Source organism: Terriglobia bacterium (assembly GCA_020073185.1).
GTDB lineage: Bacteria > Acidobacteriota > Terriglobia > Terriglobales > Acidobacteriaceae > JAIQGF01.
The window spans coordinates 1-57671 of record JAIQFT010000022.1 but is presented as its reverse complement, the minus strand read 5'-3'; the positions used below and the strand labels follow the sequence as shown (position 1 = coordinate 57671).

The window sequence follows — 57671 nt, the reverse complement described above, 5'->3', positions numbered from 1 at the left end:
CGCATCGCTCGATTGAAGCCACGCTGGCCGGCGCGGAACTGGACGTCAGGGCCCCCTCGCCGCATTTGGAAGAAAGACGCGGGGCTTTCACCACTCTGCACCTTCGCGGCGAACTGCGCGGCTGCGTCGGCTACGTCTTGCCAGTCTACTCGCTCTACCGCACCATCGCCGAGGCGGCGGCTGCCGCCGCTTTCAACGACGTTCGGTTTCCTTCCGTGACCCGCGAAGAGGCGCCGCTGCTGAACATCGAAATCAGCGTGCTTTCGCCGGTGCGGCCTATCGCAGCGGAGGAAATCGAGGTCGGACGCCATGGCTTGGTGATCACCTACGGGATGCGCCGCGGGTTGCTGCTGCCGCAAGTTCCGGTCGAGCACGGCTGGGACCGCCTCGCCTTCCTCGCGCAAACCTGCCTCAAAGCCGGCGCCCCGCCCGATGCCTGGCAGCACGGGGCTGTGATCGAGGCGTTCACCGCAGAGGTGTTTGGGGAATGAAGAAATTAAGAAGTCAGAATGAAGAATGAAAGAGGAATAAGCGAATGCACGACCTCGCCCGTGGCGCGGATCTTCGAAAACGGACCAAGCAGTTGGCTTTGCGAGTTATTCGCCTATGTGACAAGATGCCTGCGCGGCCGGTTGCACGAATAATTGCGAATCAGTTGCTACGGACGGGCACTTCGGTCGGGGCAAACTACCGTGCTGTATGCCGGGCTCGTAACCGCCAGCGCGCACTCGAAACCTTCTTAATTCTGACTTTTCTTAATGCTTAGTTCTGACTCATGACTTGAAGAGTGACTTCTGCCTTGCGCACGGTCTTCCATGTCGATATGGATGCCTTCTTCGTCTCGGTCGAAGAACTCTTCGCTCCCACGCTGAAAGGCAGAGTTGTGGTGGTGGGCGGGCAGCGTAACGAACGCGGCGTGGTCGCGGCCGCCAACTACGAAGCCCGCAAGTTCGGCGTGCACTCCGCCATGCCTCTGCGCACCGCCTCCAGGCTGCTTCCCGCCGACGCTATGTTTATCGAGGGGCACCCGGAGCGTTACCGCGAGTGCTCACGCCAGGTTTATGAAGTCCTGAAGCGCTTCTCGCCCGCGGTCGAAATGGCCTCCATTGACGAAGCCTATCTCGACATGACCGGCACCGAGCGCCTGCACGGTCCGCCGCTGCGCGCCGCGCACGCCCTGCATGCGGAGATGAAATCAAAGACGCAGCTCAACTGCTCGATCGGCATCGGAACCTCGCGCCTGGTCGCCAAGGTGGCCTCCGACCAGGCCAAGCGCAACGGCGTGCTGTACGTGCTGCCGGGTTGCGAAGCCGCATTTCTGGCTCCGCTCGATGTCCGCAAGATTCCCGGCGTGGGAAAAGTGACCGAGCGCAACCTGCATGACATGGGCATCTTCAAGGTCGGTGATCTCACCAAGCTGGAGGATTTGGTCCTCGAGCAGCGTTTTGGCAAATGGGGCCTGGCGCTGGCCGGCAAGGCGCGCGGCGAGGACGCCGGCGGCTGGTTTGACTCCGACATCGGAGAGAACCCCGATCCCAAGTCCATCAGCCACGAGCACACCTACAACGAAGACACCGCCGAGGCGCAGCAACTGGAAATCACACTGGCGCGCCTGGGCGAGATGGTCGGGCGCCGTTTGCGGGAAAACTGCCTGTACGCGCGCACCATCCAGCTCAAGCTGCGCTACCAGGATTTCTCCACCATCACGCGGGCGCACACGCTCGCGGCCGCCACCCAACTGGACACGGAAATCATCGAGCAGGTCCGCGCCCTGTTCCGCCACAACTGGCAGCCGGGCCGCAAGGTGCGGCTGCTGGGCGTGCAAGCGTCGTCGCTGGAAACGGCGGAAGGACAGATCGAGTTGCTCGATGCCGACCGCCACCAGCGCTGGAAGCAGGCGCTCTCCGCCGCCGACCGCCTGCGCGACAAGTTCGGCGAATCCGCCGTCTCCCTCGCCAGCGGCATGGGCGGCGGCTTCCGCGAGCGCACCCACGAAAATCCCGCCGCGCTGCCGGGAAAGAGGAAAGAAGAATTGTGAGTATTCGGCGGCGATCGGAGATCGGCGGTCGGTGAGCAGTCGCCGCCGTTTGGAAAGTACACTAAAATCGTGTACACTATTTTCGTATGAAAAACGTCACTCTCAGTGCCGATGAGGAGCTGATCGAGCAGGCACGCCTGGTAGCCCGCTCCCAGCGCAAGACGCTGAATGCTGCCTTTCGTGAGTGGCTGCTGCAATACACCGCGCAGTCAGGCACTGGACAGGATGTTGAATCGCTTATGAAGCGGCTGCACCACGTCAATGCCGGACGCCGCTTCACGCGGGACGAGATGAATGAGCGGTAGGTTTTTTCTGGACACGAACATTTTTGTATACTCGCTCGACCACAGCGCGCCGGCGAAGGCCCGGCGGGCGATACAACTGATTCGACGCGCGGTGGGCACCGGGAAGGGGACCATCAGCTACCAAGTGGCTCAGGAGTTTTTCAACGTGGCGTTACGGCGTTTTGCCCAGCCTATGAAGGTGGCGGAAGCCGAACAATACCTGGGCACGGTGTTTCGGCCGTTGATGACAGTCCACTCGTCGCAGGCGCTCTACGGAGAGGCCCTCCGGTTGAGCGAAAGGTATCGGCTGCCTTGGTACGACTCCCTGATCTTAGCGGCGGCGATCGAGGGCCAATGTAGCGTTCTTTACAGCGAGGACTTCCAGCATGGTCAACGCTTCGAAGCCCTCCAGATCCAGAACCCCTTCCTATAAAAAATTTGCGCCGCTGCGCGGCTGCCGACCGCCTGCGTGACAAGTTCGGCGAATCCGCCGTCTCCCTCGCCAGCGGCCTGGGCGGCGGCTTCCGCGAGCGCACCCACGAAAATCCCGCCGCGCTACCGGGGAAAGTCAAAGGGAACCGCGAGAAGTGAGCAGGCTTTAGCGGGCGGGTGAAAAACTCCCGTTGACGGTCGTCTTGGAGGGGCGCGGCTTCAGTCGTGCCGAAAACGCCACTCTTGAAAGTCTTCCAGGCCGTCGTTTCCGGCGGCCTGAAATATTAGCAGCGCACGGCAGCTTACATCAGAACGGCACCCGAACAAGAGCACGCGATGCGGCTATTGGCCGATGCGAGTGCCTTGGCAGAAGGAATACTTAATATTCTGCTGCTCCGGAAGACGGTATGGGTTAAGAATCCCGATCGCATAGTACTCTTTACCTTCGTTGAAAAAGGCACCCTTCAGCCTCCCGGTCGCGGTCCCAGTCGTGCCACGGCCATGGTGGTGGGACGAAGTTTGGATCAAATCCCAGTGCCGGGGGAAAGAAAACCGCTGGATCGGGGCGTTTCCCGGTGTCGAGCCAGTACATCATGCCGTCAATGCCGGCGAGTATCTGCGCCGGGGTGAACGTGCAATGCGTGTTCACTACGCCGTTGCCGGTAGAGAATTGCTGCATTAACAGCTTCCGGTTGCCATGCTGTTTGACGGTGGTGCGATAGGCGCTCTCGTTGTTGGGAATGACAGCCGCGTCACCCGTGGTGTGCAGGGTGAGGACGGGTCGCTTGATTCGGCCGGACGGATTGTAGTAATGCTCGGCGTAGCGACGCGCGTTGCGGTCGGAGGCGTAGATCGTCTGGGCATTCATGGCCGCCAGCAGCGGCTCGGCATCCAACCCAAACTGGTTCAGCAGATACGACTTGTCCGCGTCGCTGAGCGTGTACACCCGCCCAATGTTCTGGGCCACAGGGCCACCCGCGCGTTGCTCCATATCCGGCCTGATGGCGATGGACAACCACAAAGTAATAGCCCTGTAGTTCACGGGTCCGTAGAAGCTACTGTCGGGGGGAATCCGGTTGACCAACCGGAGGAATTCCCAGAGCCCCTTCTTCTCGGGGATCAGTTGCTGCAAAACGTGTGGATAGACCTCGGTCATGAAGTTCAGATCGTCACGGAGATTCCCGGGCGTTCCCCACGCGTCGTTCCAGCCGAACGCGACAGCGTACGCTAATGTGATATCAAGTTTCTGGTCGAACATGCGCTGCGTACCGGCCCCCGGGGCACACAAAGGGACCGCACCGTCATACAGGCCGGGGAATTTTTCGATCAAGGCGAGCGTCACCAGGCCGCCCATCGACTGGCCCCACATGATCGTCCGCCGCGGACGGCCCACCAGGCCGTGAAAGGCCGCCGTCAGGGCAACCGTATTCTGCATCCTCTCCTTGAAATTCCACCCCGCGTCCGTTGCCGCTCCGGGGATGGGGACCGCACCAGCGGCGTGGATTCCGGCCAGAGCCAAACCTTTGGCGAGCAGCGTTTCGACGTTCATGCTCGGGGGCGCCAGCGGCGGCGGCATGAAAGCTTCGGCGTATCCGTAAGCGTAGACCAGCAGGGTGCCGTTCCAATTTTCGGGAACGCGGATTCGGTAGGGCACGCCGTTCAATTCGCCTTGCAAGTCGGCGGGCAGCGGCACGTGTCTCGCCAACTGTCCGGCGCTCGAAGGCACAAGCAGCGTGAGTATCAACGGAAATATAACGACTAGCATGCGCAATTTCATATAGCACCTCGAAGTTTGTCTCCTGACTGCCGCCGGATTTTCGTCCAAGTTGGCGCTGAGTTGGCGGCATTCGGGCAGTTCCCGAATTGGTTTCAGAGTCGTTCACGGCCAATTTGAAAGTAGCCGCAGGCGACAGCACTGGCGCTAGACTTGGAACGCGTCATCACACCTCAGTCGACATGATTGTCGGCTTTCGGGGACGAGACAATAGACGCGGGCTTGACCCGTTCTTGAATCTTTCCTTGCCGCGCAGCCCTATGCAGGCGCGGCAGTTCGCCACAATTGCGCGACGATCTGCGAGGACCTGAGCTTGGGTCGAGGACCGCTGCCAGGAGCAGGACAATGTCCAGCATCGTCCGCTTCGGCTCCTACGAAGTCGATTTATGCGCCGGTCAGCTCCGCAAATGCGGAGTGAGGATTAACCTGCGCGATCAATCTTTTCAGGTCCTGGCCGCGCTGCTCGAGCACGCCGGCGAGGTCGTCACCCGGGAGCAATTGCAACGGCGGCTCTGGCATGGCGACGTGTTCGTGGATTTTGAAAACAACCTGAACACCGCCGTCGCGCGCCTGCGCGGGGCGCTGTGCGATTCCTCCGATCATCCCCGCTTCATCGAGACCCTGCCCAGGCGCGGCTATCGTTTTATGGCGCAGGTTTCCGAAGCGCCGGCGCTCCCGCAGCCTGTCCCGGCCTCGCGAGCCAGGCTGGTCGTGCTGCCGTTCGTGAATTTCAGCGGCGATTCGGCACAGGACTACTTCAGTGACGCCATGACGGACGAGATCGTCACCGCGCTGGCGAGCCTGGCGCCGGAGCAACTGGCGGTGATTGCCCGCACAACGGCCATGCACTACAAGGGCAGCCACAAGGATGTGTCACGCATCGGCCGCGAGTTAGACGTGGACTACGTCGTAGAAGGGGCACTCCGCCACAGCGAAGTGCAGGTTGCGGTCAACGTGCAGCTCATTCAAACCAGCGACCAGGCGCACCTGTTTGCCAGGAGGTACGAGGCGGACTTGCGCGACATCTTCCACATACAGAACTCCATCGCGCAGGATATCGCCGCGCACATCCCATCGATGGCGGACAAAATTCGCGGGGAGCAGGTCAGAAGGCAGCCGACCGAGAATCTCGCAGCCTACAGCGAATACATTAAGGGCCGCTACGAAATGTGGAAGTGGAGACCCGAGAGTGTGACCAAGGCCAAGAAGCATTTCGAGGCAGCGCTGAAACACGACGCTGAGTTCGCGCTGGCGTGTGATGGCCTCGCCAATCTCTATTGGTACCTGGGTTTTTGGGGATTTGCTCCGCCCGATGAAACCGAGCCCATTCGCCGGTTCTACGCGTTGCGGGCCTTCGAACTCGATCCCACGTTGGCCGAACCGCAGACCTTAGTCGCCTTTCATCCCGAGAAATGCAATTACATCGGCGCCTATTCTTATAACTGGGCGGAAACCGAGAAGCAGATGGCACTGGCGCGAGAGCTGGATCCCAACTCACCCCTGATTCGGGTGAGGCACGCGACGGTTCTGTTAGTACTCGGGCGCATAGACGAAGCTGTCGCAGAGCTCGAACGGGCGCTGGAATTCGACCCACTGTCCCCCGAGGTGCGCTTCTGGTTAGGGGAATTGTTCTTCTTCGGCCGTAAGTACGAGCGAGGACTCGAGCAAGCGCGGCAACTTGTCGAGCTTGAACCGGAGCACCAAGTTGCTTACATGGTGCTCGGACAGGTTTACCTGGGGATGCAAAGATTTGAGGAGAGTGTTGCTGCGCTCCGCCATGCGGTCGAGATTTCCGGTGAGTTTCCTCTCATGCTGGGATGGCTCGGCTTGGCATTAGGCTTAGGCGGGTACACGGAGGAGGCACGGACCGTGCTGGAGCGGCTGCGTGTGATTGCCAGCCAGCGATTTGTGCTGCCGACAAGTCTCGCCTGGATCCACTTTGGGCTCGGCGAGATCGACGGCGCGTTCGAGTGGATGGAGCGAGCGGTTGACCGGAACGACGGCTGGATTCCTGCGCTCAAGAGCTATCCGTTCCTAGATCCACTTCGGGCGGACCCGCGGTTTGCTGCGCTTCTGCGCAAGATGAACCTGGAAGCCTGAAGGAGGCGTCGCGAGCGCACCGACGAGAATCGCGCCGCGCGGCCCGGAAAATCAAAATCCGAACGCGAGAAGGTCAGGGAGGGGGCAGGGGGGTGCCTCAGTTCCGCGATAATTGACAAAATAGTTATATCGGTAACCTGACGAACCGACCGAAAAAACGGGGGGGAATCTAAAGCGGACGGCGAGAAGAGATAGACCGACTTCCTGAGCACCCTAGAGCTAAAAAGCGGCGCCCAGCGGCACCACCCAGATATCCACCGTTTGGGTGCCAGCGCTGCCGCTACGTACCTCAAGGCGGCCGGGATCGACGCCTTTCTCCCGCACCAGGTAGTCCCTGGTGTTGACGGCACGCTGCTCCGCGATGTTCAGGGCGTTCTTCTCATTGGGATCAGCGTTGCCCACGATCACGCCGCGAGCACCCCCCTCCCGCTGCAGGCGGAGGGTGCAATCGTCGAGAATGGCCTTGGCCTCGTTGTCCACATGGGCTGGACGACGCATGTCCCGGCCGAACTCTACGGTGCCGCATTTGCTGGCCTGCGGCAGCGCAGCTGGGACCTCGGCATTAGCGCGGCGGGCTTCGACATTCACGGTGGTGCTTGCGCTGGCGCTCAGGCCGCGGTCATCGGTGGCGGTGCAAGTGACGGTGATCAGCCCGGCTGGCGTGCCCACGGTGTCCAGCGTGCTCTGCGCACCGCTGGGTGTGAGGCGGCCGCCGGAGGCGGTGAACTCGTAAGTCAAAGGCCGCTTCTCGGGGCTCTCGCCGATGGCGGTGATGGTCGAAGGCTGACCCAATTTCACCGTGCTCGGGTTGGCGCTGCAGGAGGAGATGGTGGGAGGAAGCTGAGGGGCAAGCTGCGAGGTCTGCTGAACGGGAACGCTGGGTTCCAGTTCCACGTCGTCCCCGACAGTCACACTCTCCAGCGCGTAGGTGATCATCGCCGTCGAACTGGTGGGTGTGACGTTGAGCACCATCATCTCCGCCAGCGCGCGCTGCGGGAGGTCGACATACTTGGCGTTGGGGCGCGACATAGGGTACTGCTGCGTCTCCTCACTCTGCTGCACCTTGATGGACAGAGCATCCACTCCTCCCATCCTGGCGGGGTCGTAATTGCGTACGGCACGGAAATAATCGCCCACCTTCACGCCCTTGTCCGCTCCGGCGCTGATGTACACCTTTTGCGAGGTGCCCACCAGGTAGTCAAAATCCTTGGCCATCACAATGCGTGCCCTCACGCTGCCCTGGCCCGCGGGGAAGCGCTCGAAAGCGGTCTTGCCACGATAGGTGACCGGCGGCTTCTCCTGGAACGGAACCACCAGGTCGCCCGCCACCATCGGGGAACAACTGAACTCGACGAGAGCAATCGCGGTTTTGCCGCGGATTGCGGTCACCCGCAGCCGGCCCAGTTCCGCATAGGGCTGTCCGAGTTCCGCAATCGCGGAGGTCTGCCCGGCAAAAGCGCGGCTGCGGTTGGGGTCGCGCAACTCGCGCAAGACCGCCAAGCGCGAGCCTTCCTGGTAGCCGCTGCCTTCCAGGAACACCGTGTCGCCCTGGCGGAATTGTGTCTGGTCGGGCGATGCGGCCCCGGCCACGATCTGGTTGTCCCTGGCGTAGGCGGTCTTGGTGATGAAACCCGCGCAATACATATCCGAGTAGCTTGGCGCCGCGACCCGCTCCACCAAGTTGGTCGCTTTCCGTGCCGGCGCAGGTTGAGGCTCCTGTTGCGAAAATGCCAACGGCGCACACAGAGCCAACAGCAACACTACTTTCTTCATATCTCTCTCCTTCACGTGCCGCACACGCGGGGGCGCGTCAGAGACAATACCGCGAATGGAACGCTAGCAAACAGCTTACGGAGGGTCAAGCACGGCCGTGTTTACCGATTCGGTACTCCATCCCCGGCTGGCGCATTCTGGAGACGAAAACCGCATTGCATCTGCTATGGTGCACCTGTAATATGCTGCACATCCTCGGCCAAACTGGATGAGTGCAGGAATCGCCAGCTTCGTTCCGCGGCCATTGCCGCTGCGGCTACCGCGTCTTTGTGTCGCGATCGCCGCCACGTCGGCTGCCAACATGATCGAGCGAGCCGAGTCCATGATTCGTGATAACCCCTTTATTGAGTTTAGGTTAGACTATCTGAAGAGTCCCGGCCTGGCGCTCCCTCCGATCCGGCGCTTTCTGAGCTATCACCCGGCAGCGATAGCCATTGCCACCTGCCGCCGGACGGTGAACGGGGGCAAGTTCCGCGGCTCGCTGGCCGCCGAGGTGGACATACTGGCCAAAGCCGCCGCCAGTGGCTGCCGGTTACTTGACCTCGAGATCCAAAGTGCCTCGGCCATGAAGCCTGAGGATCTGGAGCGACTGCGCGACCAGGCGGCGCTGATCCTGTCCTCCCACGACTTCCGCGCCACCCGCAAAATCGAGCACACCTTCGCCAGGATGCAGCAGTTCCCCGCCGACTTTTACAAGATTGTCACCACCGCCACCACGCTGTACGACAATGTCGCGATGGTGAAGTTCCTGGAACATACCCGCAACACCCACTCCGTGATCGGCGTGTGCATGGGAGAGCAAGGCATCATCAGCCGGGTGCTGGGACTGCGTGCCGGCAGCATGTGGACTTTCGCGGCCGCCAGCCGGGGAGAGGAAACCGCGCCCGGCATGGTCGCCGCCAAGACCCTGCGCGAGGTCTATCGCATCGAGCAACTCGACGCCGCGACCAAGGTTTACGGCGTGGCCGGCGATCCGGTGGCGCACTCCCTGTCGCCGCAGATGATGAACGCCGCGTTCCGCCGGGAAAACGTGAATGCGGTATACCTGGCGCTGCACGCCAAGACGCTCGCCGATCTGCTGAAGTGCGTGCGCGAGATCCCGATCCACGGCCTCAGCGTGACGATGCCCTACAAGCAAGAGATCGTTCAGCATCTTGACAACAGCGACGCGCTCACCCAGAAAACCGGGGCGTGTAACACGGTCGTACGGGCGCAGGACGGCAGGCTTTACGGCTTCAATACCGACGTTGCCGGGGTGGTGCAACCGCTGGAGCAGCGCATGCAACTGCCGGGCGCAACCGTGCTGGTGCTGGGTGCAGGCGGCGCGGCACGGGCCGCCGTCTTCGGGTTGAAGCAGCGCGGCGCCGAAGTTTACATTCTCAACCGCACCCCTGCACCGGCGCAGAAGTTAGCGCGCCAGGCGAAGGCCAAATCCATCAAGCGCAGCGACCTCAAGAAGCTGTCTTTCGACGTGATCATCAACGCCACCCCGGTCGGCATGAGCGGTAAGACTTCGCCGCTCCAGGAGAAGGAAATCCGGGCGAAGCACGTGCTGGACATGGTTTACAGCGAAGCCGAGACGCGTTTTGTCCGCCTCGCCCGCGCGCAGGGCGCCAGCGTCATTCCCGGCACTGAGATGTTCGTTTACCAGGGGGCGCGGCAGTTCGAAATCTGGACCGGCAAACCAGCGCCGCTGGCCGAAATGCAGCACGAGGTGCGTGCCACTCTCGCCGCGCGCGCGCGCAATGGCGATAATCACAAAAACAAATAGCACAGAATCCCGGCGAACCGCGCCACCACGCGATCGCCGCTGGCCCCCTCAAGAACGCCGCTGGTGGCCCATTTTTCGCCTTCCAGCTTATCCTGCTTTGGGAATGCACTAATTCAGTTGCTCCGGCGCTTAAACCGGGCTAGGATAGGTTGTTGGGCGATATGCCCGCGCCCAAATAAGAAAGCAGTACCTAGCCGTAGCTCCCATTTCGTAGGCCCGTTCACCTACTGCGACGAGTCCATTCGCCGCCCAGCCCGGAGATTCGATATGGCATGGTACGCCTACTGCATTACCGAGCAGCATGCGTTTTCGACTAACGGTGCGCACGCCCGCAGGCCCTTCCCTATTCCCGGCATGAAAGGCATCGCCGGCGCAACCGTTCTGGCTTATCCCAGCGGCGATTTCGCCGTCATTGCCAGCGAATACGAACGCAGTGGAGCGCTCGATCAGACATCGGTACTGGAGCACGCCCGCGTGGTCAGCGAGTGTTTCCGCAACACAACGGTGCTGCCCTTCAAGTTCGGCACCGTTTTCGACAGCGACGAAGCCCTGCGCCGCGCCGTGCGCGCCAACCGCAAGGCATTCACCGAAAGCGTGGCCCGCCTCAAAGGTAAGTCGGAAATGCATCTCAAGGTTGTGGTGCACAGCCTCTCCGCGCGCGACTTGCTTCCCGACGCCACTCTTCCACTGGCCGCCGGCAGCGAGTATTTGTGCAAGCTGCGCGAAATCGCCAGCCGCGACCGCGAGCGCCAGAGCAAGGCCCGCGCCGTCTCCGTGCAGGTGCACAAGCTGTTTTTGCCGCTGGAGGAGGAAGTCAGTTGCAAGAGAGTGGATTCCGGCGGCCTGCTGATTGATATTGCCCACCTGATCGACTCCAAGGCCGTGGAAAAATATCAGAACCGCTACAGCGCCGCCACCCGCCAGTTGAAGAATTGCCGCGTCGCCATCAGCGGCCCCTGGCCGCCGTATCACTTCACTCCCGGCAAGCTGCGCACCGTGGGCTCGAACAGCTAGCGATACTCTCGGTCGCAAACCGCTCACCACCGGGGCAATTCTGCCCCGGTTCTCTCTGGCCTGAAGATCGGACTATAACTCTCGGCCGCTCCTTGTGGCATTGGCCCGCGCCAAAGCCACCCGCCACATGGTCGAGGCCCACAGGTGGAAGCCGGGGCACGAAATGTGAGCGGTGCAGTTTCTAGAGGGTGTTTGGCTCTGTTGAGATCCCCGCACCATAAGCCGATCATCACCGCCACCGGTTCCGCGAACAGTCCCATCTGGGGCATCAAGCAGAACGAAGCTACCGGCGGACCAACGGGGGTCACCACAGTCGCGCCCCCGGTCGGCAGCGAGGGAGATGTCATCGAGATGGAAATGCCTTCGCTGCTAGAGATCGGGCGTCGTGCCGCCATGCAGGCCGAGCGCGAGGCCATCGAGCGCGTTCTGGCCCAGACGCGATGGAACCGCCGCCAAGCCGCCAAGATCCTCAAGATCAGCTACAAGGCTCTGCTCAACAAGTTGAAGGCCATGGAGGAGCAGAACCGGGCTCACAGTAGGCAGCGCAGTGCCTAGAGTGAGCATTGCGATTCCGACTGCCGCGTGCGTACAGATTCATTGTTTCCTGTGCAAAAGCTGCGCTTTGTCCCTGCTAACTGCGTAGTTGCCAACAGCTTGATTAGCTGAGGCGAATTCTCTTCCGCGTCTGCGGCTTTTGGTTGCGAGAGTGCTGGTTGGCTTGGCAACAAAAGAGGCCGTGACACAAGCATGACTTTGAACCTCTTCCTTGGTTGGCGACTTGTCCAAACTCCGCGTCCCTGCCGACGGAACGGCGCTTAGCATCGCCTTTTCTGACCTGCCCTCCCTCCCCCTGCCTCTTTCAAAGTGGCCTCGCAAGAGGCCGCTTCTTGTTTGTCCCGGAGCAGTTCAAGAATTGCCCTATCCCCGACGACGAGGCCGGTGTTGGCGGAATGTGGGTGCATCGCGACCTTACTCCGAAATCGGGAATCCGCGAAGCGGCTGGTTGCGCAACCAGTTGACGCCCGCTCCACGGCGCGGATATCATCTTCAGTTTTATCCCTGTGTTCCATGGCTTTCCGTGAACCGGGTGGAAAGAATCGGCGCATGGAAAAGAAGAAGCTCGAATACTTTAAGAAGAAGCTGGAAGAGCGGCAGCAGCAGTTGCGCAAGAACGTGTCGCGCAGCGAGCAGGACGGGCGCACCACCGACCTCGATACCGCGCAGGACATTGCCGACCGCGCCGCCAGCTCTTACAACAAGGAGTTCCTCTTCCATCAGAGCAACAGCGAGCGCCAACTGTTGCAGATGGTTGAGGGCGCCCTGTCTCGCATCCGCGAAGGCACATTCGGCCAGTGCATCTCCTGCGGCAAGGAGATCAACCCCAAGCGCATCGAGGCTGTGCCTTGGACCCGCCACTGCATCGAATGTCAGGAAAAGCTGGAAAAAGGCCAGCTCGAAGAAGCGACCGGCTAACCGCCGAACCTAGCTACTTCCCCAAATCACAACTCACAGCCCCAGCTCAGTCATTCGCGCTACTCGGCGAACCTGGCGGAAGCTATTTGGGAAATAACCGTGGAATGCAGCGCGGCCGCTGCGCTCAAACCCGCAAAACTGAAACCTGTCTCGCTTTTGCCGAAGCTGAGGCCTGAGACTCGGCTTACTTCAGCTCGGCCAGCCGTGCGCTCGCAATCTGCGCCGCCGGGCTGTCGGGGTTTTCTTTCTGCACTTGCTGATACAGGGTGCGCGCGTCCTGCGGCTGCTTCGACTCGTACACCGAGGCGAGCGCCAGTTGCGCTTGCGACTTCGAAACCGTATTCGTCGGGTGTTCGATCAGGTCTTTGTAGATCGGCGCCGCCTGCGCGTCCTTGCCCTGGTTGCGATATAAGGCCGCCAGCGCGAGCTTGGCCAGCGAAGCCAGGTCCGAGTGCCCCGACTCCGCCACTTCCTTCAATTCTTTTTCGGCCGCCGCCGTGTTGCCCGCGTCCTGGTCGGTCAATCCCATGAAATAGCGCGCAATCTCGGCTGAGTTGGTGTGCGCATACTGCTCCGCCACCTTGGCGAACTCCGCCCGCGCCGCCTTGGCCCGGTCCGCAGTCGTTGCAAACGATGTCACCTCCGGCGCCGGCGGTTGTCCCCCCGAAATCAACGGCGCCTGATACACCTGCAACGCATGCCCCAGCGCCACGCCCGCGGCCTCGTCCTGCCGCTGGAGGTAGAACCAGCCGGCGGCCACGATTACCAGCACCACCGCCACCGCGGCCCCACCATAGACCAGCTTGCCGCCGTGTTCGACCGCCCAGGAATAGGTTTCCTTGGCGGTGGTCCGGAATTGATCTTCTTTGAGCTGATGTCTTGTTGAACTGCGCACGTTTGTTGAGTCCTTAACCGTCGAGGAGGGCTGCCGTAGAAAGACTGCGGCAGACGGCCCAGAATTGTCGAGTCTAGCAGGGCCAATTCAGCAGCGTCAAACTTGAGGCTCTGTAGCGGTTCTCGGCTCTCGGTCTTGGGTTCCCGTTGGAACCGTCCCAAAGCCGAACACCGTCAACCGACAACCTTCTGTACAACCGCGCTCCGTCTCCGTGGCTTCGAACTAAGAAAGCGCCGCTTCTGTTAGTGTGTCCCTGTACTGCGGGCCGGACTTGATCCCGCGAACCGGACGAGGAGGCTTTATGCGCAAGCTAGCAATTTCGGTCGCCATCATCGTCGCCATCCTTGTCATCATCATCGTTGTCGTGCCGCTGGTGCTCGACATCAACCGCTATCACGGCGTCATCCAGGCGCAACTGGAAAAGGCCCTCGGACGCTCCGTCACCTTCGGCCAGATGCACCTCTCGCTGCTGCCCCCGACGGTGCGCATGGATGACGTTGTTATCGGCGAAGCCCCCCAGTTCGGCCGCGGCCCCTTCGCCAGCATGGATGCCATCGACGCCTCGGTAAAACTGCTGCCGTTGCTGCATCAGGACGTGCAGATAAGCTCGCTCGATCTCAAGGGGCCCAAGCTGCAACTGATCCGTAACGCGCAAGGGGTTTGGAACTTCTCCACCCTCGGCCAGGCGCAGCAACAGCCGAGCAAGCCGGAAGCGCAGGGCGGCGGCTTCGTGCTCTCCAATCTGAAGATCAGCAACGGCCAGGTCACGCTGGTTGATGACCAGAAGCATTTCCAGGGCGTCTACAACAATATCGACGTCAGCCTGCACGGCTACGCGCCCGGCAAGCCCTTCGATTTCTCCGCCGCGCTCCGTCTACCCGGCCCGGGCACGGAAACGCTCGCGCTCAGCGGCACCGCCGGACCCATTGACCAAGCCGACATGCTGAAGACTCCCTTCGACGGCAAGCTGCAACTCAAGGAAGTCTCCCTTGGCGGCATCCAGAAGGTGCTCGATGTGCCTTCGCTGAAAGGCATGGAAGGCACCGTCTCCGGCAACCTCGCGCTCAAGAACGATAACGGCACGCTCAGCTCGGAAGGCACGGCAGAACTGAAGGACGGCGTCGTGCGCAACGTCAAGATCGGTTACCCCGTCTCCCTCGACTACAAGTTCACCGACCGCCTCGCCAGCGACCAAATCCACATCGATCGCGCCAAGCTGCAGCTCGGTTCGACGCCGCTGTCCATCTCCGGAGACATCAATGGCGGCGCCACGCCCGCCACCGCCAACGTGCACGTCACCGCGCAAGACGCTTCCATTGCCGAGGTCGCGCGCCTGGCTTCCGCCTTCGGCGTGGCCTTCAATCCCAACATGACGGTGAACGGCAAACTCACCGCCGAGCTGAGCGCGCAAGGCCCGCTCGCGCAGCCGGCGCTCAACGGCAATCTGTCCGGCAAAGACATGCACGTCAGCGGCGGCGACCTGAAGCAACCCGTCGATGTCAGCGGCATCGAACTCGCGCTCACGCCGCGCGACATCCGCTCCAATCCCTTCACTGCGAACAGCGGCGGGACGAAGGTCGCGGTGCAGTTCGCGCTGAGCAACTACACCAGCGCCTCGCCGCTGGTTGACGCCACGCTGCGCACCTTCGACGCCAGCATTCCGGAACTGCTCGCCATCGCGCGCGCCTACGGCATCTCGGCCGCGGAAGGCATCAGCGGCGCCGGCAATATCTCGCTCGACCTGCACGCCGCCGGTCCGATCAAGAACACCGACGCCATGAACTTCAGCGGCAGCGGCAAGATCGTGAGCGCGACGCTGAACACGCCGCAGATTACGCAGCCGCTGGCGATCAAGAACGCCGACCTGCAGTTCAGCCAGAACGGGGCGTCGCTCAACAATCTCAATGCTTCACTCGCCGGCACCAACGCCACCGGCAACATGACGCTGCGCAACTTCAATGCGCCGCAAGTGCGGTTCACGCTCAACGCCGACCAGGTCGATGTCGTAAAATTGCAGCAGGCGCTGGGTAGCGCGCCGCAGCAGCCGCAGCATCGCGCCACGTTGGATTTGTGCGGCATACGCGCCCTCGCGTGTGCGGTCACGAACGATGCTGGAGCGCACTCGCCCGCGAGCACGTTTTCCTGGAACCTGATCCCTCGCGCCGAAGCGCAAACGAAATCCGCCGCGCCACAGTCCAGCATCCTGGAAAGAATCAGCGGTGGCGGCAGTATCACGGCCGGCAAGGTCATCTACGACCAGCTCCTGCTAGACCAGGTCCATTCCAACGTCGTCTTCGACCACGGCGTGATTAAGCTCGCGCCCATTACCGCCGGCCTCTACGGCGGCCAGCAGATCGGCACGATCACCTTGGACATGCGCCCCACGCCGATGGCCGTGACCGTGCAGACCAAGCTCAACCAGGTGGACGCCAACAAGCTGCTCTCGTCGGTCAGCTCGCTCAAGCAGACCGTCTACGGCCTGCTTGCGGGCAACGCCAATGCCAGCTTCCGCGCCGCCTCGTCGGCCGACATGGCGCGCACGCTGAACGGCACCATCGCGCTCGATCTCACCAAGGGCAAGCTCGCGCATGTTGACCTGCTGAACGAACTGGCCGGCGTCGGCAAGTTTGTCGGCGCCGGCTTCAAGTCGCCATCCTCGACCGGCAGCGAGCCGTTCACCGATATTGTGCAGCTCACTGGAAATTTCAACGTGGTCAACGGACTGGCGCAGACCAACAATGTGAAAGCCGTCATTCCCGGCGGAACCATGGCCGCCGAGGGCGCACTTAACCTGGCGACCGAAGAGCTGAACATGCACGTGACCGCCGTGCTCTCCAAAGCGATGAGCCAGCAGGTGGGCGGGACGCAGGTCGGCGGCTTCATGCAGACCGCGCTCGCCAACCAGCAGGGCGAACTGGTCATTCCCATTCTCCTGACCGGCACCTTCGGCAGCCCGCGCGTCGCGCCCGACCTGCAAAAGATCGCGCAGATGAAATTGCAGAACCTGCTGCCGACCGCGGGCAATCCCGGCGGGCTCGTCAGCGGCATTCTGGGCGCGGTCGGCGGCAAGGGCGGTGCGCAGCAGCGCGGCCTCGGCGGCGTTCTCGGCGCCCTCGCAGGCCAACAGCAACAGCCGAAACAGCCGACGGCCTTGCCGCAGCAGCAACCTCAGCAACAGAATCCTCTTGGCGACCTGCTCAATCAGGTGCTCGGCGACAAGAAGAAGCAGCAAAAACAACCGCCGCCACCGCCAAAGAAGTAGTAGAGTCTCGCCAAAAACGGGTGGACCGGGCTCACCCTCGAGCGTGACGGTTGAAATGCGTGCCACGGGCGGCGCAGCCGCACTTTCAACGAGTAGCACCAGCAACCCTTTGTACTTCCCGTTCGATTCTAGCTGCGTCTTTGTCGCGGGCCACTTCCAGGTCATAGCGAGTCTGGAGATTAAGCCAAAACTCGGGCGTGGTGCCAAGACAATGGGCAAGCCTGAGAGCCATATCGGTAGAAATGGCCCTCCTCTCGTTCACAATCTCATAAACTGCGGGCGCAGACACGCGCAGGGCCAGGGAGAGCTTGTGCGGATTCACGCCAAGCGGCCCCATGAATTCCTCCCGCAGAATCTCGCCGGGATGCACGGGCTTCAATTTTGCTGCCATATTTCTTGCTCTCTCAGTGGTAATCCGTAATCTCGACATCGTAGGCATCCCCATTCCGCCACAGGAAACAGACACGCCATTGGTCGTTGATGCGGATGCTGTGTTGGCCCTCAATCCGCCCCGGAGAGCGAACGTGGCCGTGACTATGTTGCGGAATTTGATTCGACGGGAGCACTCGTTCGGCACGTCATAGCGGGAAAGGGCTCCCTCCAGTTCAGTGACAACATGGTAAGCCGAGCCATGGATGCGCCAGCGGCATATGGGGAAGATGGTCAACTTTACTTGCTGAACCCGAAGGGTGTATCTGTGGTGTCTCGCACTGGTGACAGCATAAGGAGCTTTGTTTTGGCTACCGCAGAGCCAGAATACATGCCGTTCAACATATTCTATGCGGATCGGCGACTTGTGATCACATATTTGAAGTATGGCGGCAAGGGACCTGCCACTACCTACTACTCCGTTGTCGATGCGGCCAGTGGAGATGAACTGGCGGTCTATAAAACTAGTCCTGAGTTAGGAAATAACCTACTCTGTTATACCAGCGAGGGCTTTGCTTTTTACCGAGTCGAACATGGCAGAGCAAAGTTAATCACCGCAAAGGCGGAATGATGTAGTGTTCGGTTGCATTAGAGTTGCTGCGCAGGGCCGTTGGTCCGGTCCAGAATAGAGGTCGTTTGAAATGAAACCCAGCCTTCGAGCCAGACTGTTTGTCGGCGCAGTCATCCTGACCGCCATGGGTGTGAGGGGGGACGGCCAGATCTGGCAAGATGCATCGCCAGGGGTGTTCAAGGCTAGGACAGAGCTTGTTTTAGTGCCGGTGGTGGTCACCGATCACAACGGCAAGTTTGTTCACGGGCTGGGCAAGGAAGATTTCCGGCTAGAGCACAACGGCAAACTACAAGCTCTTCGTACGTTTGAAGAAGTCACCGCAAGACTCGCTCCCGTGAGGCGCACGGAATTGCCCAACAATGCGTATACGAACGAATTGGCGAATGACCCGAATGCAAAGCCTTTATACATCATCTTGGTGGACGTGCTTAACACTCCTTTCGAGAATCAAGTCCAGGGTCGCGAGGCGCTGATGAAAATGTTGGCTCAAACGGTGCCAACGAATGCGCTCGTCGGGTTAGCGGTACTAGACATCAATGGGTTGCATGTGCTGCACGATTTCACCAACGATCCTCGCATCCTGGTGTCGGCGCTGCGTACAGCTACAGGACAACCGGCGCTCGACAGCGCAACCCGGGATGCTGCCGCGAGTTCCTTGGGAGAAGCGCGCCAGTTAGTCGCTATGATCACCCAAGGATTGAATGCCGAAAAGGCGCTCCAGATGGCCAGTGCGGCACTGGCGTCGGGAGTCGTCGCGACCTCGAAGCAGAACCAGTCGATAATGACGACTCTGGAAGCCTTTCGCCATATTGCCGAGGGCGTAAAGGCCATACCTGGCCGCAAAGCATTGATCTGGGCGTCGGGAGGGTTCCCCTTCAAGGTCAACACCACAACGAATGAGATCACGGGCGGAGTTGCACCGGAGGTATATCGCCGCACAATGGAAATGCTTGCGGGCGCGAACGTGGCGATGTACCCGGTGGATCTGAGCGGCTTGACCGCGGAACCAGCGCCCAAGGTCGTGGAGCAACGAGACGTGGCCAGCGTGACGCCCGGGAGGATTCGCGGCGAGGAACTCCGCAATCCGTTTAATGACAATAGCGCGGCTACGCTTCGGCAAAGTGTGCACGAGGGGATGAAGCTGTTTGCCGAAATCACTGGCGGGCGGGCGTTTTATAACATGAATGATCTCTCGGGTGCTTTCCAGATCGCGTACGCAGACCTGTCTAACTTCTACTTGGTAGGTTACTACTTAGCTAAAGACAGCAAGCCTGGCTGGCAAAGATTAAGGGTATCTGTAGGCAAAGCGGCGATACAGGTCCGAAGCCGCTCCGGATTCTTTCTCACCCGTAGTGACGACCGCACCGTTCGCGAAGTAGATGAGCGAATGGCGCTCGAGTCGCCCGTGGATTACACGGGTTTGCCACTCACGGTGCAGTGGGGACAGATTGAGGGCTCGGCGGAAAAGAAGGCAAACTTCGTGGTGACAGTTGCACCGGGTTCAGCCCGAGTTGACACAGAACGCAAGAATGCAGTGGACATTGACTTCATTGCGGTTGTGTTCGATGCATCAGGGCGGAAAGTTGCGCAGGTGTCACAGAATTTTAGAGCAGACCTTACCCCAGAAACGGTGCAACAGATCGCCGCGAACGGGGTAAGGTACGCAAACACCATCAAAGTGCCATCTGGTGAGTATGGAGTTCGCTTTGTGGTGCGCGACAACCTCACGGGAGTGCTCGGCAGTGTATGGGCACCTCTGAAGGCTGATTAGGTAGCGATTTTATCTGTTCGTCATTGCGTACACGATGCGTTCTATCGGTTGTTCTTGTACGTTGCAAGGGACGACGCCTCCGCTACTTCAACCGCAGGACTTCGATAGGATCTGCCGAAGAGTGACCCCGAGCCTCGGTTTATTCGAACCGGAGCGCTTCGATGGGATCCAGGTGTGCGGCCTTGCGCGCCGGATAGAAGCCGAAGAAGATGCCGACCGCCATCGAGAAGACCACCGCGGCAACGATGGCCATGGGCGAAATCAGAACTGCCCAGCCCAGCGTCTTGGTGATCACCAGCGAGGAGCCGACGCCGAAGACGATTCCAATCGCCCCGCCGATCAGGCTGAGCACCACCGACTCGCTCAGGAACTGGCGCTGCACGTCCTGCTCGGTGGCGCCGATGGCCATGCGGATGCCGATCTCGCGGGTGCGCTCGGTTACCGACACCAGCATGATGTTCATGATGCCGATGCCGCCCACGATCAGCGAGACGCCGGCAATGGAGGCCAGCAGCAAGGTCATGACGCGCGAGGACTGGTCGGCGAGCTCGGCGATGTCGGCCAGGTTGCGGACGAAGAAATCGTCGTCCTGTCCGGGACGGATGCGGTGGCGGTCGCGCAACAGCAAGCTGATCTGCTGCTGGGCGGCGTAGGTGGCCGGCTGCGAGACCGCCGAAACCATGATGAACTGCAGCCAGTTTTGGCCGGTGATTTTCTTCTGCAGCGTGGTGATGGGCACGACCACGGTATCGTCCTGATCCTGGCCCATGCCGGTCTGGCCCTTGGCGGCGAGCACGCCCACCACCTGGAAGGGCAGGGTGCCGATGCGGATGGTGGTGCCGATCGGGTCGGTGGCGCCGTACAGGTTCTGGCGCACGGTCGCGCCGAGGACGGCGACGTTGGCAGACTGGGTGACGTCGTCCTGGGAGAAGCTGGAACCAGCGACGATGGGCCAGTCGCGAATGTCGAAATACTGCGGCTCGGTACCGTTGACGCGCGTAAACCAGTTCTGGTTTTCGAAAACCACCTGCGCGCTGGTGCCGCTGCCGGGCGCGGCTTTGGCGACGGTGGGGATTTCGCGCTGGATGGCCTTCATGTCGTCGTAGACGAGGGTCTTGGTCTGGCCCCAGCCCATGTGCAGGCCGCCGCGGGTGACCGTGCCGCTGGAAATGAAGAGCAGGTTGGTGCCCATGGAAGCGATCTGGTCCTGGACCTTTTGCTGCGCGCCCTGGCCCACGCCCACCATGGCGATGACGGCGCCGACGCCGATGATGATGCCCAGCATGGTGAGCACGGAGCGCATCTTGTTGCGGGCAAGAGCGCGGAGAGCGATTTTCAAAATGGCTGCGAATTCCATATAGCTACTCTCTTAAGTCTATCGGTCTTTCGGTTCGTCGGTCCATCGGGTTGTCGGTTATCGGTTGTCGGTTCTCGGTAAAACCAGATTCCTCGCGGGCTGAAGCCCGGAATGACAAACCTAGAAACACGCCATTCGGCACGGCTGAAGCCGCGCCCTTCCCAAAACTAATCTTCCGCCGTCGGCATCTTCAACAAGACATCGGCGGCGCGCGGGCGATTGCGAGCCACGTCGTCGCGGCGAATCTTGCCGTCGCGGAAGACCACGATACGTTTGGCGAACTGCGCAATGTCAGGCTCGTGCGTGACCAGCACGATGGTCAGGCCCTGATCGTTGAGTTCCTGGAAAATCTGCAGGATCTCGACCGAGGTGCGGCTGTCGAGGTTTCCGGTAGGCTCGTCGGCCAGCAGGATCGAAGGCTGATTCACCAGGCCGCGCGCGATGGCAACGCGCTGCTGCTGCCCGCCGGAGAGTTGCGACGGGAAGTGGTCCATGCGGTCGCCGAGCCCCACCATGTTCAGCGCCTTCTCGGCGCGCGCGGTGCGCTCGTTCTTGTCGAGGCGCGCGTAGAGCGTCGGCAGCTCGACGTTCTCCAGCGCAGTGGTGCGCGCCAACAGGTTGAAGCCCTGGAAGACGAAGCCGAGCTCGCGGTTGCGAATGGCGGCGAGCGCGTTCTTGTCGAGTTCGGAGACGTCGGTGCCGTTGAGCGAGTAGCGGCCGCTGCTAGGCTTGTCGAGGCAGCCGAGCAGGTTCATGAAGGTGGACTTGCCGGAGCCGCTGGAGCCCATGATGGCGACAAACTCGCCGTGCTGGATGTCGAGCGAGACGCCGCGCAGGGCGTGCACCTTGGTCTCGCCGAGGTCGTAGTACTTGTGCACGTCGGCGACGGAAATAACGTTCTGCAGGTCGCGTTGCGTGGTTGCGAGATCGGGTTGGAGTACGGTTGCCATAGTTTCCTTGTTCATTGTGCCGTCCCTACGGGACTCTGTTGTAATCTTTTCTGGTCTCACCCGGGACTTACGTCCCGGGCTATGAACTGTCGCGCGCCGCGCTCTCCGGGGCTGAAGCCCCGGACTGCTTCGGACCCCGTTTCGCTGCCCTGCGCTTCCACCTGGCACATGCGAGGGCGCGTGTGTCGCACAATCCTAGTCAACACGGGTCGGAGACCCGCGCCACACAGTTCCTTACCTTCCGCCTACGCGCGGGGCGCCGCCCATGCCTGGCGCGGAGCCGCTGCTTGCGCTGGCGGGTTTGGAGCTCGAAGCGGATCCGGTCACGAGTTGATCGCCCTGATTCATCGCGCCATGCAGCACCTGCGCAACCTCAGTGAAAGTGTGGTCGGTGATGCCGGTCTTGATCTGCACTGGAACGAGCTTCTTGTCCGCGGTTTGCTTCCAGACAATCGCAGTGTCCTGCGAGGCCGGACGCGGCTGCTGCGCCAGTGCGTTTGCGCCAGCGCCGCTGGCACTGCGGGTCTTGCCCGGGCGCGAGGAAGTTTTCGGCGTGATGCCGGCCTGCTGCTCGAGCGCGGCAATCTGCTCCGGCTTCAGGTCGGGCGTGAAGCGCAGCGCACCGTTGGGAACCTTGACTACGTTGGTCGCGCTGGCAACGGGAATGGTCAGGTAGGCGGTCATGCCCGGAAACAGCTTGGTGTCCGGATTGTCGAAGTCAATGATCGTGTTGTAGGTGACGACGTTCTGCACGGTCGTGGGATTCATGCGGACCTGCGAAACCACGCCGCGGAAAGTGTCGCGTGGGAAAGCGTCCACCTTGAAGGTCACTGGCCGGCCGACCTGCATCTGGCCAACGTCGCTTTCGTCGGTGGCGGCATAGACCTGCATTTTGGTGAGGTCCTGCGCGATGTTGAACAGCGTCGGCGCCTGCAAGGAGGCGGCGACGGTCTGGCCGACGTCGATGTTGCGGGCGACCACGGTGCCGTCAATGGGCGAGCGAATGATGGTGTGGCCGAGATTGGTCCGCGCCACCGCAACCGCCGCGGCTTTCTGCGAGACCTGCGCCTCGGCCTGCGCGACTTGCGCCTTGGCGGCATTCACGCCAGCCAGCCCGGTATCGTGGTTCGCCTTGGCCTGGTCGAGTTGCTGCTGCGCGACCACGCCTTCCTTGGCGAGCGCCGTGTTGCGCGCGTAGTCGGCGGAAGCCTGCTCGGCGGTGGCCTGCGCCTTTACCAGACCGGCTTTAGCAGCCGCGAGGTTGGCGCGCGCGTCCTGGAGATCGGCCTGCGCCTGCAACAGCGCACCGCGGAAGAGCGCGGGATCGATTTCGGCAATCACCTGGTTGCTCTTGACGTGCGAGTTGAAGTCGGCGGACAGCTTGGAAATGGTCCCGGAAACCTGCGAGCCGACCTGCACGGTGGTGACCGCGTTGATGGTGCCGGTGGCTTCGACGACGTCGTGAATGTCGCCGCGCTCCACGCTGGAGGTGAAATACTGCGGTGCAGACGTGCGGCCGAAGTCGAAGGCGGCGAATATGCCGACCGCAATCACCAGAGCCGCGACAACCATCCATTTGCTCTTGAGGTATTTCATAAGATTTCTCCGACTGCTACTCGATTGAACCCGGATGCAGAAGCTGTGCGGGTAAAGAGTCGGTCAGCGAGGAGTAAAGGTTTGTAAGTGCGGTAGGCAGTCGGTAGTCGTTGGCCGGAGTCGCTAGTCGTTAGTCGTTGGCCGATACGGGAAGCGCGGGAGAGCGGCCCCGGTTGGCCCGTTCGGAGGAGCATGAAAGGGGCCGCTGGTCCCGCGGGGTCAGCGGCTGGTACAAGAGGCTCAGCCGCTGGCCTGGTGCCCGGGTCTTGGGCGAGCACCGGTTCTTCCGACAGTTAAGCACAGCGGACGGCGTCAGCAGGTAAAGAGTCGTCAAGAAGAGTAAAGGTTTGTAAAGTCAGGGGTCGGTTCAAGACGGCGGTGTACAACCTAAGGCTGAGGGGCGCGGAAAATGCAAGGTCCGTCGACTCGCACGACGACCCAGGTTGGCCGGTCTCGGCCGCGTCCCGGCGCAGGTTGAGCTTGATTTCGATATTTCTGCAGAGCCAGCGTTTATCTATATATTTGAGGATTGCACCGCAGGAAGCAAGATGGAACGTGTGCTGATTGTCGATGACGACGTGGAGCTGTGCGAGCTGGTGGCGGAGTACCTGACGCCGGAGGGGTTCGAAGCCGAGGCGGTGCACAACGGCGAAGAAGGCCTGAAGCGGGCGCTTTCGGGCGAGCACGCGATCGTCGTGCTGGACGTGATGCTGCCCGGGATGAACGGGTTGGATGTGCTGCGGCGGCTGCGGGCGGAGTCGCGAGTACCGGTGCTGATCCTGACGGCGAGGGGTGACGACGTGGACCGGATTGTCGGGTTGGAGATCGGCGCCGACGACTACTTGCCGAAGCCGTTCAACCCGCGCGAGCTGATGGCGCGCATTCGGGCCATCCTGCGGCGCACGCAACCGCCGACGTCCCCGTCGCTGGAGAAGATCACGGTGGGCGACGTGGAACTAGACCCGGCGGCGCGCGCCGTGTGGCGCGCGGGCGAGCCGGTGGAATTGACGTCGGTGGAGTTCGGAATGCTGGAAGCCCTGATGCGGGCCGCGGGACAGGTGGTGACGCGCGACCAGTTGGCGCAAACGGTGCTGGGGCGCAAGTTCATGCCGTACGATCGCAGTATTGACATGCACGTCAGCAAACTGAGGAAGAAGTTGGGGGACGGGGACGGAGCGGAGCGGATCAAGACGATTCGCGGCGTCGGTTACGTGTTCGCGCGGCCGAGCGACCCCCCCAGCAGGCCAACAGCGGGCCTGCCGGGGACCCCGGACGAGGGGGGATGCTAAGCGATGCGCAGCCTGTTCCTCAAGATCTTCCTGATTTTCTGGGTGACGCTGGTCGTGGTCGGCGCGGTGCTGATTTATACCTGGGGCATCCAGCCGGAGGTGATCGTGTCGCGCTGGCGCGGGGCAACCAGCGACGCGGTGGCGCTCTATGCGCAATCGGCGGCGGAGGAACTGGACCGCTACGGCATGGTGGCGCTGAATAATTACTTTCAGCGGCTGGAAGTGTCGTCGCACATTCGGGCGGCGCTGTTCGACGAAAACGGGCAGCCGATCGCGGGCAAAGCGTCGAAAAGCATGCGCGAGCTGGCGCCGCACGCGGGCCAGGGCGGGGAGCCGGCGTTCCTCATCCAAGGGTCGACGGCATCGGCGGCGCAACGCACGATCGGGCCGTCCGGGCGAGTGTACATCATGGTGGCGGAGATGCCGCGGGGGCCGGTAGGCACGGTGCGGCGACTGGCGCGGGCGCAGATCGAACAGTGGGCCGCGGCCATCCTGCTTTCCGGACTGATCTGTTACCTGTTGACGCTGTACCTGACGCGTCCCATCCTGCGGCTGCGGCTGGCGACGCACGCACTTTCGGCGGGCGACCTGAGCGCGCGCGCGCCCGCGAAACTGGAGGGCAGGCGCGATGAACTCGGCGAACTGGTACACGACTTCAACCAGATGGCGGACCGGATCGAACGGCTGATGATGAGCCAAAGGCAACTGCTCAGCGACATCTCGCACGAGCTGCGGTCGCCGCTGGCGCGGTTGAACGTGGCGCTGGGACTGGCGCGGCAAAGAGCAGGCGCGGAGGCTGCGTCGTCACTGGACAGGATTGAGCTCGAGGCCGAGCGATTGAACGAGATGATCGGAAAGCTGCTGTCGCTGGCGCGCATGCAGGGCGCGGCCATACCGCCGGAAAAATCTCGCGTGCAGTTGGACGAGATGGTGAAGGAAGTGGCAGCCGATGCGGAGTTCGAAGCGCAAGAGCGGAATTGCACGGTGCGAGTAGTGGGCAACATCGAGTGCGCGACCGAGGGCAGCCCGGAGTTGCTGCGCAGCGCAGTGGAAAACGTGGTGCGCAATGCCGTACGGTACACCGCCAGCGGCAGCGAAGTGGAGATCACGCTGGCGAACCTCGATTCGAACGCGGAGATCACGGTGCGCGATCACGGCCCGGGCGCGCCGGATTCGGAACTGCAGAATTTGTTCCGTCCGTTTTACCGCGTGGCCAACGCTCGCGAGCGCCAAACCGGGGGCGTGGGACTGGGATTGGCGATCGCCGATCGCGCGGTGCGACTGCACGGCGGAACGGTGGCGGCGGCCAATGCGCCAGGGGGCGGGTTGGTGGTGAAGATCAGGGTGCCGACGCAGTGCGGGTGAGTTGATTCGTAATGTTGCAATTTTGGATTGGCAATTTGTAATTTGCGGGCCTTAGTTTGATTGCTGCTCTGTGGTTCCCGGTCGCTCCTATCCTCCAACAAACATAGCTCTCCGTTCGCGGCAAAACCAGGCGCGAGTACAGGATGACAGACTGACGGGCGATACAGGCGAGGACGCGTGTGCCGCTTGCGCGTGTCACGTGCGAAGCGTGCGCACAGGCAATGGTGATGCGGGTCACAGGGAATCTGGCGTCACCGGGAGAGGTGTTGGAGGTGACATGACGAGGTGATGCTCATCACTGCGGGGGCGTGAGCGCGGACCGAGAATCGCGGATGAGCGAGGGTTCGTGCGCACGGATCAGAAACCCGTGCCCTACGGTATCGCTATGCGGGGCGGGCAAATGAGAGCGAAGACGGCCACGGTCGCGCTAGGCATCCTGCTGGGAGTGGCGCTGGGGGTGGGGTCCTACACCTTCATTTATGCGCGCGGCTACTCCTACCTGTCGAACAATCCCGAGTCGTGCACCAACTGCCACGTGATGAAGGAGTACTACAGCGGGTGGCAGAAGGGGAGCCATCACGCGGCGGCCAAGTGCAATGACTGCCACACGCCGCCCGGGCTGCTGGCCAAGTACGCGACCAAGACCAGCAACGGATTCTTCCACTCGCTGGCATTCACGTCGGGACGGTTTCCGGATTCCATTCAAATGAAGAATCGCAATCACCGGGTGACGGAAGAGGCTTGCCGCAATTGTCACCAGGACGTGGTAGCGGCGGTGGAGGGCACGCACCGGGAAGCGGCGCAGATGAGCTGCATCCGCTGCCACGCGTCGAGCGGACATTCGGAAGCGGTGGCTTCCACCAACACTTCTCTGGAAGGGAACCTGCCATGAGCAACGAGACAGCGAAAGAAGCAACCATCAATCGGCGCCTGCTGACGATCACGGTGGTGCTGGCGGCGATTGCCGCCGTGGCCGCGACCGGGCTGCTGGTGAACATCTTCGAGCACCGGCAGGAGGCGAAGAACCCGTTCTTCAAGACGGTGGAACTGAGCGACAAGATCGACGACCCGGCGAAGTGGGGCACGAACTTCCCCATGCAGTACGGCCTCTACCTGCGGACAAAGCAGGAGGCGGCGACAAAGTTCGGCGGAGATGAAGCGGAGCTGCGCTCGCCGACGCCGGAGGATCCGCGGCCCACGGTGTCGCGTTCCAACCTGGCGAAAGATCCGCGGCTGAAGGCGATGTGGGCCGGCTACGCGTTCTCGGCGGACTATCGGGAGCGCCGCGGACACGAATGGATGCTGGCGGACCAGAAGTATACGGGGCGGCAGAAGTTCGCCAAGCAGCCGGGCACCTGCCTGAATTGCCACGCGTCGCTGTACAAGGCATACCTGGAACAGGGCGAGGGCGACATCACCAAGGGCTTCGAGAAGATCAGCAAGCTGCCGTACGCCGAGGCAGTGAAGCTGGTGAAGCACCCGGTGGCGTGCATCGACTGCCACGAGCCAACCACGATGCAGTTGCGCATTTCGCGGCCGGCGTTCATCGAGGGCATCCGGGCGTTGAAGGCGTCGCAGGGCGTGCCGGATTTCGACGTCAACAAGCAGGCGACCCTGCAGGAGTTGCGCACCTACGTGTGCGCGCAGTGCCATGTCGAATATTACTTCAAGGGCCAGGACAAACGGCTGACGTTCCCGTGGTCGAAGGGCGTGGCGGTGGAGAACATCGTCCAGTTCTACGACGACGAGAAATTCAAGGATTGGGTGCACGGCGACACCGGGGCGCCGATGCTGAAGGCACAGCATCCGGAATTCGAGATGTGGAGCCAGGGAATTCACGCGCGGTCCAACGTGGCCTGCGCTGACTGCCATATGCCGTACCGGCGCGAGGGCGCGCTGAAGATCAGCGACCACCACGTGCGCAGCCCGCTGCTGAACATCAACCGGGCGTGCCAGCAGTGCCATCACTGGGACGAGAAGGAAATCAAGGGGCGCGTCGAAGAAATCCAGACCCGGTTCTTCAACGAGCGCAACGTGGCCATGGACGCGCTGATGGACTTGATCCGCGACATCAACGCGGCCAAAAAGAACGGCGCGACGGATGCGGAGCTGGAACGGGCGCGCGATTATCAGCGCAAGGCGAGCTTCTACCTCGACTTTGCGATGTCGGAGAACTCGATGGGCTTCCACGCGCCGCAGGAATCCACGCGCATGCTGGCGGAGGCGATCAACTTCTGCCGGCTGGGGCAGTTGTCGCTGCGCAGCACCGCGAGCCCGACGGCGCCCATGCAGAAAGCGAGTTTGCAGTCAGCTCCTAGGGGAAAATAACTGAAGCGTTGCACATCGGCGCCCTCGCCCGGCAGAAGATCGCCGGGCGTTATTCTTTGGTAGCTGGGAGTTAGGAGTTAGCCGAATAGTGCGCACAGGCTGGGGTCTGCGATGAAGTTGAGGCTGGAAGCATGAAGAGCCGGAGGGCGGGGATGATCGGCCGATGAATGGTGACCCAGCTATGAGACCCCACCCGGTCCGGCGAACTTGGAGGTAGTGTGCCGCAATTGCAGCCTACCGTGGTGTGATGCAAGTCACAGCTCAAGGTGACATGGTGCCGGCCTGGGAAAATCCCTCGCGGGCGCCGGAGACGCGGCGGATTCGCGGGGGCTAAAAAAAATCAGCCGAACGGGAAGAGTAGCGGAGCCGCGGGCGCGGGCAGAGCATCCTATGTAAAGGAGTGAGTGTAGTTGCGCCTGGTTGGCGACCACCTTATGTTCAAGTCGAATCGAACTCTCCTCGCCCTTGTTCTGATTCTTGCCGCGTCCGGATTGCTGGGCGTGGTCTTCGGTCAACGAACCCAAACCCAGGAAAGCAGCGATGCGGACATGCAACAAAATCTGCGGCAGTTCACGCAGGTGTACGACGTGGTGGAGCAGAACTATGCCGAAGCGGTGAAGCCCGACAAAGCGATCTATGACGGGGCGATCCCAGGCATGCTGCGCTCGCTGGATCCGCACTCGACGTTCTTCAATCCCAAGGCTTTTGCGCAGCTCAACGAGGAGCAGCGCGGAAATTATTTCGGCGTCGGCATGGAGATCGGGCCGCGCGGCGACAAGATCGTTGTGATCTCGCCGTTCGTCGGCGCGCCTGCCTATCGGGCGGGGGTTCGCGCCGGCGATGTCATTATGGCGGTGGACGGCAAATCCACGGACAACATGACCACGGCGGATGTGGCGGACCTGGTGAAGGGCCCGCGTGGTTCGCAGGTGCACATCACGATATTGCGCGAGGGCGCGCAAAAGCCGCTGGAGTTCACGGTGACGCGCGACGAGATTCCGCGTCATAGCGTGGACGTGCACTTCCTGATCCAGCCGGGGATCGGGTATCTCCACATCGGTTCGTTTATTGAGACCACGGAAAGCGAACTAGACAAAGCGCTGGCCGATTTCGGCGACCTGCGCGGTTTGATTCTCGATCTGCGACAGGACCCGGGCGGACTGCTGAAGGAAGCGGTCGCGGTGTCCGACCAGTTTTTGCCGAAGGGGGCGGTGGTGGTGTCGCAGCGCGGGCGGTCGTCGCCGGAAATTGTGTATCGCGCGAAGAAGGGCAACGGAGGCAAGAATTATCCAATCGTGGTGCTGGTGAACCGCGGCACGGCGTCAGCGGCGGAGATCGTGTCGGCCGCGATCCAGGACCACGACCGCGGGCTGGTGCTGGGCGAGAACACGTTCGGCAAGGGCCTGGTGCAGACGGTGTATCCGCTGTCGGACAAGACCGGAATAGCGCTGACGACGGCGAGATACTACACGCCGAGCGGGCGGCTCATCCAGCGCAAGTACACGGGCATGTCGCTCTACGATTATTACAACGGCGCGGGCAGCGAAGACAGCATCGTGGGCCGGGAGGCAAAGACGACCGACAGCGGGCGGATCGTGTACGGCGGCGACGGCATCACGCCGGACGTGAAATTCGCCACCCCGAAGCCGAACCACTTTCAGAACGAGATGCAGATCCGCTACGTCTTCTTCGATTTCGCGAAGCGATACCTGAGCAATCACCAGGTGTCGAAGAGTTTCAGCGTCGACGAGCAGGTGCTGCAGCAGTTCCGCGAGTTCCTCAACGAAAAAAAGGCGCCGTGGACCGAGGCCGACCTGCAGCAGAACCTGGACTGGGTGAAGTCTGGTATCAAGGTCGAATTGGTCACCGAGGTCTTTGGCCTGGACGCAGGGCTGCAAGCGAAGGCGGAAGCAGACCCGGAAGTGGCGAAAGCCGTCGCGCTACTGCCACAAGCGAATCAGCTTAGCGAAAACGCGCGGCGCATCCTGGCGGCAAGAGCCATGGGCGGCCCAGCTTCGAAGCAGTAGCAGCAAGCAACAGGCGTTCTGGGTTTGGAACGCTGTGGCAGACCAGGAACGTCGAGAGTAGTAGTGGTGGGCGGCCCCCAGGGTGCCGCCCCTGCCATTCTTGGGCTGGACGTCAGTTGTGTGACGCGAGTCACCAGTTTCGCAAAGGAGAGGGGTGGGATGCGGCGAGAGAGAATTGCGAGCTGTTTGCTGACCCTGTTGGTGGGCACGTCCGCTTGTGCGCAGGTAGCCGAGACGACGCCACAACAGAATCCGCCGCTGACGATTACGTTGCAGGACGCTCTGCAGCGGGCACGCGGGATCATGCCGCAATTGCTGGCGGCGAACACCGAGGCGGAAATCGCGCACCAGGAACGCGTGCAGGCGCGCGCGGCGATGCTGCCGACGATCAGTTACACAACTTCCTACCTCTACACGCAGGGCAACGGCACGCCCTCCGGCCTGTTCATTGCGAACAACGCAGTCCACGAGTACCTGGCGCAAGGGAATGCGCATGAGGCGCTAAACCTGGGGTGGGGGCAGATTGCCGAGTACAGGCGGTCGGGAGCGGCGGAGGCGTTAGCGCGCGCCAAGGCGGAGGTGGCCACGCGCGGGCTGGCGGTCACCGTGGTGGAGAATTATTACGGATACGTGGTGGCGCAGCGGAAATATGCGAGCGCGCAAGAAGCGAAGGCGGAGGCGGAGCACTTTTTCAAGATCAGCCAGGAGTTGGAGAGTGGCGGCGAGGTGGCGCACTCAGACGCGATCAAGGCGCAGCTCCAGCTCAATGACCGGCGGCGCGATTTCCAGGAGGCGCGGCTGGCCATGGACAAAGCCCGGCTGGCGCTGGCAGTGCTGCTGTTCCCACATTTCACGCAGGATTTTAGTGTCGTGGACGACTTGCATTTTGCGCCGCCGCTAGCCAGTTTTGCGGAGGTGACGCAGGCGGCACAGAAGAACAATCCCGAGCTGCGGGCGGCAGGCGCATCCCTGGAAGTCGCACAACGCGAGGTACAGGTGGCGTGGGCGACGCATTTTCCGTCGCTCACCTTCGATTACTGGTACGGCATTGACGCCGCTCATTTCGCGACCTATACCGGCGGGGTCCGCAACCTGGGATATGCCGCCGAGGCCACGCTGAGCATTCCCATCTGGGATTGGGGCGCGCTGCGGAGCAAGGTGAAGCAAGCGTCCTTGCGGCGCAGGCAGGCGCAGGTGGAGTTAACATTCGCCCAGCGACAATTGCAAAGCAACATGCGGGCGCTTTATGCTGACGCATCCACGGCGCGCACGGAGTTGGACACCTTGCGAAGTTCGGCAGAGCTGGCGGCAGACAGCCTGCGGCTCACCGATCTACGTTACCAGGCGGGTGAGGCAACGGCGCTGGAAGTGGTGGATGCACAGAACACGCTGGTGCAGGCGCGCAACGCCTATGACGACGGAGAAGCGCGGTATCGAGTCGCGCTCGCCAACCTGCAGACGCTGACCGGGACCTTCTAGTTCGCCCGGGGACAAGATGATCATGCTGGACCGCACATGGAACCGCATCGCGCCGTTGCTGTGCTGTGCAGTGCTGGCAGCGGCAGGCCTGTCCGGCTGCTCCCAAGAAGCCGCGAAACGGGGGCCGGTGGTAAGGGTGCAAGTCGCGCCGGCGAAGCGGACGACCATCGAGCGCGTGGTGCAGGCCGAGGCCGTGCTCTATCCCATCCGCGAAGCGGCGATCACGCCGAAGATCAGCGCGCCGGTCAGCAAGTTCCTGGTACAGCGCGGCGACAAAGTTCATCGCGGTCAACTGCTGGCGGTGCTGGAGAACAGGGACCTGGCAGCGGCGAGTACCGAGAACGAGGGCGCCTACGATCAGGCGCAGGCGACCTACGAAACCGCGGTGAAAGCGAATTTGCCCGAGGAATGGCGCAAGGCCGAACTCGACGTGCAGGCGGCGAAGGAGTCGCTGGATGCGACTCGGAAGATGTACGTCAGCCGGCAAGATCTGTACAGGCAGGGCGCACTGCCGCGCAAGGATCTGGACCAGGCGGAAGTGGCGTACGTACAGGCGCAAAACCAGTACGACATCGCACAGAAACATCTGCAGGCGTTGCAGGCAGGCGGAAAGCGGCAGGCGCTGAAAGCGGCGCAGGGACAGTTGGAGGCGGCGCAGGGGAAGTACGCGGGATCGCAGGCGCAACTGAACTATAGCGAGGTGCACAGCCCGATTGCGGGCGTGGTGACGGACCGCCCGTTGTACCCGGGCGAGATGTCGACCGCAGGGACGCCCCTGATCACGGTGATGGATGTTGCGCAAGTGGTCGCGCGGGCTCACATCCCGCAGGAGCAGGCAGCGCTGCTGAAGGCAGGCGATGCGGCAACCATCACGACGCCGGGGAGCGATGAAAAAATCGCTGGAAAGGTGACAATCGTCAGCCCGGCGCTGGATCCGAATTCCACTACGGTGGAGGTGTGGGTGGAGGCGGCCAATCCCGGGCAGAAGCTGCGTCCCGGGTCCAACGTCGAGCTGGAGATGATCGCCGTAAGAGTTGCGGACGCGATTGTGGTGCCGGCCTCGGCGTTACTGAAGAATGGCGAAGGAGCGACTTCGGTAATGGTTGTCGGGCCGGATAGCCGCGCGCACCAACAGGCAGTAAAGGTGGGAGTGCAACAGGGGAACGATGTCCAGATCGCCAGCGGGCTGAAGCCTGGCGACAACGTGATCACCGAGGGCGCCTTCGGCCTGCCCGACAACACGCGCGTGCAGGTGGAGAGCGAACCGGCCCGGGCGAGCCACGAGGGACCGAGCGCGCCCGCCGGCAAACAGGACTGAGCGGGTGGGACTGCGCTCCATTCTCGATCGCGCGCGGCAGCATCCGCCGGCGGACGAATCGCCGTACTGGTTCGCGCGCCTGTCGCGGCCCATCATCTTCCTGATCGTCAGCCTCGCCCTGCTAGGCGCGTACGTGGCGTTTACCATCCCCGTTGCCGTCTTTCCGGCGACGAATTTTCCGCGCATCGTAATCGGCATTGATAACGGCGTCATGCCGATTGATCAAATGATGGTCACAATCACGCGTCCGGTGGAGGAAGCCGTGAACATCGTGCCAGGGCTGGAGTCGGTGCGGTCCATCACCAGCCGAGGTTCAGCGGAGGTGGACCTGTTCTTCAACTGGAACGTGGACCCAGTGGAGACGCTGCAGTTGGTGGACGCTGCGCTGAGCCGGGTACAGTCGTCGCTGCCCTCGACCGCCAAGATCGACAGCCATCGCCTGACGTTCGCCAGCTTTCCCATCCTCGGCTACAGCCTGACGTCATCCACGGTGCCGCAAACAGATCTGTGGCAACTGGCGACGTACGAGATCAAGCCGCGATTGAACCGGCTGGACGGCGTATCCACCGTGCTGGTGCAGGGCGGACAGGAGCCGGAATTTCACATCGTGCCAGATTCGGCACAGCTTCTGCGGGCCGGGGTGAGAATCAGCGACCTGCTCGACGCGGTGCGGCGGACGAACCTGATTGATTCCCCCGGACTGATGGCACAGGGCCACGAACTCGGCCTGGCGCTGGTCAGCGCGCAGGTGCGCGACCCGGCGGAGATCGCCAACATCGTGGTGAAGACGACGCAGCAGGGGGTACCCGTCCACGTCGGTGATGTGGCGCAGGTCACGGCGGGCGTAAAGCCGGTGTACACGCGGATCACCGCCAACGGGCAGCCGGCGGTGCTGCTCAGCATCAACCGCCAGCCGGACAGCAACACCATGCAGGTGGCGTCGGAAGTGCACGACGAAGTCGAACGCATGCGGAAAACGTTACCGGCGGGCGTGCAGCTTGAGTCGTATTACGATCAGTCCACGATCGTGGGTGAGTCCATCAAGAGCGTGCGCGATGCGATCCTGATCGGGCTGGTGCTGGCCTCGGCGGTCATGGTGCTGTTCCTGAGGGACTGGGGCAGCTCGATTGTAGCCGGACTGGTGATTCCGGTGACGATCCTGGTCACGTTCATCGTGCTGAAAATGCTGGGGCAAAGTTTCAACCTGATGACGTTGGGCGGGCTGGCAGCGGCGGTGGGGCTGGTAATTGACGACGCCATCGTGGTGGTAGAAAACATCGTACTGCACCGCGAGGCCGGGCAGCCGCTGCTGGAGGCGATCCACAGCGCCTTGCACGAAATCACCGCGCCGCTGATCGGGTCCACGGTCACCCCGGTCGTCGTGTTTCTGCCGCTGATATCAATCACCGGGGTGACGGGCACGTTCTTTCGCGCACTGGCGATCACCGTGGGCGTGGCGCTGTTCACATCGTTGGCGCTGGCGCTGAGCTGGACACCGAACCTGAGCCAGTTCCTTCTCCGTGAGCGCGGCCGAAGTCCGCGGACCTTCACGCCGGGCAATCTCGGCGAATCGCTGCTGGCGGCAGAAGAAGAATCGCTCGGCGGATGGTTCGGCCGGGTCGTCCGGTTCTACGAACGCACGCTGCACATCGCGCTGGCGCGGCCACTGTGGATGGCGATCGGCAGCCTGGTGCTGATGGTCGCGGCGTACGCGAGCTATCGCGGCCTGGGCAGCGACATGCTGCCGGAGATGGACGAAGGCGGCTTCATCATCGACTACATCATGCCGGCGGGCAGTGCGCTGCAGGAGACCGATCGTGTGGTGGGGCACATCGAGCAGATGCTGCGCAAGATTCCCGAGGTGGAGAGCACGTCGCGGCGCACCGGAATGCAACTCGGGCTGGCGGCGGTCACGGAAGCCAACACGGGCGACATCTCGGTCAAGCTGAAGCAGGGCCGGCGACGCGACATTGAGGAAATCATTGCCGAAGTGCGCTCCGACATCGCGCGGCAGGAACCGGCGATCGAGGTCGAGTTCATCCAGGTCCTGCAGGACATGATCGGGGATCTAACGTCGGCGCCGGAGCCGATCCAGGTCAAGCTGTTCTCCCAGAACGCGCAGGAGTTGCGCGACTGGGCACCGCGCGTGGCCGATGCCATCAAAAAAATCCCCGGCGTCGTGGACGTGCTGAACGGGATTGACAACACGATCAGCGGGCCGGCCATCGTGTTCCATGTGGACCCAGCAGCCGCGGCGCGCGCCGGCTTCACGCCGGAGGAGGTGGCGATTGATGCGACCGCGATCCTGGAAGGCGAACCGGCCGCCACGCCGGTCATCACCAACGATCGCGCGTACACGGTGCGCGTGCGCTTCCCGGAACAATATCGGGCATCCCTCGACATGATGAAGAACACCCTGCTGACCAGTCCGACGGGGCGGACTGCAACACTCGGCTCGCTGGCTACGCTGACCGAACTGCCCGGCCAGACGGAGATTCGGCGGGAAAATCTGCAACGGGATGTCGCGGTCACGGCGCGCCTGGAAGGACGCGACTTGGGCAGCGGCGTGGCCGCGGTGCAGAGAGCGGTCGCATCTCGGAAGCTGCCGCAGAGCATCCGCGTGGAGTACGGTGGAACGTATCAGGAGCAGCAGCGCTCGTTTCGCGATCTGATGATGGTGTTGTTGCTGGCGGTGGTGCTAGTATTCATCGTGCTGCTGTTCGAGTTCCGCACGTTTGCCGCGCCGATGGCGATCCTGGCTTCGGCGCTGCTGTCCACGGCGGGCGTATTCTTCGCCCTGTTGATTACCGGAACGACGTTTAACATAGCCTCGTTCATGGGGCTGATCATGGTGGTAGGAATCGTGGCGAAGAACGGGATCCTGCTGCTCGACGCTGAGCAGAAGTTTCGCGCGCTGGGGTTCTCGCCGCAGGAAGCGATGGTGCAAGCGGGACGGCGGCGTCTGCGGCCGATCATGATGACGGCGCTGGCGGCGGCCGCCGGGCTGTTGCCGCTGGCACTGGCCTGGGGGGCGGGATCGCAGATGCTGCAGCCGCTGGCCATCGCGGTGATCGGCGGCATCCTGATCTCGATGGCGCTGTCGCTGATCATCACCCCAGCGGTGCACTTCAACCTCACGCCGGAACGCCACCCGGCGGCGGGAGCGGCGAACGAATAGCCATCGGTTCGGTTTGCGCGAAACCTCCCACACTGCTGTTTCCCGAGAAAAAATCAGGCGGCCGGAGTGGGCCGCCTGTTGGGAAGTGGCTGCGGTTTCTGAGAACGGTTAGCTTGCCGGCTTCTCCGCCGGGTGCAGTACGCGGAAGCTGTTGCCGCCGTTGGAGCGGACCAGCAGCAGCGCATCCTCGCCGTCGGGAATTTTCCCCAGCGCCTGCGAGACATCTGCCGCGGTTGAGGTCTCCTTCCGGTTTACCTCCAGAACGATATCGCCCTGCGATATTCCTGCGTTGTCGGCCGGGCTGCCAGGCTCAACGCGGGCTACCAGCGCTCCCTTTGAGCCGTTGGGCAGAGCGAGTTGCTGGCGCGCATCGGAGCTGAGGTCGGTGAGTCCCAGGCCCCAGCGCGCTTTGCCGTGCTCCTGCCCGGAGGCGGAATGGGCGCTGCCGCGCCGTGTCATTTCCTCCAGCGTGACCGGCTGGGTCATGTTCTTGCCGTCGCGCTCGACCTGGAGGTTGACCTTGCTTCCAGGGCGCTTCTGGCCGATCAAGACCTGCAACTGCCCGGCGTCCTCGACCTTCTGGCTGTCGACCTCGGTGATGACGTCGCCAATGCGCAGGCCGGCCTGGGCAGCCGGCATGTCGGGTTCGACTTGGGTGACGACCGCGCCCGTCGCTTGGCTGCGCTGGAAGAACCTGGCGTTGTCCGGAGTCACATCGCTGATGCCGATACCCATGTAGCCGTGGCTGACCTTGCCGTCCTTGATCAGCGTCTCGACGGTGGGACGCGCGACCTGGGTCGGGATGGCGAAACCCATGCCGGCAAAACCACCGGTCGGCGAGACGAGGAAGGTGTTAATCCCGACCACCTGGCCGCGCGCGTCCACCAGCGGCCCGCCGGAGTTGCCCTGGTTGATGGCGGCGTCGGTCTGGATGAATTCGCCCGGCTTGCGCGCGTCGCCGGAGAACGGATTGGGGCGGTTGACCGCGCTCACAATGCCGCGCGTCACCGAGAAACGAAAGCCGAGCGGGTTGCCAAAGGCCAACACCGTCTGGCCCGGGTGCAGTTGCGTCGAATCGCCCCACGGAATGCTGGCGAAATTGCTTCCGTTAATCTTGATGACCGCAACGTCGGTGAGCGGGTCGGCGCCGACCAGCTTGGCAGGCAGCACGCGGCGATCACTCATCGTGACCCGGATGTCCTGCGCGCCGTCGACGACGTGGTTGTTGGTGACAATGTAGCCGTCCGGAGAAATGATGACCCCGGAGCCAATGCCGTGCTCGATTTGCGGCCGCTGCCGGAATTGCCGGAACTGCGGTCCGAAGAACTGTCCGAAGCCCGGAGGCAAATTAGGGATCTGCGGCATCTGCGCGTCGTCATCGTCGCCGGTGAGTTGCGCGTTGCCCCGCGACGTGACCGATACATTGACCACTGCAGGCGTGACGTGCGCCGCCAGAGTTTCCATTGCTTTGTCCAGCGCAAGGATTGGGTTGACGTCCTCCTGGTCTAGCGGCGCCGCGGCTGGTGCGGCAGTTGCGGCGTGCACGCCGACTGGCCGCGCGAACTCATATCCACCTAAGGATGCGAGCATCGCCAGCACGATCACTGACGTGATCAGCGGACGCGTCGCGAGTTTGTTCCACTTGTTTGCGATCCATGTTTTCACTGTTTCACCTCGTTCCTTGTTATGCAACTAATTGTTTAGTACTTAATGCCGAACGAATCTGATTTCCTGCGCCAAACGGTTAAGTCGATTTCTGGGGTGTACCTGGTTCCGACTGCGAAGGCGGGATCTGCCACAGGACGAAGCGCCACACAATCGGTCTCGGCCCGAAGACCGGATCATCCACAAAGATGATGAGTACGCCCGTCGTGAACAGCGGTTGTGGCGAGGCCAAAGCCCGGGCCTGGATAACCTGCGCAACACCAGCCTGTCGCTCGGCCAGGGCCGGCGTATTACGCTTCTGCCCGCGCGGGTTCGGTTCTGTGCCACTGACTGTCGCTTGTGCCAGCATGACTGCGGAGCTAGCATGCCTGCGCTCAGCCACCACCGGCCGTGGCGCAGCATGAGTCACAGCGGGAATCATCGGTCGTTGCTCCAGGAACGGTGTTGGCGCGGTACTCGCGATCATGTGGGGCGTATTCTGGAATGCCACCAGGCGCGGCGCATGCCACGCGACAATCGCGAAAGCGCATGCCGACGCTGTGGCGACCGCCAGTAGGGACTTCCGAGCCGGCGCCGGTTTCGGCCGGTTGACGTCGAGAATTCGCGCCACGCGCAAGGTCGTCTGCCGAACGCGATTGACCGCCGCCTGGGCCAGCGCGGCACTGCGCCGCAGCACGCTTCTCTCCGCCAGATTTGCCAGGCACTCGGCATAGGCGCGGGGGCTACGGGTCTCGGCCAGCACGGCCTCGTCACACGCCATCTCGCGTTCCAAAGAAATTCGCTCCTCCATCCACCACACGGCAGGATGGAAGAACAACAACGCCTTCACGAATTGCTGCACGACGTTGCTCCAGTCGTCCCAGCGGCGCAGGTGCGCCAATTCGTGCAGCAAGACCTGGTTCAGCTCCGCCGCCGACAATTCTTGCAGCAGCCTGGAGGGGATGACCACGGCGGGTTTCACGAAGCCGATCGCGGTCGGAACGTGAATGCGGCCGGAGGTCAGAATCTGCACTTCCCGTGACGGACAGAAGCGCGCGACGGTGGAATGCCAGGTTGCATCGGCGAATTCGATGCGACGGCAGCTTCGGCGCAGGCGCCGCAATTCGATGAAGCCGATGCCCACGCGCGCCAGCGCCAGGATCGCGATCCCTGCCCACGCGGCGAACAGGTACAAGGCCCAGGAACCCGGCACGGATATCAAGGGGTGCAGCGCAGCATTGGCAGTTGCGCCGATGCCGCCGGCAACAAGCAGCGGAAGCACCGCGGTCCCGATCAGCGCCGCGAACCACACGCCGAAACGGGTGGCGGAATTCTGCCGAGGCACCACACGCAGCAGCGTCCCGGCGAACGCCGCCAGCGCCAGGCCGATGGCCAGCGAATCCACCATGCGTTCAGCCGACACCTGCGCCACCGCGTTCAGCACCGTGTGCATCATTGTTCCTTGGCGCTGCCGCCTTCGGGTTCCAGCAACTCCCGCAGGCGCGTCAGCTCCGCCTCGTCAATGCTTTCGTCTTGCAATATGTTCAACACCAGCAACTCGTGCGAGTTCTTGAAAAAACGGTTCACCAAGTGGCGAATTTCAAAGCGCGTGGCCTCCTTGCGCCCGACCAGCGGCATGTAGACGTGCGCGCGGCCATTCTTGACGTGCTTTACGTAACCTTTATTCTCGAGAATACGGATGGTGGTCAGGACAGAGTTGTACGCCAGAGTAGGCTTGGGCAGCAACGCATCGAGCACTTGCTGCACGGTCGCCGAGCCCTTCTGCCAGAGCACGTTCATCAGTCGCAGCTCGGCTTCAGTTAAGGTTGGAGACTTTCTCGGGGGCAAGTGGCCCTTCCTCCGCAATTCAGGTTGTAATTCATTAGACGATGAGGTACGGAATTTGTCAACTAAACCATTAGTTGCATGAACTCGGCGTGGAGTTGCACGACTGAATTGAATAGAGCGTTTTCTGGACTGTGTGAATCCGTGGTTAGCTTCGGCGCGTTTAAAGTCCAAGGTAGGCCGCCCGCACCTGCGCGTTGTTAAGTAGATCGCTGGATGCGCCCTGCAGCAGGATGGCGCCATTCTCCACCACGTACCCGCGTGAGGAGACGCTGAGGCCGTCCACCACGTTTTGCTCGACCACCATTACCGTGACGCCCTTCTCGCCGATCTGCTGAATCTTCTGGAAGACTTCGTCCACCAGCTTGGGCGCCAAGCCGAGCGACGGTTCATCGAGCAGAAGCAACTTCGGTTCCGACATCAGGCCGCGCGCGATGGCCAGCATCTGCTGCTCGCCGCCCGACAGCGTGCCCGCCGCCTGCTTGCGCCGCTCCTTCAATCTGGGAAAGATCGCATACTGCTCATCCAGCAACTGCGGGATCTTGGGCCGCGTGCGGTCAATATAGGCGCCCAGCACCAAGTGTTCTTCGACCGTCATGTAAGGAAACAGTTGCCGACCTTCGGGTACATGGCTGATGCCGCGCGCCACGATCTGGTGCGCCGGGGTCTTGCTGATTTCCTGGCCTTCGAATCTCACGGATCCCTTCTTGGCCCGCAGCAAGCCGCTGATCACGCGCAGGGTGGTGGTCTTGCCCGCGCCGTTGGCGCCGATCAGGGTAACAATCTCGCCGCGGTTGACCGTCAGGGTGATGTTGAACAGCGCCTGAAAGTCGCCGTACGCGGCCTCGACGTCACTCATCTCCAGCAGCGGCGCGTTCCCGTGGTCGCTCATTTCAGAAGTTCCTTGTACTTCGAACCCAGGTAGGCCTCGATGACCGCCGGGTGGTGTACCACGTCCTGCGGCTTGCCTTCGGCGATCTTGATACCGTGATCGAGCACGACCACGCGGTCGGCGATCTTCATCACCACCTGCATGACGTGCTCCACGCCGCCGATGGCAGCGATGCCCCATTCCGGCAGGCGCTTCAGCAAGTCTGCCAGCGCCAACGCCTCTACCGTCGGCAGGCCGGCCACGACTTCATCTAATAGGATCAGCCTGGGCTTGGTCGCCAGCGCGCGCGCGATTTCCAGGCGCTTCATCATGGGCAGCCCCATGCCACGAGCCGCCAAGTGCATGACCTTCCCCATGCCAAGGAACTGCAGGACCTTCGCCGCCTCCCGCTCGGCCGCGGCTGGCGACGAAGTACGCAGGAACGCTCCCAGCATGGTGTTTTCCAGCACCGTCAAGTTGCGCAGCGGTTTGACGATCTGGAACGTTCGCCCGATGCCCAGCTTAGCCGCCGTATTGGGCGAGGAGTGCGTGATGTCGTGGCCGTCGAAGACGATCTGGCCTGCATCCGCCTGGTGCACACTGGTGATCAGGTTGAACAGGGTAGTCTTGCCGGCGCCGTTGGGCCCGACGATGAAGGCAATCTCGCCCGTCTCGACCGACATGTTGACGTCGGTGACAGCCTTGAGCCCGCCGAATCGCTTGCTGACGTTCTTGATTTCCAAAAGCGCCATGTTTGGCCAACTTGAAACTGAAGCCGAAGATCGAAACTATTCCGCTTGCGGCAGAGGCACGCGTTTGCTTTCTTCCGCCGGGCCGGGCGGTGGCACGCTCGCAAACGGCGTGCGCGGCGCGGCCTTGAACCAGCGCAACCTGCGGTTCAGCGTGCCCACGATCCCTTCCGGCAGGAACAGCACCACGAGCACGACCAGGATGCCGTAAATCAGCAGGTGCGCTTCCTTGAATATGTTTTTGAAAACTTCCGATGCTGTCTCCAGCACGAGCGAGCCCACGACCGGCCCGAGCAAAGTGCCGGCGCCGCCCAGCATGGGAAGAATCGAGATTTCGACCGACACCTCAATGCCCAGCATCTGGTCGGGCACGATGTAAAGGAACAAACTCGCGTACAGCGCTCCGGCCAGCGCCGACAAGGCGGCGCTCAGCAGCAGCGCCCAAAGTTTGACGCGCGCGGTGTTGACGCCGACCGACAGCGCCGTGTCCTCGTCTTCGCGGATGGCCATCAGGTAGTAGCCGAAGCGCGAGCGCTCCATCCAGTAGGTGAGCGCGAACGACATGATGGTCAGGATCACGCACGCGTAATAAAACGAGCGCATCGAGTTCTGAGGAAACAGCAACGGCACCGGCGTGCCCACGTCGCCGCCGGTGACGTTAGGGAGGTTCTTGGCAATCAGCCGCACCACCTCGGCGAACGCGATGGTTGCCAGGCAGAAGTACGGCCCGCGCAAGCGGAACGAGACACTACCGATAATCACGGCGGCGACCAGGGAGAGGACCACGCCCCCACCGATAGCCAGCCACGGCGACATGCCCTTGCTCAGCAGCGCCAGTCCGTATGCGCCAATGCCGAAGAACGCGGCGTGCCCCAGTGACAACTGCCCGGTGTATCCGCCGACGAGATTCCAAGCAAGCCCCAGGGTGGCAAACAGGAACAGCCGGAAGATGACCTGCAAGAAATAATCGTTGTGAAGGAAGATAGGAATCACCAGCGCGACCGCAAAAATGAATGCGCCGATGATCACCTGGGGACGCTTCATGCGCGCTGGCTCCCGAAAATTCCGCTGGGTTTGAACGACAGCACCAAAATGAAGATGACGAAGTCCACCACCAGAGCCCACTCGTTGCCCCAGTAGAGGCTGGTGAGGCTCTCGACGACGCCAAGCACCAGTCCGGCGGCGGCCGCGCCCTCAATCGAGCCCATGCCACCCATCACCACCATGAGGAACGACTTCAGGTTAAACAGGTGTCCGACGTCGGGATAAAGATAAAAGACCGGCAACAGCAGTCCACCGGCAATCCCGGCCGCCGCTGCACCCAAGCCGAACGTGACCGCCTGCACGCGGTGGATGTTGATACCCATCAGCGGCGCCGAATAGGGGTTTTGGGCGATGGCGCGCGCCGCCCGCCCGAACATGGTACGCATGACGAAGAGGTACAGCCCGGCGGCCGCCAGCAGCGCGATGCCGAACGAGATCAGCCAGGGAGCATTGAGCGAAATCTGCGATCCCAGGTGGAAGTTCTTGCCGAGAAGCGGGAAGTTGAGCTGATGATAATCGGCGCCGAAGATGAGCAGGATGGAGTCGACCGAAATCAGCGACACGCCCAGAGTTAGCAGGATGATCATGAACTCGGCCTGCACCGGAATGTGCCGCACCAGCCCGGCATAGACCGCGGCGCCGATGGCGAACAAGAGCAGCCCGGCGGCCAGGAAACCGAAATACGGGTTGACGTGGGCGTACTCGAAGATCACCCAGGTGGCGTACATGCCGAGCATGAGGAATGCGCCGTGAGCGAAGTTCACGATGCGCATGACGCCGAAGATCAGCGCCATGCCCATGGCGATCAGCGCATACAGCGACCCCGTCAAAATGCCGTTCAGGACGGCCTGGACGAAAGGAAAGAACCAGTCCACCGCTTACCCCGCCGTAGGAAAGTCGCGACTCACAGCTCGCCCGACTTCTTGCGCTGGCTCCATGTCGGGGTCGGATAGATCGGCTTGGCTTCGGCCGCATCCGGAGGCCAAACCACCATATAGTGCTGGTCTTGGACTTGAGTCACCAAGGTCGGGTGGGCGTTCTGTCCGGTGGCGTCGAACTTAATGGAGCCGAACGGCGTGATAGGCATATCGGTCTTGCGGACCTCGTCGCGGATCGCGGTCGGCGATGTCATGTTCTTTTTCATTGCCTCGGTCGCGACCATCAGCGCGATGTAGGCCTCCAGCGCGTGGAATGAGGGATGGGTTTTCGTCAACTGAAAAAACTTGTCGTCGAATTCCTTCGAGCCCGCCCATTTGGCGGAGGGCAGCCACTGCGCCACCGAGAAGGTGTAGTTGGCATACTTGCCGGCGCCCTTGTCCGTCGGGAAATCGGCCACCGCAAAACCGGTGCCGGCGGAGGTGTAGTATTTCGGGTTGAAGGTTCCCTGCTCGGATTGCCGCATCAGCGTGGTTGCGTCGAGCAGGTAAGAGGCGAAATACACCACCTCCGGATTCTTGGACTTCACCCGTTGCAGCAGCGACTTGTAGTCGGGGGAGCTGGTCTGGTAAGCCTCGGTATCCACGACCTTCATGCCGTCCGCCGGGGCGGCCTTGTCCATGGAATTGAAATTCGCCTGGCCGAAGTTGGTGTTCTCGTAGACGATGGCGATCGTCTTGGGATTGCCGTTGTTCTTCAGGAAATCCAGCGTCGCCTTGGCATAATCGCCGGAGCCGGCGCACAGCCGGAAGATCCACTGCGACCCGGTCTGCATGATGTTGTCCGCCACCGCGGTGGGAATGATCAGCGGCACCTGCTTGGCGGTCACCACCGGCACGATGGCGCGCGTGCTCTCGGAGGAATACGATCCCAGGATAATGGGCACGTGATCCTGGTCGACCAGCTTGTTGACGCCCTGCACCGCCTGGTCGGGCTTGCTCTGGTCGTCGTAGAAGTCCAACTCGATCTTCTTTCCGTTGATTCCGCCCTTGGCGTTCAACTCTTCCAACGCGATGGCGTAGCCATTCTTGTGCGCCTGGCCGAATGCGGCCTGGCTGCCGGTGAGCGAGGTGATGACTCCGATTTTAACGGTGTTGCCGCCGCCTTTGTTCTGGCAGCCGATCAGCACGGCGAGGCTCAGGAAGGTGACAGTCAGAAGCACAGCAGACGTCTTGGCGCGCATTAGGCACTCCTCCACACTGAAAATTTCGACAGGTGAACACCCTGACCAACTGTCCGGAGATTGTACGCTTTCGTCCCTAAGAACGGCGACAGGCGCCGGGTAGTCCGGCGCCTGCGGTTGATGGAGGTTAGGTTTTGAGTTTACGGGAAGAACCAGCGCACGGCGGCGAACGCGACGTGCTCGGTGCCGTAGGGAACGCCGTTAGGGCTGAGCGCGGTGGTGCTGCGCCATGCGCTGCGGCGAACCCACTCGTACTCAGCGCCCACGCGGAAAGTGCCAGCGGGCCCCTTGTAAAAGCTGTGCCATATCACGGGGGTTATCTCAAAGATAGCCCGGTTGTCGGCGTTGCAGGGCGTGCCACCCTCGGTGAAGCACCCGACCTGGCTACCGGTGCGAGTGCCGTAGCCGACACTTCCGGTAGTTCCGAAGACTGTCCGGTCGTAGTACTCAGCCCCAGCATACAGGTAGACATCGGTGAGCCCGGTGGGATGACCTTCGATTCCGAACATGGCGATCCCGCCCATAATCGATTGCATAGTTCCGTCGGGCTTGATTGCCACATCCGGGCCTCCGCCGACACCATAGCGCCCGATTCCTTTGCCCGCCAGAGTGTTGAGCAGGATGTCCACCTTCTTGGGAACGGCGTGCACGATAACGTTGAAAGTGCCGCCGCCAGCCGCGGTGATGTTGTTATTGCCGCCATTCTTGAGAGCGACGTTGGTGATCACGCGGTCGCGGAAGAAGCGGCCGATGCCGCCGAGCTCAATGTGGGCTATGCCGGTCTCGAAGGCCGCCTTGCCCACGAAGTCAGGAGCAGGGTCGGTCGTAACTGCGGCGGAAAAGCCGGTTCCCTGGACGCCAGCAGTAAGGACGTTTGCAGGTGCGCCGGTTGTCGCGTACTTCTGTTCCGGATTCTCAACCGCGAACGCGATCCATGCCTTGTCGTTGACCTTCTTGGTAACGCGGAACGAGGCCAGGCGAGCATAGTGATAACCGACGAGGTAGGACGCGTCGATGGTGGCGGGACGTTTCTCATTGGCCGGAGCGATGCCCTTGATATTGGGTGTCAACAGGCTCCAGGTCTGGCCTGCGAGGAAGGCAGTGCCGCCTTTGGTTTCGACATTGGCCCAAGCCTCTCGGACACGCGGATTGAAGCTGCTGCTGATGACTTCATTGGCACCAACGCCCGAACCTTCGAAATCGATCTCGAAGTAGGCGGTTGTTTTCAGCCCGCTTTGGGTTACGCCATCCGCCCTGAGGCTCAGGTTGGAGTGGCGGGCTGTCATGCGGAACTCGCCAAGGTGTGCCTGAGGCCCGGTGTCTTGCAAGGGGAAGCTGCCGAGATTGCTGGTCGCGTCGGAGCCGGTGTTGTGGTTCCGATATAGCCCATACATGGCGACAAAGCCACCCGGTCTGATCGTGATTCCCTTGTACTTAAGGGCCAGCGGACTTTCCAACCCCTTGATGCTCTTTTCGGCGGACTGTAGACCGGTAGCGGTCGCCGTGGCCTTGGTTTCGACGGTGGCGACATTGGTCTTCAGGGCCGCCAGCGCATCCTCGTTCTGCTTGCTGGAGCTGGCCGCCGATTGCGCGGCGGTCTGCGCCTGGTTGGCGGTGGACTGCAGTTGGTTGATCTGGCCCTGCATCTGTTGCACGGCTTGGTCGCGGCGCGACAGTTCGTCGCGCAGCATCTGGATCTGCTGCTGCTGCGCGTTCACCGCTTCGCGCAAGGTCTTCATCTCGCTAGCGGCGGACGGCGCTTTCTTGGCCGGCGCCGCCTTCTTCTTGGCGGTTGTGGTTTTCGGTGTAGTCGTGGTGGTGGTGGTGGTCGTCGTTGTTTGGGATTTTGCCGCCGTCTGCGCCAATAACGGGGCAGAAACCAGAAACACGAGAATGCATGCCAGCCAAGATCTCATCGTCTCTCTCCCCCTCTACCTCGGTGCTGCTGGATCTGGTTTGACCGATGGCGGCTTCGAGCTCCTGGATGCCGCTGTCACCTGCGACTGCTGAACAAGTGCTGAATTACCGCCTCGGTGGTCAAAAAAAAATTGTTTTCACGCCAAGTGTGGCAGTGACACTCCACGTGAGCGTTGCGCCTGCGATGGAACATCCCCCGTCACAGGCGACACGCCCAAGCCTGGCTAGAATTTCCGCAGCAATATAGGAGACAAGCCGCGCAAATGCAAGCAATTAACAAACATTTAACCACTAAAGGGGGGTGGAGCATACGAATAGGCACCCCCCCCAACCGTTGCTGGCGCCGCCCGCCCGGTGAAGCGGCATCGCGGCAAGCTCCTGATCTGGCGCGTGTTTTGTTAGTCGGGCGTGTGCCCGAGCAGGTCGTCGTGGCCCTCAAAAATCGGCGCCAGATTGGTCATGGCGAACAGGTCCTTGAGGCGCGGGGTCAGGTTGATGAGCTTCAACCGCGATCCCGCGTGCCGGCAGGAAACGTACAATCCCACCAAGGCTCCAAGCCCGGAGCTGTCAATGAAACTGGTGTTTGTTAAGTCGAGAACGATCCGCTTCTTTTCCGGAGCCAGCCCGCGCACCGTGGATTGCAACTGCTCGTTGGTGGCGGAAGTGATCTTGCCGCTGCAGCGGACGATGTTTTCCGTGGGTGTTTTCTGAACTTCGAGACTGAGTAAGGGAACGGGTACCGCCGGATTTGCCGCCATAACAATCCTCCTTGCAAATGTCGTCTAGGGGCACAGGAAGAACAAGGCGCGGCCGCTCGCGCTAGCTGCGGGTTACGCGGCGCCTATTGAGGGTCTCCTTTCGGAGATCGATGTGGTCGCGGCCTCCGCTCTCGCCATCGCGTCAGCCTGGGCAATGGTTCGCGCGGCGACCGGCTTCAGCCAGAACAAGGCCAGCAGCGCGGCGGTGACGTCACAGACAATCATCGCCCAGAACACGCGCTGCCAGGAACCGGTGTGAGTGAACAACCAAGCCGCGCCCGGACCGGCGAACAAGGAAGCCAGGCCTTTGGCGGTGTAAACGAGGCCGTAGTTGGTGGTTGCCCATTTCTTGCCGAACAGGTCGCCAGTGATCGCCGGGAAAAGCGAAAAAATCTCACCCCAGGCGAAGAAGCACAGGCCTGACAGCGTAATGAACCAGAGCGGGCGATGGATCAGATGGAGCAGCCCCCAGACGGCGATCGCTTCGGCCGTGAAGGCGATGAACATGGTGTTCTCGCGGCCGATGTGGTCCGAAACCCAGCCCCAGAACGGCCGGGTCACGCCGTTGAGGATGCGGTCAATTTCGATGGCCAGCACCAAGGCGGTGAACCCGCCGAAGATGACGATCTGGTCCACGTGGTAGGACTTGGCCATGGGCTTCAACTGTGCCGTGACCACCAGGCCGCCAAAGGCGACCATGGTCATCATCAGGTAGGTCACCCAGAAGGAGCCGGTGCGCACCATCTGGGCGGGCGTCAGATCGACGACGGAACTGCGGACCTTGGCGCGGATCTGGGCTTCCTTCTCCTTCCATCCTGCCGGCACCCATCCAAGCGGAGGTTTGGCCATAAACAGCGCAGCGACCAGCACGACGACGCCTTGGATGATTCCCCAAACGACAAACGTGTGCTGGTAGCTGGTGGCCTTGATCATCTTGGCAATGGGAGCCACGGTGAGGGCGGTGCCGATGCCGTAGGCGCCGGCAGTGAGGCCGACGCACAAGCCGCGGCGATCCGGAAACCACTTGAGGGCGTTTCCGATGGAGCCGCCATAAACGATGCCCGCGCCCAGGCCGCCAAGGGCGTACCAGAAGTACAGGCCGCGAATCGTCTCGGTGCTGCCGGAGCCCATCCAGCTGAGCCCCACCAGGATGCCGCCGAGCCCCAGCATGAGGCGCGGCCCGATGCGGTCAACCAGATAACCCTCAAAGGGAACAAGCCAGGTTTCAAGGGCAACGAAGAGAAAGAACGCGAACTGAACCACAGTCAGGGTTACGTGGAAATGGGATTTGATGGGAGTGGTAAACAGGGTCCAAGCGTACTGCAGGTTGGCAATCGCCATCATCGCGATGACGCCGGCGATCAATTGAACCCATCGATTGGGAATGCGCGATGGGTGAATCAGTTGCAGATGCGCAGCTTCGGACATCCTTGCACCTCCCGACGGAAACGTCGGATGAGATATCACTCACAAAATGCCGAACTAAGTTAGTTCCGCTTTCGGAGGTGCCAACTATCCCGGGTTTTAGGCCCGCCGGCTTACGCCGGCGGGTTATCAGCTGCCAGGTCTTTCTCGAACGGAATCACACCCGGGATCAGCCACTTCGTCCACATCTGATCGATCTTGGCCTGGAAATAATCCAGATCGTCGTTGGTAAAGTGCGCGAACCTACCCTGCCGCAGCAGGTAATCCCGAACCGGTTTGCGCGGAATCTTCCCGTCGGCGATCTGCTGCGTTCTCCCCGTGAGCCGCAGCTTGCCATCCTCAACTTCGTAAAGCGGCCAAATACCGCACTGCACCGCCAGCTCGCCCAGTTCGTGCGATTGGATGGGATCGTAATCCCAACCCTTGGGACACGGATCCAGGGAATGGATAAAGGTCGGTCCGCCGATGGTCAGCGCTTTGCGGATGCTGTTCATACCGTGCAATCCGTACGACATGCAAATCGTCGCAACGTAGCGGCAAGTCGGGTGCCCCACCGCCATCAGCCCCGCCATGTTCTTCTTCCAGCGGTGGTGCATGATGCGCTTCACCGAGCCCGGCGTGCTGAAGGTGGTGTTGGCGCCCCAGGGCGTGCTGCCGGATAGCTGGATGTCGGTGTTGGCGTACGACTCATTGTCGTAGAGCAGGATCAGGCAGTTGTAATCGGGATGGGTCAAGGTCGCCGAAATCGCGCCCAGTCCCATGTCGGCGCCGCCACCATCGCCGCAGAAGGCGATAACGTTGATCGGCTCTTTCTTCATCTTGCCCTTGCGCATCTGCGCCTTCAGCCCGGCCGCCACGCCCAGCGCGGCCGACCCGCTGCTGCCCAATTGCGTATGCATCCACGGCACCACCCACGACGTGCTGTAGTACGTAGTATTGGCCACGTACATGCAACCCGTACTGCCCAGCACGATGGTGCGCGGCCCGGCCGCTTTGACCATCATCTTCATGACCAGCGCCGACTCACAGCCCTGGCACGTCCGGTGTCCGGAGGTGAAGAACTCATGCGTCGGAATTTTCTTGACTGACTTGAACGGGTCCAATTGTTGCGTCGGGTCAATCTGTACGATTGTCGCCATAACTCCTCACTGTTTCGTCTGAACTGTTTCGTCCGATCTTGTGTGGTTACTCGCGCAACCCGGTCCATTGGGTTAGCGGTTGCTGCTTCCCTTCCGCCGCCTGGTAGACCGATCCCGTGATCTTTTCCACGTCCGGAATGGTCACCTCGCGACCGCCCAGGCCGCAAATGAAGCCCAGCACCGGCGGCTTCTTTCCTGCTCCCGGGTACAGCGCGTTGCGCACCTCGCCCGCCACCACGCCGCCCGAGTGCGGAGAGCCGAAAGAGTAGTCGCGATCGATCACGCCCACCGCTTTGAAACGCGACAGGCACTGCGCCAGCTCTTCGGCGGCAAACGGACGGAACCAGCGCAGGCGCACGAACCCCACTTTCTTGCCTGCCTTGCGCATCTGCCGGATGGCAACCTTGACCGGTGTGGATAGCGTCCCCATACCCATCAGCACCACGTCGGCATCGTCGGTCATGTACTCCTCGAAGAACGGGTTGCCGTAGGAGCGTCCGAAGATGCGCTCGAAGTCCGCGAACGCTTCCCGGATCACGCCGTAGGTGCGCTCCATGGCTGCGTAGTTCTGGCGCCGGATTTCCATCACCCAATCCTCGTTGGCCTGCGGCGCCACGGTGATCGGATTGTCCGGATGCAGGAGCAGGTCAGCGCGGTTGTACCTGGGCAGGAATTCGTTGACCTGCTCCTGCGACGGGATTTTCACCAGCGATTGCGAATGGGTCAGGAAGGCACCGTCGCAACTGATGGCGCAGGGCAGGAAGATGCGCCGGTCCTCGGCCACGCGATAGGCGATCAGAGTGGTGTCCAGCGCCTCCTGACCGTTGTCCACCCAGGTCAGCATCCAGCCCAGGTCACGCACCGCCAGCGCGTCGTTGTGTTCGGTGCCGAAGGCGCCCGGATCGTCGAGGGCGCGGTTGCCCACCATGGCCACCATGGGGAGCCGCAGCGCCGGGGTCACCGTCAGCGCTTCCATGGCGTACATCCATCCCACGCCGCTGGAGCCGCAAAACACGCGTGCGCCCACCGCGGAGGCGTGCTTTACGATTTCGAACTGGGAGTGTTCGCCCTCGGCCACGATGTACTCGCAATCCATTTCGCCGTTCGACACCAGCTTGGCTACGTACTGCATCACCGTGTCATAGGGGCGGATCGGATAAGCCGTGACCACATCCACGTCGGCGAGCTGGCAGGCGACGGCAATCGCCTCGCTTCCAGTAATCAGCGCTGTTTTTTCGCCGCCCTTTTTTTCTTCTACAGCAGGAGCTAACGTCGCCATGACTGCTCTCCTCCTCGCGTCTTAACTCTCTTGGGCGATTTGCAGCATCTCGCCGACTTGTTCCTGGTACTGTCCCCTGAAACGGAAGCCATGCGACCGCTCTGGCCGCGACTCGATCTTCTGGTTGAGCCATTGCAGGTAACCGGTGGAATCCTTCCTCCACATGTCCCACTGGCTGGCGTTGTCGTGGAATTCGGTCTCCGCCACCATGGTCACGCATTTGTCCACCGGGCACACGGCTTCGCACACGCCGCAGCCGCAGCAGGCTTCCATGTTGGCGTCGTACAGGCCTTCCGGCGTCACGTCGAAGCACGTGTCGGGGCACTGCAGCCAGCACAGCGTGCACTTGATGCAGGTCTCGAAGTTCACCACCGGACGCATGGTGCGCGTCGAGAACTTCTTGAATGTCGGATTGCGGTCCGGCCGGATGCCGCCCAACACGTGCGTCACCGGGTCTTCCACGGTCTTGCCCGCAGGGATGCACGGGATCGCGACGCCTTCACCCATCTCGTGCCACTTCGGCAGCTCGAACTTGTACGGCGTTTCCGGATTGCCCTGCCCCGGCTGCACCAATACTTTGGTCACGCGGTGGTACGACTTCTCGGCCGACGCCACCTTCACCGGGTCCTTCCATTCCTGCAGGATCGTCTTCTTGATCGCGTCCAGGCTGACCAGTTCCGGCAGCACCTTGGCAATCGCCCCCAAGATGCGTACGTCGGTGTGGTCGTCCTTGTACACCCACAGTCCGGAAAAGCTTCTAGTGCCCTTCACGATCGCCAGGTTGTACGGGGTCTCCCGATTGTGCGCCATCTCGATCAGCTTCTCCGCCGGCTCCATGGAAGTCACGATCAGCGTCCCGCCCGGCTTGGTCAGCTTGTTGATGGGCTGCAGGCCGTACCAGGCCCACGACTCCACGCCCTTGCACAGGGTGTCATCCACGGAAATGGTGATGTCCACTTCCTTGGGCTCGTATTTCGCCATGCCCTCTTGCAGCGTCTGTTCGTCGGTGGCCACAATGGCGAAGTTCTTGGCAGGAATCCCATTGCGCTCCGGGCTGTCGCCGTATCGTCCGAAGCTGATCCCCGGCTTGCCGTCCAAGTGCGCCGCGAGCACGATGGCGCGGCTGATGTTAGTGGCTAGCTTCTTTTGAAAAATCCCTCGATAGACAATCTCAACCGCATACAGCTTGCCCATGAGCAACCTCCGCTCTCTCACAGCTTCGTAAAAACGATGTTCTCCACCGCCTCGATGTGCCGGGACATGGCGGCTTCCGCGCCGGCCTCGTCCCGACGCTTGATGGCGTCAAGAATCTCCCGGTGACTGGCGATGGAACGCTCCGGTCTCCCGGCTACCTGCAAGGATCGCTCGCGTGTGTCGCGCAGCAGGTCCATGAGCACATCAATCACCTTGAGCACCACGCTGTTGTCGGCCGCCAGCGCAATGGCATAGTGGAATTCCGCATCCTCATCGATGGCCAGATCACCCTGGCTCATCTTCTGCTGCTGGCGCGCCAGGATGGATTCCATTTCCGCCACTTCCTCCGGCGTCGCGTGCAATGCGGCGCGTGCGCTCAGCGGCGGCTCGATCATCTTGCGCACGTCGATCAGCTCTCCTACCAGCTTGCGTTTTTGCACCAGGATGGAGGTGAGAGGATTGACCACGGCATCCGCCGAGGGTTCGCGTACCACCGTTCCCAACCCTTGTCGCGCTTCCACCAGTCCGGAAAGTTCCAGGGTGCGGATGGCGTCGCGGATCGAGCTGCGGCTAACGCCGAACTGCTCTGCCAGTTGCCGTTCCGGCGGCAACATGTCGCCCGGCTTCATCTTTTCCGCGATCATTTTTTCGATTTGACGGGCAATCTCTTCATAGATCCGGTTGCGCTTGATTGTCTCAAACTCGTTCTTGACCGCCGGGTTCATTGGTTTCCCATTTAGGGCATTGGTCCGATGACCGGACCAATTCTACGCCTCCTTCATTTATTGAAGTCAAGTGCTGAGGGAAATTTTTATTTGGCTTGTTTTCAGTAACCTAGACAGAGAGGTACGGGGGCTGAGTTTTGCACAGGCGGTAACAGTGCCCAGCCTGCAGCCGGTTCTGCACCATAGGTGCGCCACCATCACATCACGCTTCTGGCGCCATTCTCTTGCCTGTGTCTTACAGCGTTGCTTCTTAATTTTTGCGTTTTCAGCGGACTTCCCCACTCTGCAGCTTGCGCGTTTTGCTCAAAGCCGCCGTCCTCAGTTTTATGTCCCCGCAGGCAAATGGATTTCCTGATGTCATCGACTCCGCGGCGAAACAAAGTCTCCGCGTGCGACTCCCGTTGCTTACGGATCGCTCCCTCGCATCACGAGATATTCTGTGTCCTCAGTCTTGCCTCCCACCTGAAAGCGGGATACAGTACGCGGCCAATTCCACTCCGTGGGGAGAGTCGGCCAACATCATCTGCCTTGATTCCATTCTGGAGGCGACTTATGAAGTGGGGCGCTACACGAGCATCCGCGTTTGCTGCCATGGTCGGTGTCAGTCTTGTAGCCGGAGCGCAGCAAACTGCCAAACCCAGAGACAAGCAGCCCAAAGGCACAATGGGGCGCAAGAGTTCCGTGCTTACGGGCAAACACTATATCCTGCCCGCAACCAAGGAAAACGTTCAGTGGGGCTGGTTTGACGTCAATGAGAAGCCGCGCCTGACGGTCCACTCCGGCGATACGGTCTCGGTCGAGACCTGGTACCACGCGCTCGACGCCATCAAGCCGGCGCCGACCGATCACACCATCGCCGGCCCACCCATGGATGAACTGACGCGCCTGCGCAAGGCCAATCCTGGAGGTGGTCCGCATTCCATCACCGGGCCGATTTACGTCGAGGGCGCCGAGCCCGGCGACACGCTGGAGATCCGCATCCTCAAAATCGTCCCCAAGGAATATGGGCAGAACTTCAATCTCCCGGGCAAGGAATTCCCCACTGGCCTGCTGCCCAAGGAATTTCCGGAAGGCTTCGTCCGTTACTACAAGTTCGACCTGGCGAAGATGCAAACGGAATTCAAGCCGGGCATCGTCGTCGACCTCAAGCCGTTTCCCGGGGTCATTGCCGTGGCGCCTGATCCGGACGAGCCCAAGGAAAAAGCCGGTCCGCCAATCAAGGACGCCAAGGGGCGCACCAGCACGCTGCGTCCGTGGAAGAACGGATCGAACATGGACCTGAACGAGCTGCAAGCGGGCTCAAGTCTGTATCTGCCGGTGTTCGTGAAGGGCGCGCTGATCTGGACCGGGGACTCGCATTGCCGCCAGGGCAACGGCGAGATGAACCTGGAAGCGATTGAATGCGCTTACAAGGAGATCGAGATCCAGCCCATCGTCCACAAGGGCATGAAGACGGACTGGCCGTGGGCGGAAACGCCGACGCACTGGATCTTCCTGGGCTTCGACGAGGACCTGACCGAGGCCACAAAGATCGCCGTGCGCAACACCATCGACTGGCTGTCCACGCAGAAGATGGTGCCGATGGACCGCTACGAGGCATACGCGCTCACGTCGATCGCCGTGGACTGCGATATCACCCAGATGGTGGACATCCGCAAGGGCGTCCACTGCATGGTTCCCAAGTCGATTTTCGTTAAGCGGTGACGGAACAAGGATTTTCACGGATGAACCCGGATAGTGCTTCTCCGAGGATCCATCCGTGAAGATCCGCGTGAGCTGAGAACGCAACGCCGATGGGGCGGCGATTCGACTAGCGCGCGGCCTGCGCGCTGGCGGCTTCCTTGACATAGGCAGGGCTGAGCGTGTTCTTCTTTTTCGCGACCTGGAGCAGCGTCGGATAAAACTGCACGAACGTCGTATCCACGGCGGCGTGCTGCTGGTGGCAGGAGTAGCAGTCGGCCTTGGTGGGGACCATCTTCGCCGGTTTAGCGTCGTCAAAGCCAAAAAAGGCCCACTTGCCCGCGAAGAGCGCCTCATCCTTCACGTGCACTTCCATTCCCATGAACTCAGCGTTCTGAAAGTGACCGGAGTGGTTGATGGAGCCCTTGGTCTCCGCGCCGCGCACCTCGAGAACGAGCATCGTCTTGTCGGGCCACGTACCGGTTTCGAGGAACGCCTTGTACGCCTCAGGATTGACGAAGACGTTGTCGAACATGGAGTGGTTCATCGCCATGGCGCGCGGGTTGTAGCTCATGTCAATGCCAGAGCTCAGGAAGATCCACTCGCGGTAATCGGCGGGAAGCTCCATGCGCCCGTCGGAGGTGTAGTGCGGTTGGTGTGTATTTTTCGCCGGACTTTGCGCCTGCGTCGAAACGGCGACGTAGTGCAACGCGAGCACAACGGAGAATCCGGCCAGCAGATACGCGAGTTTCTTGAGCACGCCTCACCCCCCATGACCGTAGACGTTTGATCTCAGATTACGTGAGCACGTACCGAATTGTTCCGGGACGAATGGTGCATCCCGTGGTTCACCACCAACATACCCTATTGGAACTGGTACGGATTCCCGGGCAGCTATACCGCGTCATACATGACGATCGAGATCGCGGGGTATGTGGTCGCCGGACTGGTCGTCGCGGGGGTTATGGGCCGCGCGATGCGCAGGCTGGGGGCAGCTAGCACGGCGGCGGAACGGGATGAGCACGGGAGCGCGCTGTGGTCTGGCGCGTTTCGTTTTTCTGCGGGAAATTCTAGTTCGGGACGCGCGGGCGCGCGTTGTTGGTGGCGCCACCCTCCCAGCGTCGCACCACATCGAGATGGAGATTGAACTGGTCGAGCACGCGCATGGCGATGTGGCTGACCATGTCGTCGAGCGACTGGGGGTGGTTATAGAAGGCGGGCAAGGGCGGAAAGATGACCACGCCCATGCGCGAGAGCTTCAGCATGTTTTCGAGGTGAATGTCGTTGAGCGGCGTCTCGCGGACGACGAGCACCAGCTTGCGGCGCTCCTTGAGGGTTACGTCGGCGGCACGGTGAATGAGGTTGTCGCCCTGGCCGTGCGCGATGGAGCTGAGCGTATTCATGGTGCAGGGTGCGATCACCATACCGGCGGTGAGGAACGAGCCGCTGGAGATGGGCGCGCCCTGGTCGCCGATGGGATAGGCGTGCGCGGCCATGGCCTGCACCTGCTCGACGTTGTATTCGGTTTCTTCGGCGAGCGTGCGCGCGCCCCAGCGGCTGATGACGAGGTGCGTGTCCACGTCGGTGCCCTGGAGAAGCTGCAGGATGCGCACACCAATAATGGCGCCGGTGGCGCCGGTGATGCCGACGATCAAATGGCGACGCTCAGGCAAGCGAGGATCCTCGATTCGAGTATACGTCAGCAGTTCTGGACCGTTCTAATGCAGGCGGTTTAAGGCGCGTCGGCGTGAAGCGGGGCGGCGTTTTCGAGCGTCGGAGGAGAGAAAGCAACGCCGAATTTGGCCGCTTGCCGCGCGAGTAATTCGTCGAAGCCGGCCAGCAAAGTGGGGTTGAGCGCGGGGCGGGAGTACGAAGCGAGCAACCGCGGGATGGCGTCGTGCGCGCGGGAAAAGGCGTCGCTGACCGCGCCTTCCTGATAGTTGTCGCGGTCAATGACGGCCGACGGCAGGTGGTGCTCGGTGCGGAAGAGCGCCCGGGTTTCGCGCGACGCCAGAAATCCTTCCTTTGGCAGCGAGGCGAACATTGCGGTGGCGAGAGTCGAGGTTGGAGTCTCAACCCCCTTCAGCAGGCGGCGGGCGGATGCGATTAGCTCGGCGTCGAGCACCAGTGTTTCCGCGCTGTGGCAGGCGAGGGAATCGATCATGCCAGCGCCGGAGATCATGTTGATGCCGGCCAGCGCGCCCAGAACCGCAGAGATCCCGGATTCCGCACCGGCTTGAGCGTCCAGCAGCTTGGCGTCGCTAGCAACGAGGTAGCCGTGCGTGGGCAGGCCGAGATGCTTGCCGACTTCAGCGCACGCGAGGTTGAGCATGACGGTCTCGATGGCGCCGACGGGCGCGATGCCGGTGCGCATGTCGAGAATAGAAGGCGCACCGCCCCACACCACGGGCGCTCCCGCGGCGGCAAGTTGATGGATGACGATGCCGGCGATGGTTTCGGCGGCGTGCTGCGTGACCGAGCCGATCAGCGTGACCGGCGCGGTAGCGCCCGCCATCGGCATGGACACGATTTGCGCGGGCACGCCGGCACGCGCCAACTGGAGCATGTTGTGGGCGGCGAAATTCGTCCAATGCAGCGGAGGCGAGGGACAGACGTCGAAGACGGCACGCGGGCGAGCGCGCAAGGCGGCGGGACTCCCGGCATCGAGCGCGAGCAGATCGAGCATGCCCTGAAGGGATTCGGCGGAGAAGGCGCCGGTGACGATCGGTTTGCCGGAATGCGCGAGGACGACGTAGAGGCGGTAGAGATCGGCGAGGGGCTCGGGAACGTCAACGCAAACGACGGCGG

General features: G+C 61.8%; 49 protein-coding genes (1 of these 49 running past the window's edge). 23 read left to right on the top strand and 26 right to left on the bottom strand.

What is annotated here, in order from left to right:
- From amrA to LAN64_10055, 6 genes are all read left to right on the top strand, one after another.
- Positions 1 to 491 carry the 3' portion of an AmmeMemoRadiSam system protein A gene (amrA, locus tag LAN64_10080; protein MBZ5568182.1) on the top strand. 91 nt of this gene lie to the left of the window's left edge, so the window shows 491 of its 582 coding nt (coding positions 92-582); its start codon lies off the left edge, out of view; it ends in the stop codon at positions 489 to 491.
- A gap of 44 nt (positions 492 to 535) precedes the next feature.
- Positions 536 to 766 (top strand): four helix bundle protein, encoded by a 231-nt coding sequence (locus tag LAN64_10075; GenBank protein ID MBZ5568181.1) that lies wholly within the window; start codon positions 536 to 538, stop codon positions 764 to 766.
- A 33-nt stretch (positions 767 to 799) separates the two neighbouring features.
- Positions 800 to 2038: a DNA polymerase IV gene (dinB, locus tag LAN64_10070; protein ID MBZ5568180.1), complete on the top strand. Its 1239-nt coding sequence runs from the start codon at positions 800 to 802 to the stop codon at positions 2036 to 2038.
- A gap of 86 nt (positions 2039 to 2124) precedes the next feature.
- A complete protein-coding gene (locus LAN64_10065) occupies positions 2125 to 2343 on the top strand; it encodes a hypothetical protein (GenBank protein MBZ5568179.1) in 219 nt (72 codons plus the stop codon).
- On the top strand, positions 2333 to 2755 hold the full coding sequence (locus tag LAN64_10060; GenBank protein ID MBZ5568178.1) for a PIN domain-containing protein: 423 nt from the start codon (positions 2333 to 2335) through the stop codon (positions 2753 to 2755). Before LAN64_10065 ends, LAN64_10060 begins: the two co-directional genes overlap by 11 nt.
- A 5-nt stretch (positions 2756 to 2760) precedes the next feature.
- Positions 2761 to 2913: a hypothetical protein gene (locus LAN64_10055; GenBank protein MBZ5568177.1), complete on the top strand. Its 153-nt coding sequence runs from the start codon at positions 2761 to 2763 to the stop codon at positions 2911 to 2913.
- A 280-nt stretch (positions 2914 to 3193) separates the two neighbouring features.
- On the opposite strand, the gene LAN64_10050 is transcribed toward LAN64_10055, so the two are convergent.
- Positions 3194 to 4447 carry a hypothetical protein gene (locus tag LAN64_10050; GenBank protein MBZ5568176.1) on the bottom strand — a complete coding sequence of 418 codons (1254 nt, stop codon included), beginning with the start codon at positions 4445 to 4447 and terminating at the stop codon, positions 3194 to 3196.
- Positions 4448 to 4873: 426 nt separating this feature from the next.
- On the opposite strand from LAN64_10050, the gene LAN64_10045 reads away from it, so the two are divergent.
- A complete protein-coding gene (locus LAN64_10045; protein MBZ5568175.1) occupies positions 4874 to 6628 on the top strand; it encodes a winged helix-turn-helix domain-containing protein in 1755 nt (584 codons plus the stop codon).
- Positions 6629 to 6847: 219 nt separating this feature from the next.
- On the opposite strand, the gene LAN64_10040 is transcribed toward LAN64_10045, so the two are convergent.
- Positions 6848 to 8401 (bottom strand): hypothetical protein, encoded by a 1554-nt coding sequence (locus tag LAN64_10040; GenBank protein ID MBZ5568174.1) that lies wholly within the window; start codon positions 8399 to 8401, stop codon positions 6848 to 6850.
- Between the two features lie 208 nt (positions 8402 to 8609).
- Here LAN64_10040 and aroE point away from each other — a divergent pair, with 208 nt between their 5' ends.
- The 4 genes from aroE to LAN64_10020 all read left to right on the top strand — a co-directional run bounded on the left by aroE (position 8610) and on the right by LAN64_10020 (position 12659).
- Entirely contained in the window at positions 8610 to 10172 is a 1563-nt protein-coding gene (aroE, locus tag LAN64_10035) for a shikimate dehydrogenase (GenBank protein ID MBZ5568173.1), read from the top strand.
- Between the two features lie 267 nt (positions 10173 to 10439).
- Positions 10440 to 11186 (top strand): GvpL/GvpF family gas vesicle protein, encoded by a 747-nt coding sequence (locus LAN64_10030; GenBank protein ID MBZ5568172.1) that lies wholly within the window; start codon positions 10440 to 10442, stop codon positions 11184 to 11186.
- 351 nt (positions 11187 to 11537) lie between these two features.
- The gene (locus LAN64_10025) at positions 11538 to 11741 is read left to right on the top strand and encodes a hypothetical protein (protein ID MBZ5568171.1); all 204 of its coding nucleotides are present in this window, start codon (positions 11538 to 11540) and stop codon (positions 11739 to 11741) included.
- Between the two features lie 549 nt (positions 11742 to 12290).
- Positions 12291 to 12659, top strand: a complete 369-nt coding sequence (locus tag LAN64_10020) for a TraR/DksA family transcriptional regulator (GenBank protein MBZ5568170.1) — start codon at positions 12291 to 12293, stop codon at positions 12657 to 12659.
- Positions 12660 to 12843: 184 nt separating this feature from the next.
- On the opposite strand, the gene LAN64_10015 is transcribed toward LAN64_10020, so the two are convergent.
- Entirely contained in the window at positions 12844 to 13554 is a 711-nt protein-coding gene (locus tag LAN64_10015; GenBank protein MBZ5568169.1) for a tetratricopeptide repeat protein, read from the bottom strand.
- A gap of 301 nt (positions 13555 to 13855) precedes the next feature.
- Here LAN64_10015 and LAN64_10010 point away from each other — a divergent pair, with 301 nt between their 5' ends.
- Positions 13856 to 16816 carry an AsmA family protein gene (locus LAN64_10010; protein ID MBZ5568168.1) on the top strand — a complete coding sequence of 987 codons (2961 nt, stop codon included), beginning with the start codon at positions 13856 to 13858 and terminating at the stop codon, positions 16814 to 16816.
- A gap of 85 nt (positions 16817 to 16901) precedes the next feature.
- Here the strand turns inward: LAN64_10010 and LAN64_10005 are convergent, their stop codons facing one another.
- Positions 16902 to 17207 (bottom strand): HigA family addiction module antidote protein, encoded by a 306-nt coding sequence (locus LAN64_10005; GenBank protein ID MBZ5568167.1) that lies wholly within the window; start codon positions 17205 to 17207, stop codon positions 16902 to 16904.
- Positions 17208 to 17220: 13 nt separating this feature from the next.
- Complete coding sequence (locus LAN64_10000) at positions 17221 to 17382, bottom strand: type II toxin-antitoxin system RelE/ParE family toxin (GenBank protein ID MBZ5568166.1); 162 nt, start codon at positions 17380 to 17382, stop codon at positions 17221 to 17223.
- A 65-nt stretch (positions 17383 to 17447) separates the two neighbouring features.
- Here LAN64_10000 and LAN64_09995 point away from each other — a divergent pair, with 65 nt between their 5' ends.
- Positions 17448 to 17816, top strand: coding sequence for a hypothetical protein (locus tag LAN64_09995; GenBank protein ID MBZ5568165.1), 369 nt, complete (start codon positions 17448 to 17450; stop codon positions 17814 to 17816).
- Between the two features lie 70 nt (positions 17817 to 17886).
- Entirely contained in the window at positions 17887 to 19587 is a 1701-nt protein-coding gene (locus LAN64_09990) for a VWA domain-containing protein (GenBank protein ID MBZ5568164.1), read from the top strand.
- Between the two features lie 139 nt (positions 19588 to 19726).
- Here LAN64_09990 and LAN64_09985 read toward each other — a convergent pair whose 3' ends face one another.
- The 3 genes from LAN64_09985 to LAN64_09975 form a co-directional block, all read right to left on the bottom strand.
- A complete protein-coding gene (locus LAN64_09985) occupies positions 19727 to 20944 on the bottom strand; it encodes an ABC transporter permease (protein ID MBZ5568163.1) in 1218 nt (405 codons plus the stop codon).
- A gap of 167 nt (positions 20945 to 21111) precedes the next feature.
- On the bottom strand, positions 21112 to 21894 hold the full coding sequence (locus LAN64_09980) for an ABC transporter ATP-binding protein (protein MBZ5568162.1): 783 nt from the start codon (positions 21892 to 21894) through the stop codon (positions 21112 to 21114).
- Positions 21895 to 22128: 234 nt separating this feature from the next.
- On the bottom strand, positions 22129 to 23490 hold the full coding sequence (locus tag LAN64_09975) for an efflux RND transporter periplasmic adaptor subunit (protein MBZ5568161.1): 1362 nt from the start codon (positions 23488 to 23490) through the stop codon (positions 22129 to 22131).
- Between the two features lie 548 nt (positions 23491 to 24038).
- Here LAN64_09975 and LAN64_09970 point away from each other — a divergent pair.
- The 8 genes from LAN64_09970 to LAN64_09935 all read left to right on the top strand — a co-directional run bounded on the left by LAN64_09970 (position 24039) and on the right by LAN64_09935 (position 36474).
- The gene (locus tag LAN64_09970) at positions 24039 to 24779 is read left to right on the top strand and encodes a response regulator transcription factor (protein ID MBZ5568160.1); all 741 of its coding nucleotides are present in this window, start codon (positions 24039 to 24041) and stop codon (positions 24777 to 24779) included.
- 3 nt (positions 24780 to 24782) lie between these two features.
- Positions 24783 to 26144 carry a HAMP domain-containing protein gene (locus LAN64_09965; GenBank protein MBZ5568159.1) on the top strand — a complete coding sequence of 454 codons (1362 nt, stop codon included), beginning with the start codon at positions 24783 to 24785 and terminating at the stop codon, positions 26142 to 26144.
- Positions 26145 to 26544: 400 nt separating this feature from the next.
- Entirely contained in the window at positions 26545 to 27036 is a 492-nt protein-coding gene (nrfH, locus tag LAN64_09960) for a cytochrome c nitrite reductase small subunit (protein MBZ5568158.1), read from the top strand.
- Entirely contained in the window at positions 27033 to 28472 is a 1440-nt protein-coding gene (locus LAN64_09955) for an ammonia-forming cytochrome c nitrite reductase subunit c552 (protein ID MBZ5568157.1), read from the top strand. Before nrfH ends, LAN64_09955 begins: the two co-directional genes overlap by 4 nt.
- A gap of 434 nt (positions 28473 to 28906) precedes the next feature.
- A complete protein-coding gene (locus LAN64_09950) occupies positions 28907 to 30499 on the top strand; it encodes a S41 family peptidase (GenBank protein ID MBZ5568156.1) in 1593 nt (530 codons plus the stop codon).
- A gap of 159 nt (positions 30500 to 30658) precedes the next feature.
- A complete protein-coding gene (locus tag LAN64_09945; GenBank protein MBZ5568155.1) occupies positions 30659 to 31978 on the top strand; it encodes a TolC family protein in 1320 nt (439 codons plus the stop codon).
- Between the two features lie 22 nt (positions 31979 to 32000).
- Positions 32001 to 33296, top strand: coding sequence for an efflux RND transporter periplasmic adaptor subunit (locus LAN64_09940; GenBank protein MBZ5568154.1), 1296 nt, complete (start codon positions 32001 to 32003; stop codon positions 33294 to 33296).
- 19 nt (positions 33297 to 33315) lie between these two features.
- Complete coding sequence (locus tag LAN64_09935) at positions 33316 to 36474, top strand: efflux RND transporter permease subunit (GenBank protein MBZ5568153.1); 3159 nt, start codon at positions 33316 to 33318, stop codon at positions 36472 to 36474.
- Between the two features lie 108 nt (positions 36475 to 36582).
- On the opposite strand, the gene LAN64_09930 is transcribed toward LAN64_09935, so the two are convergent.
- From LAN64_09930 to LAN64_09860, 15 genes are all read right to left on the bottom strand, one after another.
- Complete coding sequence (locus LAN64_09930) at positions 36583 to 38064, bottom strand: Do family serine endopeptidase (protein ID MBZ5568152.1); 1482 nt, start codon at positions 38062 to 38064, stop codon at positions 36583 to 36585.
- Between the two features lie 154 nt (positions 38065 to 38218).
- Positions 38219 to 39574, bottom strand: coding sequence for a M56 family metallopeptidase (locus LAN64_09925; GenBank protein MBZ5568151.1), 1356 nt, complete (start codon positions 39572 to 39574; stop codon positions 38219 to 38221).
- Positions 39571 to 39966, bottom strand: coding sequence for a BlaI/MecI/CopY family transcriptional regulator (locus tag LAN64_09920; GenBank protein MBZ5568150.1), 396 nt, complete (start codon positions 39964 to 39966; stop codon positions 39571 to 39573). Before LAN64_09920 ends, LAN64_09925 begins: the two co-directional genes overlap by 4 nt.
- A gap of 160 nt (positions 39967 to 40126) precedes the next feature.
- Complete coding sequence (locus LAN64_09915) at positions 40127 to 40855, bottom strand: ABC transporter ATP-binding protein (protein MBZ5568149.1); 729 nt, start codon at positions 40853 to 40855, stop codon at positions 40127 to 40129.
- On the bottom strand, positions 40852 to 41586 hold the full coding sequence (locus tag LAN64_09910) for an ABC transporter ATP-binding protein (protein ID MBZ5568148.1): 735 nt from the start codon (positions 41584 to 41586) through the stop codon (positions 40852 to 40854). Before LAN64_09910 ends, LAN64_09915 begins: the two co-directional genes overlap by 4 nt.
- A 36-nt stretch (positions 41587 to 41622) precedes the next feature.
- Positions 41623 to 42627 (bottom strand): branched-chain amino acid ABC transporter permease, encoded by a 1005-nt coding sequence (locus tag LAN64_09905; GenBank protein MBZ5568147.1) that lies wholly within the window; start codon positions 42625 to 42627, stop codon positions 41623 to 41625.
- Complete coding sequence (locus LAN64_09900; GenBank protein MBZ5568146.1) at positions 42624 to 43502, bottom strand: branched-chain amino acid ABC transporter permease; 879 nt, start codon at positions 43500 to 43502, stop codon at positions 42624 to 42626. Before LAN64_09900 ends, LAN64_09905 begins: the two co-directional genes overlap by 4 nt.
- Before the next feature lie 29 nt (positions 43503 to 43531).
- Positions 43532 to 44746, bottom strand: a complete 1215-nt coding sequence (locus LAN64_09895) for an ABC transporter substrate-binding protein (GenBank protein MBZ5568145.1) — start codon at positions 44744 to 44746, stop codon at positions 43532 to 43534.
- Between the two features lie 140 nt (positions 44747 to 44886).
- The gene (locus LAN64_09890) at positions 44887 to 46662 is read right to left on the bottom strand and encodes a hypothetical protein (GenBank protein ID MBZ5568144.1); all 1776 of its coding nucleotides are present in this window, start codon (positions 46660 to 46662) and stop codon (positions 44887 to 44889) included.
- A 399-nt stretch (positions 46663 to 47061) separates the two neighbouring features.
- Positions 47062 to 47421 carry an STAS domain-containing protein gene (locus LAN64_09885; GenBank protein ID MBZ5568143.1) on the bottom strand — a complete coding sequence of 120 codons (360 nt, stop codon included), beginning with the start codon at positions 47419 to 47421 and terminating at the stop codon, positions 47062 to 47064.
- Positions 47422 to 47493: 72 nt separating this feature from the next.
- Positions 47494 to 48849, bottom strand: a complete 1356-nt coding sequence (gene oxlT, locus LAN64_09880) for an oxalate/formate MFS antiporter (GenBank protein MBZ5568142.1) — start codon at positions 48847 to 48849, stop codon at positions 47494 to 47496.
- A 110-nt stretch (positions 48850 to 48959) separates the two neighbouring features.
- A complete protein-coding gene (locus LAN64_09875; protein MBZ5568141.1) occupies positions 48960 to 49985 on the bottom strand; it encodes a pyruvate synthase in 1026 nt (341 codons plus the stop codon).
- A gap of 46 nt (positions 49986 to 50031) precedes the next feature.
- Positions 50032 to 51264: a pyruvate ferredoxin oxidoreductase gene (locus tag LAN64_09870; GenBank protein ID MBZ5568140.1), complete on the bottom strand. Its 1233-nt coding sequence runs from the start codon at positions 51262 to 51264 to the stop codon at positions 50032 to 50034.
- A 21-nt stretch (positions 51265 to 51285) separates the two neighbouring features.
- Positions 51286 to 52458: a (4Fe-4S)-binding protein gene (locus tag LAN64_09865; GenBank protein ID MBZ5568139.1), complete on the bottom strand. Its 1173-nt coding sequence runs from the start codon at positions 52456 to 52458 to the stop codon at positions 51286 to 51288.
- Between the two features lie 17 nt (positions 52459 to 52475).
- Complete coding sequence (locus tag LAN64_09860) at positions 52476 to 53183, bottom strand: FadR family transcriptional regulator (GenBank protein ID MBZ5568138.1); 708 nt, start codon at positions 53181 to 53183, stop codon at positions 52476 to 52478.
- A 552-nt stretch (positions 53184 to 53735) separates the two neighbouring features.
- Here LAN64_09860 and LAN64_09855 point away from each other — a divergent pair.
- Positions 53736 to 54887 (top strand): acetamidase/formamidase family protein, encoded by a 1152-nt coding sequence (locus LAN64_09855; protein ID MBZ5568137.1) that lies wholly within the window; start codon positions 53736 to 53738, stop codon positions 54885 to 54887.
- A 106-nt stretch (positions 54888 to 54993) separates the two neighbouring features.
- Here the strand turns inward: LAN64_09855 and LAN64_09850 are convergent, their stop codons facing one another.
- The 3 genes from LAN64_09850 to LAN64_09840 all read right to left on the bottom strand — a co-directional run.
- Entirely contained in the window at positions 54994 to 55491 is a 498-nt protein-coding gene (locus tag LAN64_09850; protein ID MBZ5568136.1) for a cytochrome P460 family protein, read from the bottom strand.
- Between the two features lie 442 nt (positions 55492 to 55933).
- Positions 55934 to 56536: a UbiX family flavin prenyltransferase gene (locus LAN64_09845; GenBank protein MBZ5568135.1), complete on the bottom strand. Its 603-nt coding sequence runs from the start codon at positions 56534 to 56536 to the stop codon at positions 55934 to 55936.
- Positions 56537 to 56595: 59 nt separating this feature from the next.
- On the bottom strand, positions 56596 to 57671 hold a 1076-nt coding region (locus LAN64_09840; GenBank protein MBZ5568134.1), incomplete at its 5' end, for a trimethylamine methyltransferase family protein.

Coding starts and splice junctions, on each gene's coding strand:
- LAN64_10025 (MBZ5568171.1), top strand. CDS start 11,538: ATGGAAATGCCTTCGCTGCTAGAGATCGGGCGTCGTGCCGCCATGCAG.
- nrfH (MBZ5568158.1), top strand. CDS start 26,545: ATGAGAGCGAAGACGGCCACGGTCGCGCTAGGCATCCTGCTGGGAGTG.
- LAN64_10030 (MBZ5568172.1), top strand. CDS start 10,440: ATGGCATGGTACGCCTACTGCATTACCGAGCAGCATGCGTTTTCGACT.
- LAN64_10060 (MBZ5568178.1), top strand. CDS start 2,333: ATGAGCGGTAGGTTTTTTCTGGACACGAACATTTTTGTATACTCGCTC.
- LAN64_09940 (MBZ5568154.1), top strand. CDS start 32,001: ATGCTGGACCGCACATGGAACCGCATCGCGCCGTTGCTGTGCTGTGCA.
- LAN64_09890 (MBZ5568144.1), bottom strand. CDS start 46,662: ATGAGATCTTGGCTGGCATGCATTCTCGTGTTTCTGGTTTCTGCCCCG.
- LAN64_09995 (MBZ5568165.1), top strand. CDS start 17,448: ATGGATGCGCCAGCGGCATATGGGGAAGATGGTCAACTTTACTTGCTG.
- LAN64_09975 (MBZ5568161.1), bottom strand. CDS start 23,490: ATGAAATACCTCAAGAGCAAATGGATGGTTGTCGCGGCTCTGGTGATT.
- LAN64_10040 (MBZ5568174.1), bottom strand. CDS start 8,401: ATGAAGAAAGTAGTGTTGCTGTTGGCTCTGTGTGCGCCGTTGGCATTT.
- LAN64_09980 (MBZ5568162.1), bottom strand. CDS start 21,894: ATGGCAACCGTACTCCAACCCGATCTCGCAACCACGCAACGCGACCTG.
- LAN64_09985 (MBZ5568163.1), bottom strand. CDS start 20,944: ATGGAATTCGCAGCCATTTTGAAAATCGCTCTCCGCGCTCTTGCCCGC.
- aroE (MBZ5568173.1), top strand. CDS start 8,610: ATGAGTGCAGGAATCGCCAGCTTCGTTCCGCGGCCATTGCCGCTGCGG.
- LAN64_09950 (MBZ5568156.1), top strand. CDS start 28,907: ATGTTCAAGTCGAATCGAACTCTCCTCGCCCTTGTTCTGATTCTTGCC.
- LAN64_10045 (MBZ5568175.1), top strand. CDS start 4,874: ATGTCCAGCATCGTCCGCTTCGGCTCCTACGAAGTCGATTTATGCGCC.
- LAN64_09855 (MBZ5568137.1), top strand. CDS start 53,736: ATGAAGTGGGGCGCTACACGAGCATCCGCGTTTGCTGCCATGGTCGGT.
- LAN64_09925 (MBZ5568151.1), bottom strand. CDS start 39,574: ATGATGCACACGGTGCTGAACGCGGTGGCGCAGGTGTCGGCTGAACGC.
- LAN64_10065 (MBZ5568179.1), top strand. CDS start 2,125: ATGAAAAACGTCACTCTCAGTGCCGATGAGGAGCTGATCGAGCAGGCA.
- LAN64_09915 (MBZ5568149.1), bottom strand. CDS start 40,855: ATGAGCGACCACGGGAACGCGCCGCTGCTGGAGATGAGTGACGTCGAG.
- LAN64_09860 (MBZ5568138.1), bottom strand. CDS start 53,183: ATGAACCCGGCGGTCAAGAACGAGTTTGAGACAATCAAGCGCAACCGG.
- LAN64_09850 (MBZ5568136.1), bottom strand. CDS start 55,491: ATGGAGCTTCCCGCCGATTACCGCGAGTGGATCTTCCTGAGCTCTGGC.
- LAN64_09905 (MBZ5568147.1), bottom strand. CDS start 42,627: ATGAAGCGTCCCCAGGTGATCATCGGCGCATTCATTTTTGCGGTCGCG.
- LAN64_09945 (MBZ5568155.1), top strand. CDS start 30,659: ATGCGGCGAGAGAGAATTGCGAGCTGTTTGCTGACCCTGTTGGTGGGC.
- LAN64_09930 (MBZ5568152.1), bottom strand. CDS start 38,064: ATGCTCGCATCCTTAGGTGGATATGAGTTCGCGCGGCCAGTCGGCGTG.
- LAN64_09865 (MBZ5568139.1), bottom strand. CDS start 52,458: ATGGGCAAGCTGTATGCGGTTGAGATTGTCTATCGAGGGATTTTTCAA.
- LAN64_09885 (MBZ5568143.1), bottom strand. CDS start 47,421: ATGGCGGCAAATCCGGCGGTACCCGTTCCCTTACTCAGTCTCGAAGTT.
- LAN64_09895 (MBZ5568145.1), bottom strand. CDS start 44,746: ATGCGCGCCAAGACGTCTGCTGTGCTTCTGACTGTCACCTTCCTGAGC.
- LAN64_09955 (MBZ5568157.1), top strand. CDS start 27,033: ATGAGCAACGAGACAGCGAAAGAAGCAACCATCAATCGGCGCCTGCTG.
- LAN64_09910 (MBZ5568148.1), bottom strand. CDS start 41,586: ATGGCGCTTTTGGAAATCAAGAACGTCAGCAAGCGATTCGGCGGGCTC.
- LAN64_10005 (MBZ5568167.1), bottom strand. CDS start 17,207: ATGGCAGCAAAATTGAAGCCCGTGCATCCCGGCGAGATTCTGCGGGAG.
- LAN64_09875 (MBZ5568141.1), bottom strand. CDS start 49,985: ATGGCGACAATCGTACAGATTGACCCGACGCAACAATTGGACCCGTTC.
- LAN64_10010 (MBZ5568168.1), top strand. CDS start 13,856: ATGCGCAAGCTAGCAATTTCGGTCGCCATCATCGTCGCCATCCTTGTC.
- LAN64_10020 (MBZ5568170.1), top strand. CDS start 12,291: ATGGAAAAGAAGAAGCTCGAATACTTTAAGAAGAAGCTGGAAGAGCGG.
- LAN64_09970 (MBZ5568160.1), top strand. CDS start 24,039: ATGGAACGTGTGCTGATTGTCGATGACGACGTGGAGCTGTGCGAGCTG.
- LAN64_09870 (MBZ5568140.1), bottom strand. CDS start 51,264: ATGGCGACGTTAGCTCCTGCTGTAGAAGAAAAAAAGGGCGGCGAAAAA.
- LAN64_09965 (MBZ5568159.1), top strand. CDS start 24,783: ATGCGCAGCCTGTTCCTCAAGATCTTCCTGATTTTCTGGGTGACGCTG.
- LAN64_10075 (MBZ5568181.1), top strand. CDS start 536: ATGCACGACCTCGCCCGTGGCGCGGATCTTCGAAAACGGACCAAGCAG.
- LAN64_09990 (MBZ5568164.1), top strand. CDS start 17,887: ATGAAACCCAGCCTTCGAGCCAGACTGTTTGTCGGCGCAGTCATCCTG.
- oxlT (MBZ5568142.1), bottom strand. CDS start 48,849: ATGTCCGAAGCTGCGCATCTGCAACTGATTCACCCATCGCGCATTCCC.